A 57516-nucleotide genomic window follows, 5' to 3' on the forward strand; every position below is an offset into this window, starting at 1 on the left:
CGGTCGCGCTACTGCTGCGCCCCCATGACTCAGATCAAAAAGCCCCGCCCAGGCGCGCCCTAGACTGCCGAGCACTCAACGCTAAAGCGGAACTCGCCATGCTCGACGCCATCCAGTGGGATTCCGGCCTGATCCGCCGATACGATCAAGCCGGCCCGCGCTACACCTCGTACCCGACCGCCGTGCAATTTCATGACGGCATAGGCTCATTCGATCTGCTCCACGCCCTGCGCGAAAGCCGTCGTGCCCTGCGCCCGCTGTCGCTGTACCTGCACCTGCCGTTCTGCGCCAACATCTGCTACTACTGCGCCTGCAACAAGGTCATCACCAAGGATCGCGGCCGCACCCAGCCTTATCTGCAAGCGCTGGAACTGGAGATGACGCTGATCGGTCATCACATCGACAAGCGCCAGCACATTGAACAGCTGCACCTGGGCGGCGGTACCCCGACCTTTCTCAGCCATGACGAACTGCGCCGGCTGATGACGCAATTGCGCGAGCACTTCACCCTGCTCGACGACGACTCCGGCGACTACAGCATCGAGATCGATCCTCGCGAAGCGGACTGGTCGACCATGGGCCTGCTGCGTGAACTGGGCTTCAATCGCGTCAGCCTCGGCGTGCAGGATCTCGACCCCAACGTGCAGCGCGCGATCAATCGTCTGCAGAGCCTGGAAGAAACCCGCGCCATCATCGAGGCCGCGCGCACCCTGCAGTTTCGCTCGGTGAACATCGACCTCATCTACGGCCTGCCGCAACAAACCCCGGAGAATTTCGCCCATACCGTGCAACAGGTGATCGCCCTGCAACCGGATCGCCTGTCACTGTTCAACTACGCCCACTTGCCGGAGCGCTTCATGCCGCAGCGACGCATCGACAGCAACCAGTTGCCCTGTGCAGCGAACAAGCTGGCCATGCTGCAGGGCAGCATCGAACAATTGGCGAGCGCCGGTTATCGCTATATCGGCATGGATCACTTCGCCCTGCCCGACGACGAACTGGCCAGCGCTCAGGAAGACGGCAGCCTGCAACGTAATTTCCAAGGCTACACCACCCATGGTCATTGCGACCTGATCGGCCTCGGCGTCTCGTCGATCAGCCAGATCGGCGATTTGTACTGCCAGAACAGCGCCGACTTGGCGGTTTATCAACGCAGTTTGAATAACCAGCAACTGGCAACCCAGCGCGGCCTGCTATGCAATGACGACGACCGCTTGCGACGCGCCGTAATCCAGCAGTTGATCTGCCACTTCCAGCTGGACTTCACAGAAATAGAACGGCGCTTCGCGGTGAACTTCCGCAGCTACTTCGCCGACGCCTGGCCGGCCCTGCAGCAGATAAACCGCGATGGCCTGATCGAATTGCAAGATGGCAGCATCGAGGTACTGCCGGCGGGACGATTGCTGGTGCGCTCGCTGTGCATGCTGTTCGATCGCTACCTGAGCGAGCAGAACCTGCAGCGCTTCTCGCGGGTGATCTGAACCGCGCCGCGCAGATGCCTGGCTCACCCGTTCAGCAGCGAACCAACGGTGGCGCTCTGTTCGGTGGTGAGTTTCTGATCCCTCATCACCCTGGCCAGCTCGGCAGTGGCGGTGGTTAGCGCGCCGCTGATCGAACCGACTTCGGTCTGCAGGGCCTGGGCACTCGCCTGCCTGGTTTCGTCGTCCATATCGCTCTGGGCCATGATCGCCTGCAACTCGGCCATCTTCTGGGCAAGCTGCGCCTTCAGCTCGCGGATCATCTTGAGCAACTGCTTGACGTTGTCGGGCAGGCCGCTCTCGTCGATATCACTGTTCTTATCGCTGGACTTCGATTTCATCAGGCCTTCGGCCGACAGAGTGACCTTTACGCCTGGCTCAGCACTGGCTCCGGCAGTTGGCGTCGCAGTCGAGGCTTCCTCGGTCGTTTCGGCAGGCGCCGCTGTGGCAGTTGCGGCCGAACTGGTCGGCACGAAACTGCGCTCGACCGAAACGGGACTATCCACACGCATCACAAAGCTCCAGTTCATCAAATCATTCGTTCAAGGCTATCGGCACGGGGGAGCGACACTTGAGCGCGCCTCATTGTCTGGCCGCGCACTCCTCTGGTGCGGTACCCTTACGACTTCTGTGTCTATACCTCAGGGATAAGGGCGATGTCCGAAAGCATCAAGCTGCGTACAACTCATCAGGCACACTGCAAGGATTGCAGCCTATCCAGCCTCTGCCTGCCCCTCTCGCTGGATCTCGAGGACATGGATGCGCTCGACGATATCGTCAAGCGCGGCCGCCCCATGAAAAAGGGCGAATTCCTGTTCCGCCAGGGCGACACCTTCAACTCGGTTTTCGCCGTACGTTCCGGCGCGCTGAAAACCTTCAGCATCAGCGATGCGGGCGAAGAGCAGATCACCGGCTTCCACCTGCCCAGCGAACTGGTCGGCCTCTCCGGCATGGATACCGAGGCATACCCGGTATCTGCGCAGGCACTGGAAACCACCTCGGTCTGCGAGATTCCCTTCGAGCGCCTCGATGAGCTGTCGGTAAGCCTGCCGCAGTTGCGCCGCCAGTTGATGCGCATCATGAGCCGCGAGATTCGCGACGATCAGCAGATGATGCTGCTGCTCTCGAAGAAAACCGCCGACGAGCGCATCGCCACCTTCCTGGTCAACCTGTCGGCGCGCTTCCGTGCCCGCGGCTTCTCCGCCAACCAGTTCCGCCTGGCGATGTCGCGCAACGAAATCGGCAATCACCTGGGTCTGGCGGTAGAAACCGTGTCACGGGTGTTCACCCGTTTCCAGCAGAGCAAACTGCTCGAGGCTGAAGGCAAGGAAGTGCATATTCTCGACCCAATCGAGCTGTGCGCCCTGGCGGGTGGTAACCTTAATAGCTGATAGGGCCTCAAGAACCAGCTCATGATCTGCTGCGCGTCGGCCCTGCTGCGTTAAAAACAAGCTCGGAATGCTCATTTACAGCTCGTAAACTCGCGTGCGAGCCCAGTCCGCTTCCTCGCTTGTTTTTGCCTTGCATGGCTCTAGCTCGCAAAATCATGAACAGGTTCCAAGGCTCAATTTGACCGTTACAAGGATTACCGATGATTTTCGACGAATTCAGTATCAAGACCCTCATCCGCCCGGTTAACGATTTCCCGAAACCGGGCGTGGTGTTTCGCGACATCACGCCGCTGTTCCAATCGCCGCGCGCCCTGCGCATGGTGATCGATAGCCTGATCCAGCGTTATGTCGAGGCTGACTTCAGCCACGTTGGCGCCATGGATGCCCGCGGTTTTCTGATCGGTTCGATCATCGCCTATGAGCTGAACAAGCCGCTGGTGCTGTTCCGCAAGCAGGGCAAACTGCCGGCGGACGTGCTCAGCCAGGGCTACCAGACCGAGTACGGCGAGGCCTTCCTGGAAGTGCACGCCGACAGCCTGTGTGAAGGCGACAATATATTGATCGTCGACGACCTGATCGCCACTGGCGGCACCCTGCTCGCCGCAGTGCAACTGGTAAAACGCATGGGTGCCAGCCTCCATGAAGCCGCTGCGATCATCGACCTGCCGGAGCTCGGCGGCTCGCGCAAACTGCAGGACATGGGCATCCCCACGTTTACGCTGACAGCCTTCGCCCTCGACGAGCGTTGATATCTGCGAAGTGATCGCCCAATAAAAAGCCCCGGCACTTGGCCGGGGCTTTTTATTGCGTCTCAGGCAATCAGCGCAGTGCCGGGCCCTGGAAGCCCATCCACATCGCCAGTTGCTCGGCGACGCTGGCACCCAGTTTCTTGGTAAAGCGATCCAGCGGGCTTTCCTGCACTGTGAAGTCCACCAGCTCTTGCTGACCAATCACTTCGCGCGCCACGTAGCTGGTATTACCCAGGGCATCGATCAGGCCCAGGCTCAGCGCCTGCTCACCGGACCAGATCAGGCCAGAAAACAACTCTGGGTGCTCGGCATCCTTGAGGCGATCGCCACGGCCTTTTTTCACGCTGTCGATAAACTGCTTATGGGTGGTTTCCAGCACGGTCTTCCAGAACGCAGCCTCTTCAGGCTTCTGCGGCTGGAACGGGTCAAGAAACGCCTTGTGCTCGCCCGAGGTATAAACGCGGCGGTCGACACCCAGCTTGTCCATCAAACCGGTGAAACCGAAGCTGGCCGCAGTGACGCCGATAGAGCCCACCAGACTGGCCTTGTCAGCGTAGATCTGGTCGGCGGCACTGGCGATGTAATAAGCGCCCGAAGCCCCCAGATCAGAAATCACCGCATACACCTTGGTGTCCGGATACTCGCCACGCAAACGACGGATCTCATCATAGATATAACCCGACTGTACCGGGCTGCCGCCTGGGCTATTGATGCGCAGGATCACACCCTTGGTGTAGGGATCTTTGAACGCTGCACGCAGGCTGCCAACGATGTTGTCGGCGCTGGCCGCCTCCTTATCCGCAATCATGCCGCGAACTTCAATCACCGCTGTATGCGGTGTGCTACTGGAGCCGCCCTGCAAGTTGAGCAGCGGCGAGAACAGCGCCAGTGCACCGAACAGATAAATGAAGGTCAGCAACTTGAAGAAAATCCCCCAGCGCCGCGAACGTCGCTGTTCATGCACGCTGGCCAGCAGCGTCTTCTCGAGAAGCTTCCAGCTCTTCGGATCACTCTCGGAGACCACCGGCGTCTTTCTATCACCCCACATGTTCAATCTCCTCGGTTAGGGGCTCGGCTACCGTCTGGTTCAGCCAGGCACTCAATTCCATGAAATGGTTGATCGACAACTTCGGCTCGTAGGCACTCAACGTCGTCAGCGTCTGCGCTCCGTAACCGACCGCCACCGAATCCATAGCCGCGCGTTGCGCCATCAACAGATCGAACGAGGCATCACCGACCATCAGCGCCTGGCTGGCAGGAACCCCACAGTGCTCGAGGATCTCGTGGAGCATTTTGGGATCGGGCTTGCTTGCCGTTTCATCGGCGCACCGCGTGATATCGAAATAGTCCTGCCAACCCAACGCATCGAGAATCCGTTGCAGGCCGCGGCGGCTCTTGCCGGTGGCAACAGCCAACTGATAGCCCTGCTCACGAAAGCTCGCCAGGCTCTGCTCGACGCCCGGGAAAAACCCCGACGGTATCCGATCTATGGCTAGGTAACAGTCGCTGTACGCAGTATGGAAGCGTTCGACGTGCTCGGCTGTGGTGAGTTCCGGATAAAGCGTCCTGATCGCCTCAGGCATCGCCAGGCCAATAATGCCCTTGACCGCCTCGTCGCTGCGCCGCGGCATGCCGCGCTGGTCGGCAGCCTGGTGCATGGCCATGACAATGCGGCCAATGGAGTCGACCAGCGTGCCGTCCCAGTCGAAAATCAGCAGCTTGTAGTCACGCACTGAGTCGCTCCACGGTACGCGCCCAGATATCGTCAACCGGCGCTTCGAGCTTCAGCACGCCACCGTCGGGCAACGGAATGTTCAGCTCGTAGGCATGCAGGAACAGGCGCTTGCCGCCCAACTCGCGGATCTCGCGGGTGAAGTCATCATCGCCGTACTTGCTGTCACCGGCGATGCAATGCCCGCCGTACTGGGCATGCACGCGAATCTGGTGGGTACGGCCCGTCACCGGCTTGGCTTCGACCAGGGTGGCGAACTCGCCGAAACGGCGCAGCACACGGAAGATCGTCAGCGCTTCCTTACCCTCCGGATTGACCTCGACCATGCGCTCGCCGGAACGCAGATTGCTCTTGAGCAGCGGCGCATTGATCTGCTTCTTGGCCGTCGCCCAGTGGCCACGCACCAACGCCATATAACGCTTGTCGACGCCATCGCCACGCAATTGCTCGTGCAGGTGACGCAGCATGCTGCGCTTCTTGGCGATCATCAACAGCCCGGAGGTATCACGATCGAGACGGTGTACCAGCTCCAGATCCTTGGTATCCGGACGCAACTGGCGAAACGCCTCGATCACCCCGTAGTTGAGGCCGCTGCCGCCATGCACGGCGATGCCGGCCGGCTTGTTCAGCACGATCAGCGCCTTGTCCTCATAAACGATGGCCGCTTCCAGGCGCTGCAGCAGCCCCTGAGCCAGCGGCTCGGGCTCGTCGCGCTCGGCCAGGCGCAGCGGCGGAACACGCACGATATCGCCAGGCTGCAGCTTGTATTCGGGCTTGATCCGCCCTTTGTTAACCCGCACCTCACCCTTGCGCAGGATGCGGTAGATCAAGGTCTTGGGCACGCCCTTGAGCTGGGTACGTAGGAAGTTGTCGATGCGCTGACCCGCGAGTTCAGGCGCGACCTCAATCAGCTGAACGCCGGAGGTTGGAGTAGTGGGTGTCGTCATGGCCGCGATCATACAATTTTTATGCAATTGAAGCACTTAATCATTGCTGCTATAGTCGCGAATGCCGCCAAAAGCGGCCTGATTCGCGGAAGTTGCCAAATCGCCATCGTGAATCAAGCAACCCTTTCAGGACGTAAGGCCGTCCGACGGGATTCTCAGAGAGCAATAGGCCACCAAGGCTGCTCGAGAAACTCGGAAATAAGGCCTGACACACAGATGCGCGACCTGCCCATATGGACGGTTGCGGTAATGCCAACCCGCTGCGGATTTTTCGCGAGCGGCACCCGATTTTCAGCGATACGTGTAGGGTGGAGATGCACAACGGTCGGCCTGCGTAGCAAACAGCTTTATCCAAGACGCTTTATCTCGTCCGCTACCGACCCTTGATTCCTCCTCCTGACTGAGAACGTGTATACGGTCTCGCGAGCTAGCGCCATGCAAGGCAATAAAAGGCTAGGAAGCAGAATTTACTGGTGTAAATGAACCTTCCAAGTCAGCTTTTAATGCAGCAAGGCGCGATGCGCAGCAGATCGTTAGCAGGTTCTGAGTGCTTTCTGTAAAAACAGCAAGCAGGAGACGTCCGTCGCGGCCCAGCACAACTGGCTGCTGCCGCTCGACAATGAAACGATTTACGCCCGTTTCTGACGCGCCTGACACCGACCCTGATCGTCGTGTGTGCCTAACGCGGCTTCCAGCAGCACCGGAAACCATTGGTACCACATGAAAAGAATGCTGATTAACGCAACTCAACCCGAAGAGTTGCGTGTAGCGCTGGTAGATGGCCAGCGCCTGTACGACCTGGACATCGAGTCCGGCGCCCGCGTACAGAAGAAATCCAACATCTACAAAGGGCGTATTACCCGTGTAGAACCCAGCCTCGAAGCCGCCTTCGTCGACTTCGGCTCCGACCGCCACGGTTTTCTCCCGCTTAAAGAAATCTCCCGCGAATACTTCAGCAAGGCCCCCGAAGGCCGCGTCAACATCAAGGACGTGCTCAAGGAAGGCCAGGAAGTCATCGTTCAGGTCGAGAAAGAAGAACGTGGCAACAAGGGCGCAGCCCTGACCACTTTCATCAGCCTCGCCGGCCGCTACCTGGTGCTGATGCCCAATAACCCGCGTGCCGGTGGTATCAGCCGCCGCATCGAAGGTGAAGAGCGCAACGAACTGCGCGAAGCCCTCAACGGCCTAGACATTCCCAACGACATGGGTCTGATAGTGCGCACTGCCGGCATGGGTCGCTCCAGCGAAGAAATGCAGTGGGATCTCGATTATCTGTTGCAGCTGTGGACCGCCATCAAAGAAGCGTCCCTGGATCGCCCTGCCCCATTCCTGATCTATCAGGAAAGCAACGTCATCATCCGCGCCATCCGCGACTACCTGCGCCAGGACATTGGCGAAGTACTGGTCGACAGCGTCGAAGCCCAGGAAGAAGCCCTGACCTTCATTCGCCAGGTGATGCCGCAGTACGCCAGCAAGATCAAGCTGTACGAAGACAGCGTGCCGCTGTTCAACCGCTTCCAGATCGAAAGCCAGATCGAAACCGCCTTCCAGCGTGAAGTGAAGCTGCCGTCCGGTGGTTCGATCTACATCGACCCGACCGAAGCCCTGGTGTCCATCGACATCAACTCGGCGCGCGCCACCAAAGGCAGCGACATCGAAGAAACGGCCCTGCAGACCAACCTGGAAGCAGCCGAAGAAATCGCCCGTCAGTTGCGCCTGCGCGACATCGGCGGCCTGATCGTCATCGACTTCATCGACATGACGCCGGCCAAGAACCAGCGCGCAGTCGAAGAAAAAGTGCGTGAAGCTCTGGAAGCCGACCGCGCGCGCATTCAGGTAGGGCGCATCTCGCGCTTCGGCCTGCTGGAAATGTCCCGTCAGCGTCTGCGCCCATCGCTGGGCGAAAGCAGCGGCATCGTCTGCCCGCGCTGCAACGGTCAAGGCATCATCCGTGACGTCGAATCCTTGTCGCTGGCGATTCTGCGCCTGATCGAAGAAGAAGCCCTGAAAGACCGTACCGCCGAGGTTCGTGCCCAGGTACCAATCCCGGTCGCCGCTTTCCTGCTCAACGAGAAGCGCAACTCGATCACCAAGATCGAACTGCGTACCCGTGCGCGCATCGTCATTCTGCCGAACGATCACCTGGAAACGCCGCACTTCGAAGTGCAGCGCATCCGTGACGACAGCCCGGAAGCCCAGAGCACCCAGACCAGCTACGAAATGGCCACGGTCGAAGTCGAGGAAGAAAAGCCGGCAGCCGCGACCCGCACCCTGGTTCGCCAGGAAGCCGCGCTCAAAGCCGCCCCGCAACGCAGCGCGCCTGCGCCAGAAGTTACCGCAGCTGCACCTGCAGCGCCTGTTGCCGCCACCGCGCAAACCGGTTTGTTCAAAGGCTTGGTGAAGTCCCTGGTGGGCCTGTTCGCCGGTGCCGAAGAGCAGAAACCGACCGTGGTCGAAAAGAAGCCAGGCGAGCGTCAGCCGCGTGGCGACGAGCGTCGCAACGGTCGCCAGCAGAATCGTAGCCGTGGCAACCGCCGCGACGAAGAGCGCAAGCCGCGTGAAGAACGTGCCCCACGTGAAGATCGCGCAGCGCGCGAGGAACGTGCGCCTCGTGAAGAGCGTGCACCGCGTGAAGAACGTCAGCCTCGCGCCCCACGTGAAGATCGCCTGCCGCGTGAGAACGTGGAAGTTCGCGAGCCTCAGGAAGTGCGTCAATCCCGTCCGCCGCGCGAACCGCGTGAAGGTCAGGAAAACCGCCGTGAGCGTCGTCCGCGCGAAGAGCGTCAGCCGCGCGAACTGCGCGCCCCGCTGGATGCCGAGCCGCAGAACGAAACCGCAGCCGTAGCCGGTGAAGAAGCTCGCGCCGAACGCCCGCAACGTGAGCCGCGTCAGCCACGTCAACCTCGCGAGGAGCGTCAACCACGCGCCGAGCAGGCTCAGGCAGACGCCGCTGAAGACGAAGTGCTGAACAACGACGAGCAGCAAGACGACGATCAGGAAGGTAACGAAGGCGGTGACCGCCCACGTCGCCGTTCCCGTGGCCAGCGTCGCCGCAGCAATCGTCGCGAGCGTCAGCGTGATGCCGATGGCAACCCAATCGAAGGCAGCGACGACAACTCGGAAGAGCCGGTAGACAACGGCAGCATCGCTGCCGCCGCCACCGTGGCCGCGGTTATCGCCGAAACCGAGCAGCCGGCTGCACAACAGCCGGTCGCTCAGGAAGCAGCCACCGCTACCGAAACCGCAGCACCTGCCGCCGTTCAGGACGTACAGCCAGCGGTCGAGATCGAGCAGCGCGTACAAGTTGCTGCCGTTGTGGTCGAAGACGCTCCAGCGCCAGTCGAAGTGCAGGCAGAAACAGTTGCCGAGCGCGCCGATGCAGTGATCGAGCCCCTGCCTGAAATCGAACGCCCACGTGCTTCGGCACCGAACTTCGAAGCAGTACAGCAGGAAGCTCTGGTCGCGGCCGAGCCAGTTAGCGAAGCGGTCGCCGTCGAAGCACCTGTTGCCGAAACGCCAGTGATCGAAGCACCGGCCATCGAAGCGCCAGTCGCCGAGACCACCTTCACCGCCGCCCCCGAGGCTACTCCGGTCGTCGAAAAAGCTGCAGCTGAAGCGCCTGTGGTCGAAGAGCAGGCCGCACCGGTTGCAAGCAACGGCCGCGCGCCGAACGACCCGCGTGAAGTACGTCGCCGCAAGCGTGAAGAAGAGCGCCTGGCTCGCGAAGCTGAAGAGGCCGCCAAGGCCGCTCCAGCCGTAGCGGTCGTTGAAGCCGAAGCCGCTGCTCCGGCAGCCGAGAGCGAAGCCGTCGTCGACACTCAACCGGCCAGCGAGCCAGTCGAGCAAACCGACGTCATCGTCACTCCGGTCGACGACAGTGCTCAGCACGATCAGGATGCGCCCAAGCCGCAAGCCTGATAGGTAACGCGCAACAGAAAAAGGGATGCTTCGGCATCCCTTTTTCTTGCCTGCGATTCTTGGAGACCCATCGCGAGCGACTGCAAAGCGCGCGCCCAGCATTTTTGCATGCGCTATCAGTTGCCCCGGGTATCGCTCTGCTCAACCGCGGGCTACGGGAGCATGCACCAGGTAGCCCCCCGGTTGAAGCACAGCGATACCCGGGAACGAAGGAATAGGGAGAGATTAGGACTGCTAGCCCCGCCAATCCGGCGAGGCTACGCAGAGGATCAGAGCACGTTCGGCTCGATTTCCAGGCTCACGCCAAAACGCTCGGCGATATCCGCCTGAATGCGCTGCGCCAGCGCGAGCAGTTGCTGCCCACTGGCTTGACCGTAGTTGACCAGCACCAGCGCCTGCAGACGATGCACGCCGGCATCGCCATCGCGAAAGCCCTTCCAGCCAGCCTTTTCGATCAGCCAGCCTGCTGCCAGCTTCACCTGGCCGTCGGCCTGAGGATAGGCCACCAGATCCGCATGACTCAGCTGCAGACGCTGCGCCAACTCGGCCGGCACCAGCGGGTTCTTGAAGAAGCTGCCGGCGTTGCCGAGTACTGCTGGATCCGGCAGCTTCTCGCTGCGAATGGCGCAGATGGCGCGACTGACGTCGCTGGCGCTCGGCGCCTCGATGCCCTGCTCTGCCAGGCGCTGACGCACCGGGCCGTAATCGAGATGCAGCGGCGCATTGCAGCTCAGTGCGAAACGCACGCGCAGGATGATCCAGCGCCCACTTTCACGCTTGAACAGGCTGTCACGATAAGCGAAGGCGCAAGCGTGCAGATCAAATTCGTGGATTTTGCCACTGTGGCGATCCAGAGCCGTCAGACCAAGAAAGCAATCCTTCAACTCGACGCCATAAGCACCGATGTTCTGTACTGGCGAGGCGCCGACCGTACCGGGAATCAGGCTGAGATTTTCCAGGCCGGCAAAACCTTGCAGCAGGGTCCATTGCACGAAATCATGCCAGGGCTCGCCCGCCTCCACCTCAATCTCCACCCGCTGACCGTCGTCGGCCAGTAGACGAATACCGCGGCTGGCCATGCGCAGCACCAGCGCATCGACGTCGGCGGTCAGCAGCAGGTTGCTACCGCCTCCCAGCACCAGCAACGGCACATGCCGCTCGCGCGCAGCGTCGAGCGCCTGGCGCACCTGATCATCATCTTCCGCCTCGGCAAAGTAGCGTGCAGCCACATCCACGCCGAAGGTGTTGTAGGCCTTGAGCGACACACCAGAGCGTACCAGCAGGCTCATAGGCGACCCTTGAGCTCGGTCAGCAATGCATCGCTGGCCTGCTCGAGCAGATCAAGCACCTGCTCGAAGCCTTCGCTACCGCCGTAATAAGGATCAGGCACTTCATCCACAGCCAGCTCGTAGCGGCGCAGGTACAAGTCCAGTTCTCCCCGCGCCTGAGCAGGACGCATACGCTGCAGATCGCGCAGGTTGGCAGCATCCATGGCCAGCACCAGATCGAAGCGCGAGAAGTCGTCAGCAGAAACCTGACGACCGCGCAGGCCGGACAGATCGTAGCCGCGCCGGCTGGCCGCCTCTTGGGTGCGCGGATCCGGGGCCTTGCCCACATGCCAATCGCCAGTCCCGGCGGAGTCGACTTCGATGCGCTCAGCCAGCCCCGCCTGCAGCAGACGCTGGCGTAGCACCGCTTCGGCAGTAGGTGAACGGCAGATATTGCCCAGGCAAACAAACAGAACGCGCATCAGGCACCCAGCAGCCGGCGCACACGGTCGAGGTCTTCCTGGGTGTCGACGCCAGCAGGCGGCGCCTCCAGCGCATCAGCGACATGGATACGCACGCCGTGCCAGAGCGCACGCAACTGCTCCAGACACTCGGTGTTTTCCAGCCAGCAAGGGCCCCAGGCGACGAAGTCCTGCAGGAAGCCGGCTCGGTAGGCGTAGATGCCTATATGCCGGCGATAGGGAACGTTGGCAGGCAAGGTATCGCGATCGGCCGCGAACGCATCACGTGCCCACGGCAGCGGCGCGCGGCTGAAGGTCAGCGCCAGGCCATTGAGATCGCTGGCGACCTTGACCACATTGGGGTTGAAGAGCGCGGCAACATCATCGATCGGCTCCGCCAGAGTAGCGATGGCGGCTTGAGGGTTGGTGGCCAGATTGGCTGCCACCTGATCGATGATCGCAGGTGGCACCAGTGGCTCGTCACCCTGTACGTTGACCACGATGGCATCAGCAGCCAGCCCCAACGCAGCCGCCACTTCGGCAAGCCGGTCGGTGCCGGAGTTGTGATCGACGCGAGTGAGCAGCACCTGGGCACCGAACCTCTGGCAAGCCTCGACGATGCGCACATCATCGGTGGCCACCACGACCTGGGTTGCGCTGCTTTTGCAGGCCTGTTCCCAGACATGCTGGATCATCGGTTTGCCGGCGATATCCTGCAGCGGTTTGCCTGGCAGGCGTGTGGACGCGTAACGCGCCGGGATCACCACGGTAAAGGCGTTGCTCATCTTACTTGTCCAGGCGTTCGTCGTCGTTGAGGGTGCGGGCTTCGCTTTCCAGCATGACCGGAATGCCATCGCGGATAGGATAGGCCAGACCGGCACCTTTACTGATCAGTTCGGTCTTGTCCTGGCTGAGCTTGAGCGGGCCCTTGGTGATCGGGCAGGCCAGGATATCGAGCAGTTTCGGGTCCATGGGAAATCCTTGAGAACAAGAGGAGTGAGCGCGTGACGCGGTTACTGCCGCTCGCCGAGCAGACGATCCAACCGGGCATAGAACCACGTGCGGAAAGCTGGCGAAGGCTGAGCATCGACAGCCAGGTACCACCAATCGTCAGCCGCGAAGGCCCGGCATTTCACCGCGTCTTTCTCCGTCATCACCAACGGCAGCGCCGGCGAGAAATTCAGCAGCTCGGCGCTGTAGGCAGCATGGTCGGCGAAAGCATGCGCGACAGGCCGCCAGTGTAGCGCCTCGAGGGTTGTGAAGAAACGCTGCGGATTACCGATACCAGCCACCGCATGTACGGTCTGACCGGGCGGGAAGTGATCGAGCGGACGGCGCTCGCCGCTGCGCAGGTTGATCACGGCGCTGGGCACCAGGGTAAAGGCATAACCACCCTGAGGATCGCTCGGCGCACCGTTGTAGAGACAGGCATCCACGCTTTGCAGTCGCTCAGCGGGCTCGCGTAGCGGCCCGGCAGGCAGGCAGCGACCATTGCCCAGGCCGCGCACGGCGTCGATCAACACCAGTTCCAGATCACGGGCCAGACGATAGTGCTGCAAGCCATCATCACTGAGTAGCAGATCCAGCGACTCCTCGGCCAGCAAGGCGCGAGCGGCGCGAGCGCGATCCGGGTCGATCATCAGCGGCACGCCACTGCGCTGCACGATCAGCAGCGGCTCGTCACCAGCCTGCTCGGCAGTGTGCTCGGCCCTGACCCGCCAGGGCAGGCTCGGCGGCTTGGCGCCATAGCCACGACTGATCACGCCAACGCGCAGGCCGCGAGCCTGGCACTGCTCGACCAGCCAGAGAATCAGCGGTGTCTTGCCGGTACCGCCGACGGTGATGTTGCCCACCACGATCAACGGCACGGGTGGGCGATAAATCTCGCCCACGCCAGCGAGAAAGCGCGCGCGCTTGCGCTGCACCACACCACGGTACAAAGCCTCCAGCGGACGCAACAGCGCCAACGCTGGATGCCCTTCATACCAGGCCTGCACCAGACGGTCGGAAAAGCTCGGCATCAGGGCGCTGCCTGAGTCTCGACCGTGGTGATGCGCAGGTGCGCGAAGCCCAGCTTGCCGGCGGCATCCATGGCGGTGACCACTGACTGGTGGCTGGTCTTGGCGTCGGCACTGATGGTCAACGGCAGGCTGTTGTCACCGCCGGACTCCTTCTGCAGGGCCGCCATCAGGTTATCCAGATCATTCTTGATCAGGGCCTGACCGTTGAGCGAGAAGCCGCCCTCTGCCGATATCACCACTTCCAGCTGCTTCAGTTCGCTCTGCTCGGGCGGCGTGCCGCTGGCAGCCTCGGGCAGATCGACCTGCATACGGGTTTCACGCGTGAAAGTAGTGGTCACCACGAAGAACAGCAGCAGGATGAACACCACGTCGATCAGCGAGGCGAGATTGATCTCGACCTGCTCACGCCGTCTACGTCTGAACTTCACGCCTTCTTGCTCCCCTTGGCCGGCTTGGGCTCCTCGGCCAGGTCGACATCGCGCTCGCCCTGCACCATCTCCACCAGCTTGATCGCTTCCTGCTCCATGCCGACGACCAGTTCATCGACGCGGCGCTGCAGAAAACGGTGGAAGAACAGTGCCGGAATCGCCACGATCAGCCCCGACGCGGTGGTGATTAGCGCTTTGGATATACCGCCTGCAAGCAAAGCTGGATTGGCTGTGCTGCCGCCCATGAAGGAGCCGAATATGTCGATCATGGCAATCACCGTACCGAGCAAACCGAGCAATGGGGTAATGCCAGCAATCGTGCCCAGGGCATTCAGGTAGCGCTCCATCTCGTGCACCACGCGGGCTGCGGCTTCTTCAATGCACTCTTTCATCACCTCACGGCCGTGCTTGGAGTTGGCCAAACCAGCGGCAAGGATTTCGCCCAGTGGCGAATGCGTGCGCAGCTCCTTGAGCTTCTGATTATTAAGCTGCTTGTCCTTGATCCAGCGCCATACCTGCCCCAGCAGGTTAGGCGGTGTAACGCGACTGACGCGCAGCGTCCACAGCCGCTCGGCGATAATGCCAAGGGCAGCGATTGAACACAGAATGATTGGCAGCATCACCCAGCCGCCAGCTATAACCAGTTCCCACACGGTGGCAAATCCCCTTCGCAAAAGTGGCGCCACTCTAGCATAGGGGCGTGATGTCGCCGACGGCTGCGGTTCTCATTTTTCCCGCCAGAAACGCGGTATTTCACGTAACGCATGCGGTTCGCCAAATGAACCGAGATCGATCCGCAGTGCGCCGCTCTCGACGCTGTCGTGCGCCTTGGCATCAAACGTCACATAACGCGAGACGACTGTTGGATGAGGATGGCCATAAGCATTGTGCCGGCCACGGGAATACAGCACCGCCTCAGGCCTGACCGCCTTGAGCAATGCCCAGGATGACGAGCTGCGACTGCCATGGTGCGGCGCCAGCAACCACTGGGCCTGGAGATCGCGCCCTGTATCGATAAGCGCTCGCTCGGCACGCCCATCAATATCGCCGGTCAGCAATATGCGTTCCCCCGCGGCCTCGATCATCAGCACACAGGATGACTGGTTGCTGTCAGTGGCATCCGCCCAGCGCCAGGTGCTGAAGTGCACGCCGTCCCATGTCCAGCTTTCCTCCCGGCAAGACTCCGCCTGCAGTACAGCCGGCAACACCGACGCCTCGCCACTGACAATCCGACTGACAGGTATGCCTCGGGCCACTGCTTCAGCGCCGCCAGAGTGATCGTTATCGGAGTGGCTGAGCAGCAGCATGTCCAGTGCACGCACATCCAGCGCCCTGAGCGACGGCAGCACCACGCGCTCGCCCATATCGAAATCACCAAAACTGGGGCCGGCGTCGTAGAGCAAAGCGTGCTCGCGGGTCAGTATCAGCATCGACAAGCCCTGCCCAACATCCAGCATCCATACCTCAGCACGCTGTTCAGCTGGCCGTTGCACCGGCGTGAACAGCAGGGGCAACAGCAGCACCAAACCCAGCCCGCGCAGCGGTACCCCGCCGGGCAGGAGGAGCAGCAAGGCACCCAACGCCACCAACAGCCAGGCCCAGAACGGCAAGGCGCTGGGTAACCAGGCCGGCAGCCAATCGGCCATCAGTGCCAACAGCCGAAACAGCCATTCCAGGGCAAAGCTCGCCCACCACAGCAGGGCCTCACCCAGCCAGGGCACGGGGAGCAGCAAGGTGCCGAGCAATGCGGGCGGCACCACCGCGAAACCGACCCAGGGCACGGCGATCAGATTGGCCAGCGGGCTGCTGGCGCTGATGGGTAGCCCGAGGGCCAGCAGCATCGGCAGCAACCCCACGGTCATCGCCCATTGCGCGCGCCCCAGGGTACGCCACCAAGCCCAGGCCCCGAGGCGCGCAGCAAAGATCAGGATAAGTAGCCCCACGGCGCCAAACGAAAGCCAGAAGCCCGGCTGCAACACCGCCAGCGGCTCGAACAACAGCACCGCGACCAACGCTACCAGCAATGGCAAGGTGATGCCCAAGTGGCGAAAACGCCAACGCCACAACAGCACCAGACCAATCATGGCGCAAGCACGCTGCACCGGCACGTCGAAACCGGCCAGCAGGCTGTACCCCAGCGCCGAAGAAAAAGCCAATAAGCAGGCCGCCGGCAGCCAGGGCAAGAACCGCGGCCACCAGCCCAACCGCGCCAGCCAGAACACCAGGCCGTAGAACATGCCGGCCACCAACGTCACGTGCTGGCCGGATATCACCAGCAGGTGCACGGTGCCAGTACTTTGCAGAACGCGCCAATCGTCCACCGACAAGCCAGAACTATCGCCAAGAACCAGGGCCGCCAACCCACCTGCACGACCATGAGGATCCTCGGCGAGCATCCGCTGACGCACACGATCTCGCCAAGCGCTGCTACCGCCCGCCTCGCTCAAGCGCTGTCCGGATTTTATGGTGCCGACAGCACCGATGCGCTGCGCCAGCAACCAGGCCTCGTAATCGAAGGACTGCGGATTGACCAGGCCGTGCGGACGTTTGAGGTTGACCGCCAGCCGCCAGGTTTCGCCCGCTCGAATCTGCGGCCCGCCATACCAGGACAGGCGCAACAGCTGCGGTAGCTCGGCGCGACGCGATTTCGGTTGCTGTAGATGAAAGCGCACCACATCCTCGCGCACATCCGGCAAATCCACCACCCTGCCCTCCAGCCACAAGGTGCGGCCATCGAGTGCGGGGTCGAGGCGATCATCCAGCGTCCACTGCGCAGAGGTGCATGCCCAACTGAAGCCCAACAGAAACAGCCCGATGGGGTAGGTGCGAAAAGGCAACAGCGCCAAACCTGTCAGGCCCGACATCAGCAATATAAAGCTTGACGGTAATTGCGGTACGAAGCGCAGCAGCAACAACCCCGCCACCAATGCCAGCAACCCAGTACGCAGGTTGCCTGATCGAGTCCCTTCCATGGACACCCTTCTGATCCAGAAATGAAAAGGCCGCTAATCAATAGCGGCCTTTTCGAGACTAGCACCTCATTCGTAACGCAGCGCCTCGGCCGGCTGCGTACGCGACGCACGCCAGGACGGATATAGCGTGGCGAGGAAGCTGAGGATAAGCGCCGCACTGCAGATCAGCACCACGTCACCGACCTGCAACTCGGACGGCAGAGTGCTGATGAAGTAAACATCAGAGCTGAACACATGCTGGCCACTGATACGCTCCAGCCAACCCACCAGTTCACTGACATTGAGCGCCGCCAGCACACCAAGCACACCGCCGATCAGCGTACCGATCACCCCGATCACAGTGCCCTGCACCATGAAGATACCCATGATCTGCCGTGGCGTAGCGCCCAAGGTTCGCAGGATAGCGATATCCGCACCTTTGTCGGCAACCACCATGATCAGTGTGGCGATAATGTTGAACGCGGCCACCGCAACGATCAGCAGCAGTAACAGGCCGATCATGGTTTTCTCCATCTTCATGGCGCTGAACAGGCTGCCCTGAGTCTGTGTCCAGTCACTGGCGTGGTAACCCTCGCCCAGTTGTGCGGCAATCGCACTGGCGACCTGTGGTGACTGATAGAGATCCTTCAACTTGAGGCGGATACTCTGTACCGAGCCCGGTTCCAGACGCTGGATCTGCGCAGCATCGGCGACGTTGATCAGAGCCAGAGAGCTGTCCAGATCGGCGCCCACCTTGAACACCCCAACCACGTTCAAGCGCTGCATGCGGGGTGTGATGCCACCGGGCACCGAGCTGATTTCCGGCACGATCAGCGCCAGGCGATCACCGACCTGAAGCTGGAAGCGGCGGGCGGTGATCTCACCGATGATCACCCCGTACTCGCCTTCGCGCAGATCGCTCAAGCGACCCTGCACCATGTGATCGCCGATGATCGAGACCTTCGGCTCCAACTCGGGGTCAATGCCGTGCAGTTGAATCGGCTGCATCACGCCACGGTAGGAAAGCATGCCTTCCAGCTCGGCGAACGGCACGGCCGCTTCCACCTGGGGATTTTCCAGGGCGGCCTTGGCCGGCGCCTGCCAGTCGGCCAGAGCCGGCGAACCGACGATGGTCGCGTGGGGCACCATACCAAGAATGCGCGAGCTCATTTCACGGTGAAAACCATTCATCACCGAGAGCACCACGATCATCGCCAGCACGCCCAGGGCGAGGCCGATCATCGAGGTCAGGGAAATGAACGAAATGAAGTGGTTGCGGCGCTTGGCACGGGTGTAACGCAGACCGATGAAGACACTCAGCGGGCGAAACATCAGGCGTGCACCAGCTTGCCGTCTTCCAGGCTCAGCACCCGATCCATCTGCCGCGCCAGTTGCAGGTCGTGAGTCACCACCAGAAAGGCGGTCTGCGACTGCGTGCTGAGTTCGCGCATCAGATCCTGAATGCCTTGAGCGGTGTGGTTATCCAGGTTGCCGGTTGGCTCATCGAGCAGCACCAGGCCGGGTCGATTGACCAGCGCCCGGGCAATCGCCACGCGCTGACGCTCACCGCCAGACAGCTCGGCAGGCTTGTGGCTCAGGCGATGGCCCAAACCGACGCGTTCGAGCAACTCGGTGGCCCGCTGACGCGACTCGCTGATCGAGGTCTTGCCGATCAGCAGCGGCATACACACGTTCTCCAGCGCGGTGAACTCGGCGAGCAGGTGATGGAACTGGTAGACGAAACCCAACGCGCGGTTACGCAACAGGCCACGCTGTTTCTCGTTGAGTGCCGAGAGTTCTTCACCAGCCAGCCAGACGCTGCCACTGCTGGGCGTATCCAAGCCGCCGAGCATATTGAGCAGCGTGCTCTTGCCCGAGCCGGAACTACCGACGATGGCCACCCGCTCACCTGGCAAAAGCTCCAGCTGCAGGTCGTCGAGAACCACCACCGCCTGCGGGCCTTCTTCGTAGCGCTTGCCTAGGTTGCGACAGCTGAGCACGGCGTTCGCCTGCGCCTGCACGACCGGATCACTCATAACGTAATGCCTCCGCGGGCTGGGTGCGCGCCGCGCGCCAGGCCGGATAAAGAGTAGCGAGGAAACTCAGAACCAATGCCGCACCACAGACCTGCACCACGTCGGCGAGCATCAGCTGCGACGGCAGGTAGTCGATGAAGTACACATCGGCATTGAGAAACTTGAAACCGAGCAGGCGCTCGACGCCTGCGATGATCGAGCTGATGTTGAGTGCGGCAAGAATGCCCAGCACTGCGCCGATCAAGGTGCCGATCACGCCAATCACCGTACCCTGCACCATGAACGTTGCCATGATTTGCATGGGCGTGGCGCCAAGGGTACGCAGGATGGCGATATCGCCTTTCTTGTCGGTCACCACCATCACCAGGGTGGAGATGATGTTGAAGGCCGCCACGGCGACAATCAGCAGCAGCAACAGGCCGATCATGGCTTTTTCCATGCGGATGGCCTGATACAAATTGCCGTGGGTGCGTGTCCAGTCGCGAGCCAGGTAATCCTGCTCACCGAAGCTTTGCGCCAGTTGCCAGGCAGTGCGCGGTGCCTGAAACAGGTCAGCGAACTTGAGGCGGATGCCCTGTACCTGATCGACCTGATGACGCTGCAGACGGGCCAGGTCCTGGATATGGGTCATGGCCACGAAACCGTCGATTTCACCCGCACCGACATGAAAGATGCCGACCACGGTGAAGCGCTTGAGGCGCGGGAACATGCCGCCTGGGGTCACGGTAACTTCCGGCGCCACGAAGGTCACCTTGTCGCCCAGCCCGACACCGAGTTTCTCGGCAGCCTTGTCGCCGATGACGATGCCGAAGGTGCCTGGTTGCAGATCCTCCAGCCGACCCTCGCGGAAGAAGTCACCGATAATCGACACCTTGGGCTCCTCGACGGGATCCACGGCGTTGATCAGCACCTTCTGTACCTTGCCATCGTTGGTCAGCAGGCCTTGCATCTGGCTGAACGGCGCCACGGCAAGAACTTGAGGGTTCTGCAACGCCCGGTCGGCGAGGCGGCGCCAATCACTGATCGGCTTGGAGCTCTCGACCGTGGCGTGGGGCACCATCCCCAAGACGCGGGTGCGCATTTCATGGTCGAAGCCGTTCATTACCGACAGCACCAGGATCATCACCAGCACACCAAGTGCCAGCCCGATCATTGAGGTCAGGGAAATGAACGAAACGAAGTGGTTGCGACGCTTGGCCCGCGTGTAGCGCGTACCGAGAAAAACGGACAGGGGTCTGAACATGTGGGGCGCTTGTTCGAGGGAAAGAGGAACGTCCTTGTGGCGGGGCCTGGCGAGCGGCCTTACACTCTGACCACCACCGCTGCCATGGGTTCGCCATGTCGACTCAAGACGAAAATGATCGCCGCGAATACTACCGTATCGAGGACACGATCGCACTGGATTTCACCCCACTGGCGGGTGCCGAAGCCCTCGCCAGTGACGAGCTTCACGACGCCTCTCCGCTGTTCAACCTGCTCAGCGAACTGCATCTGATGGACTTCGAGTCCCAGCACTTGCTGCGTAACATCAGCGAACGCGACCGTACCCTGGCCAACTACCTCAAGGTGGTCAACAAACGCATCGACCTGCTCGGGCAGGCCATGGCCCAAAGTCTGCTGCGCGACATCGGCCCACCGAAGCGGGTCACACTGTCGGAGGGCGGCATCAGTTTCTTCAATGCCCAGCCGGTGTCGGTCGATAGCCATCTGGCAATGAAGATGGTGCTGATGCCCCAGGCACTGGGCCTGCTGCTGCGCGCCAAGGTGCTGCATTGCCAGGGGCACGAAGGGCAGTTCGAAATCGGCGCCGAATTCGAAGCGCTGACTGACGCACAGCGCCAACTGCTCGCCCGACATATCCTGCAACGCCAGGCGCAGGAGCGCCGCCAGGCTCGTGAGGATTCCGTATGACTGCACGTCGATTTATTTTGTCACTGGCTTTGTTGCTGCCGCTGACAACCCATGCCGACACCCTGACCATCCCCATCGGCCAACAGGGCGCCGACCTTACCGATCTGCCACAGCTCGGCCAGTCCAAACGCTCGGTACTGGAGCGTTTCGGCCTGGCTGACGAAGAACATCCCGCCGTCGGCAAGCCGCCGATCACCCGCTGGGACTATCGTGAATTCAGCGTCTATTTCGAATACGACCATGTGATCAACAGCGTGCGCCACCAACAGCCGCGCGCCACACGAACCGAGTAAGGAGCAACTGTGACCCTGATCTACGGCCACCGCGGCGCCAAGGGCGAAGCCCCGGAAAATACCCTGACCAGCTTTCAGCAGTGCCTAGAACACGGCGTACGCCGCTGCGAGCTGGATCTGCACCTGTCGCGCGACGGCGAACTGATGGTCATCCATGACCCGACGCTCAAGCGCACCACCGGCCAGCGCGGCAAGGTGGTCGAGCACGAAGCCGCCGACCTGGTTCACTACGACGCCCGTCACGGTGGCCCGGGCTGGCGCCACCCCTGCCCTATTCCGCGCCTGAGCGAACTGTTCGAGCAGTGCGATTTCGAGCACTGGCAACTGGAGGTCAAGAGCGCCTCCAAGGTACGCGCCGCACGCACGGTGGAAGCCATCGCACTGCTCAGCCGACGTTTTGGCCTGGGCGACAAGATCACCATCACCTCCAGTTCTCGTGAGGTACTGAGCGCCGCCCAGCGCCTGACACCCCACCTGGCCCGTGGCCTGGTCGCCGAATACGCCTGGCTCGACCCGATCAAGGTAGCCCGCAATTACGGCTGCGACCTGCTGGCCCTGAACTGGACACTGTGCACCCCCGAGCGCCTGCTCAAGGCACAGAAGGCCGGCTTGCACGTGTCGGTTTGGACCGTCAACGAACCCGCCCTGATGCGCCGCCTCGCCGACTTCGGCGTGGACAGCATCATCACCGACTTCCCCGGTATCGCAGTGAGCACACTGCGCGGCTAGGCAGACGAACATCAATGATGGGTATCGTCGTTGCGCTCCCCCACCTCCGCTCATCCCATCCTACGGAGACAGAGCCTACACCTCAGTAGGATGGGTCGAGCGAAGCGATACCCATCAAACGATGTCAGCATTGCCTCACTCGATCAGTGCAAACCAGCACGGGCAGTCGATAGATAGGCAAGCGAAGGAAAACCGCCCATAAAAAAACCGATCCACAAGGGATCGGCTTTCTGGCCTGCTTAGAAGCTCTCGCGGTTTGGCCAGCGCCAGTCGCGGGAGTCGGCGAAAGGATCCCCGACCGGCTCAGGCCACCGGCCGGAGCCGCTCAAAAAAGCCGGTTGAGACCATCGAACGCCGCTACGCGATAAGCTTCGGCCATGGTCGGATAGTTGAAGGTGGTGTTGACGAAATACTTCAGCGTATTCGCCTCGCCCTTCTGGTTCATGATCGCCTGACCGATGTGCACGATCTCCGAAGCCTGGTAGCCGAAGCAGTGCACACCAAGCACTTCCAGGGTTTCGCGGTGGAAGAGGATCTTCAGCATGCCCACCGGCTCGTGGGAAATCTGCGCACGCGCCATGCTCTTGAAGAACGCCTTGCCAACTTCGTACGGAACCTTCGCCTTGGTCAGCTCGTGCTCGTTCTTGCCGATCGAGCTGATCTCGGGAATGGTGTAGATGCCGGTAGGAATGTCATCGACGACCCGCCAGCTACCGTTATCGACGATGCTGCCAGCCGCTGAGCGCCCCTGGTCTGCAGCGGCACTGGCCAGGCTCGGCCAGCCAATCACGTCACCGGCAGCATAGATATTGTCGACTTCGGTACGGTAGTGCTCGTCGACCTGAACCTGACCACGGCTATTGACGTTGATGCCTATATTTTCCAGGCCCAGCTTGTCGGTGTTGCCGGTACGCCCGTTACACCACAGCAACGCATCGGCCTTGAGCTTCTTGCCGGATTTGAGGTGCAGGATCACCCCGTTATCCAGCCCTTCGATGCGCTCGTACTCTTCGTTATGACGAATCAGCACATTGTTGGTACGCAGGTGGTAGCTCAGCGCATCGGAGATTTCCGAATCAAGGAAGCTCAGCAGTTGATCACGGTTGTCGATCAAGTCAACCAACACGCCCAGACCACTGAAGATCGATGCGTACTCACAGCCGATCACACCGGCCCCATAGATGATCAAGCGTCGCGGGGTGTGGCTGAGGGTGAGGATGGTGTCGCTGTCGTAGACGCGCGGGTGATTGAAATCAACATCCACCGGGCGATAGGGACGCGAACCGGTGGCGATGATCACCTGTTTGGCCGACAGGGTTTCCACTACACCGTTGGGGCAGACCACTTCAATGGTCTGATCGTCGGCAAAGCTGCCAGTACCGAAAAAAACATCGATCCGGTTGCGGGCGTAATAGCTGGTACGCGAAGTAACCTGCTTGCCGATTACCCCCTCGGCGCTCTTCAATACATCAGGAAAGGAGAACCAGCGTGGCTCGCCGATCTGACGGAACATGGGGTTGGTATTGAACTGCATGATCTGCCGCACCGAATGGCGCAGCGCTTTGGACGGGATAGTACCGAGGTGGGTGCAGTTACCGCCGACTTCGCGACGGTCATCGACCACCGCCACCTTGCGCCCAGCCTTAGCCGCATTCATCGCGGCTCCCTCTCCTGCCGGGCCGGAACCCAATACCACTACATCGTAGTTGTAGACCGCCATGTTCACTCCTCAAATCGCACCGGAACGCTTATCGAACGTTCTCGGCAGAACCACGCCTAACAGCCTGGTACGTAACATCTCGCAACGCCGCCTAGCCTAACGCTCAACACGGTGATTGGCGATCAGCGCTTGCTCGCATCGTACGTCTGTACCGTTGCGCCCGCTCCGTTGCCTGCTTCGCTGGTGACCTCGTCACACTTCTGTCGGTCACCGCCACAGATCGAACATTCCTTCTCGATCCCCAGGTTGGCAATGCCACCGCAGGAACCGGCAATGGGCTTGCGGCCCATTATCACGCCTACGGCCATCATGCCGACGACCAGTACCATGACTAAAAATACAACCACAAAGGTCATTGCTCTTCTCCCGCAGCGAATAGCTGCTCGAATGCGCTGGTTCCGTGAGAGACGAAACCGTCGCCCTTACGTACGACGAAAAATGCCGCAATTGCGTTGCGCTCAGCGAAAGCCTCACCGGCTTCCGGCCCGAGCACCATGAGTAGAGTAGACAAGCCATCAGCGCGTAAGGTCGATGGATCTGCCACGGTCACCGCTGCCAAGCGGTGGTTCACCGGCTTGCCGGTCACCGGATCGAGGGTGTGCGAGTAACGCTGACCATCCTCTTCGAAATAGTTGCGATAGTCTCCCGAGGTCGAGATGCCATAGCCATCGAGCAACAGGATGCGCTGGGCAACACGCTGATCGTCTCGTGGCGCCTCGAGCCCGATACGCCAGTGGCTACCATCGGGCTTTCGCCCTGCAGCCTTGAGCTCCCCTGTCGCCTCCACCAGATAGCTACTTACGCCCATCTCACCAAGCCTGGCAATGATCCGGTCAACTGCGTACCCGGCGGCGATGCTGTTGAAGTCAACCTCGACATCGACATCCTTGCACAACAGACTGCCATCGATACGCAGATGCTGCTGGCCGACACGCTGGCGCGCCGCATCCAACTTCTGCGCATCCGGCACGGCTTCGCCCTGTCCCTTCGGGCCGAATCCCCACAGATCAAGCAACGGTTCCAACGTCAGATCGAAGGCGCCGCCACTTTCTTCATGCAGGCGATTACCGGCCGCAATCAACGTCAGAACGCCCTCGGGCATCTCCTGGCAGCTGCCACCCGGTGCGCGGTTGAATTGCTCGATCAGAGAATCGGCACGGTAGGTGGACATCTGCAGGTCAATCTCGGCAAGAATCGCCTCGGTGGCGGCCTTGATCTCGCTCTGCGGAGCGACACCCTCGCTGCTCACGTATTTGACCGAGTAGGTGCTGCCCATGGTCGGGCCACCAAACTCTTCAACCCGATCAGAAGGAAGACAGCCCGTTAAGGCTGCCGCCAGGGCGACAGCGATAACGGGCCGAAATACCGCTAATCCCACCTCAACCGCCAAAGTCGTCGAGGAGAATATTTTCCTGCTCCACGCCAAGCTCGGTCAGCATCTTGATAACCGCAGCGTTCATCATGGGCGGACCGCACATGTAGAACTCACAATCTTCCGGCGCCGGGTGATCCTTCAGGTAGTTCTCGTAGAGCACGTTGTGAATGAAGCCCTTGAGGCCTGTCCAGTTGTCTTCAGGCTGTGGATCAGACAGCGCCAAGTGCCACTGGAAGTTGGGATTCTCCGCCTGCAACTGGTCGTACTCTTCGTTGTAGAAGGCCTCACGCATGGAGCGTGCGCCATACCAGAAGCTGATCTTGCGCGTGGACTTCAAGCGCTTGAGCTGATCGAAGATATGCGAGCGCATCGGCGCCATACCGGCACCACCACCGACGAAGATCATCTCGGCATCGGTATCTTTGGCGAAAAACTCTCCGAATGGCCCATAAACCGTCACCTTGTCACCCGGTTTGAGGCCAAACACCCAGGACGACATCTGGCCTGGTGGCAAATCGTCCTTGCCTGGAGGTGGCGAAGCGATACGGATATTGAACTTAACGAGGCCGACTTCTTCGGGATAGTTGGCCATGGAGTAGGCGCGAATCACGGTCTCGTCGACCTTGGACACGTACTTCCACTGGTTGAACTTGTCCCAGTCGCCGCGATACTCCTCCTGAATGTCGAAGTCCTTGTAGCTGACCACGTGCGGCGGGCATTCCAGCTGCACGTAACCCCCGGCGCGGAAGTCGACGTTCTCGCCCTCGGGCAACTTGAGGGTGAGCTCCTTGATGAAGGTAGCCACGTTGGGATTGGACTCGACCGTACATTCCCATTTCTTCACGCCGAAGACTTCTTCCGGCACTTCGATCTTCATGTCCTGCTTGACCGCGGTCTGGCAGGACAGACGCCAACCCTCACGGGCCTCACGCTTGTTGAAGTGCGACTCCTCGGTGGAGAGCATCTCGCCACCACCGCTTTCGACGATGCACTTGCACTGAGCGCAGGTGCCGCCGCCGCCACAGGCCGAAGACAGGAAAATATTGTTCGAGGCCAGCGTCTGCAGCAATTTGCCGCCAGCCGGTACCACGATGGTTTTTTCACCATTGATCTCGATGCTCACATCGCCGCTGGAAACCAGCTTGGCGCGCGCCACGAGAATGATCAGCACCAGCGCCAGGACAATAGCGGTGAACATGCCGATCGCGAGGAAAATTTCGTAATTCATCTGTTCATCCTTTCCTTACAACTGCACGCCGGAGAAGGACATGAAGCCAAGCGACATCAGACCGATGGTGATGAAGGTGATACCCAGCCCTTGCAGGCCGGCAGGTACATCGCTGTACTTGAGCTTCTCGCGGATACCCGCCAAAGCAGCAATCGCCAACGCCCAGGAAAGACCGGAGCCAAAGCCGTAGACCGTACTTTCCGCCAGGTTGTAATCACGCTCCACCATGAACAGGGTGCCACCCATGATGGCGCAGTTCACCGTGATCAGCGGCAGGAACACGCCCAACGCGTTGTAAAGCGCAGGTACGTACTTATCCAGCAGCATTTCCAGGATTTGTACGATTGCCGCAATAACACCGATGTAGCTGAGCAGCCCCAGAAAGCTCAGATCGACATCCGGAAGGCCAGCCCAGGCCAGCGCGCCGTCCTTGAGCAGGTAGGTATAAATCAGGTTGTTCGCCGGTACGGTGATGACCTGCACCACGATCACGGCAATGCCAAGACCGATCGCGGTCTCAACTTTCTTCGAAATGGCAATGAAGGTACACATGCCGAGGAAGAAGGCCAACGCCATGTTCTCGACGAATATGGCCTTCGCCAGCAGGCTGAGATAGTGCTCCATCAGTAGGCCTCCTTATTCGAAACCTGAGGCGCCATTTTGAAGCTGTTCTTCTCGACCTGATCGGTTTTCCACGAACGAATAGCCCAGATGAACAGGCCAATCAGGAAGAACGCCGAGGGCGGCAGCAAGAGCATACCGTTGGGCAGGTACCAGCCGCCGTCGTTGACCACTGGAATGATGGTGTAACCCATCAGTTTGCCCGCGCCGAACAGCTCACGGATGATCCCCAGTGCCACCAGCATGGCGCTGTAGCCAAGGCCATTGCCGATGCCATCGAAAAACGACAGCACGGGCGGGTTCTGCATGGCGAAGGCTTCAGCACGCCCCATCACGATGCAGTTGGTGATGATCAGACCAACGAATACCGACAACTGCTTGGAGAGGCTGTACGCGTATGCCTTGAGTACCTGATCCACGACAATCACCAGCGAGGCGATGATCACCATCTGCACGATCATACGAATCGAGCTGGGGATCTGGCTGCGGATCATCGAGATGAACAGGTTGGAGAAGCCGGTCACCAAGGTCAGTGCGATCGACATGACGAGCGCGGTTTTCAGGTTCGAGGTAACCGCCAGGGCCGAACAGATACCGAGAATCTGCAAGCCGATAGGGTTATTGTTGAAGACCGGATTGAGCAGGACTTCCTTAATGCTTGGCTGGGACATGATCAAACCTCCCCTTTCTGCAGGTTAGCGAGGAATTGGGCAAAGCCCTTCTCGCCAAGCCAGAAGTGCAACAGATTATTCACGCCGTTACTGGTCAACGTCGCCCCCGCCAGGCCATCGACCTGGTGATCGGCACGCGGACTCTGTGCATCGACATTACCCTTGATGATCTGAATGGCCAGCTCGCCCTTATCGTTGTACAGGGTCTTGCCCAGCCACAGACTCTTCCAGCGAGGGTTATCCACTTCACCACCAAGCCCTGGGGTCTCGGCGTGCTGGTAAAAGCCGAAGCCGGCGATGGTGTTCAGATCGGCCTTGAGCGCCAGAAAACCGTGCAGGGTAGACCACAGGCCATAACCACGCACAGGCAGGATGACGGTCTCCATCTTGCCATCCTGCTCCACCAGATACACCGTGGTGAAGCGCTCACGACGCTTGATGGAGGCGATATCCTCGGCACCGCTAAGCTGCTCGGACAGTTTAGGATCCTTGGACGCAGCAAGCGGATCAAAGGTCAGCGGATCCTGAGCGTCGCTGAATGTTCCGCTATCCAGGTCAACCACACGGGCACTGATACGGCCGTCGAACAGTTCTTTCACCTCGGCGGCGCTCATGCTCGCATCGCCCAGCCCGGCGATCGCCAGAATGCTGCGCTGCTTGTCGAGCAGGCGATTCTCGATTTGCGTCGGTTTGAGGGCAATAGCCGCACCCGCGACGAAAATCGAACACACCAGACACACCGCCAGGGCGACGATCAGCGTCCGGCTAGTGGATTCTTTTTGACTAGACATTGCGCGCCAGCCTCCGCTTGATGTTGGCCTGAACGACATAGTGGTCAATCAGGGGGGCGAACAGGTTGGCAAACAGAATCGCCAGCATCATGCCTTCAGGGAAAGCCGGGTTGACCACACGGATCAACACCACCATCACCCCGATCAAGGCACCGAAAATCCACTTGCCGGTATTGGTCATGGACGCCGAAACCGGGTCGGTCGCCATGAAAATCATGCCAAAGGCAAAACCACCTACCACCAAGTGCCAGTACCACGGCATGGCGAACATCGGGTTGGTATCGGAGCCAATGGTGTTGAATAGCAAGCTCAGCCCAATCATGCCGATCATCACCCCGGCAACAATGCGCCAGGAGGCGATCTTGGTCAGCAGCAGCACCGCACCGCCGATGAAGATGGCCAGCGTGCTGGTTTCACCCAGCGAGCCTTGCATGGTACCGATGAAGGCGTCCATCCAGGTCACGCCGCCATTGATGATGTGTTCCACACCACCCGTGGCCGCCATACTCAGCGAGGTCGCGCCAGCAAAGCCGTCGACAGCAGTCCACACTGCATCACCAGACATCTGCGCCGGGTAGGCGAAGAACAGGAAGGCACGCCCCGTCAACGCCGGGTTGAGGAAGTTCTTGCCCGTGCCGCCAAATACTTCCTTGCCAATCACCACGCCGAAGCTGATCCCAAGCGCAACCTGCCAGAGCGGGATGCTCGGCGGAAGAATCAGGGCAAACAGAATCGAGGTGACGAAGAAGCCTTCGTTGACCTCATGACGACGGATTGAAGCGAACAACACTTCCCAGAAACCGCCGACGATGAAGGTCACCGCATAAACCGGCAGAAAGTAGGCAGCGCCCTGAATAAAGTTGTCCCACAGGCTGTTCGGGTCAAAACCCGCCAATGAGCCAATCAACGCAAACCGCCAGCTTTCCTGACTGGCCAGCAGATCGGGGTTTTGCGCGAAGATCAGGTTGGCCTGATAGCCAGTGTTCCACATGCCAAAGAACATCGCCGGGAAGGTACAGACCCATACGGTGATCATCATGCGCTTGAGGTCGATGCCATCACGCACGTGGGCGGTGGTTTTGGTCACGCTGCCCGGGCGGTAGAAAAATGTATCGGCCGCTTCGTAAAGCGCGTACCACTTCTCGTACTTGCCGCCCTTCTCGAAGTTGTGCTCGATCTTGTCGAGGAATGCACGAATACCCACGGGTTAACCCTCCTTTTCTATACGGCTGAGGTTGTCCCGCAGGATCGGACCATATTCATATTTACCAGCGCACACATAGGTGCACAGCGCCAGGTCTTCTTCGTCAAGTTCGAGGCAGCCCAGTTGCTGAGCCAGCTCGGTATCGCCGACGATCAGGTAACGCAACAGCTGGGTAGGCAGGATATCCAGCGGCATCACCGCCTCGTAGTTGCCCACCGGCACCATGGCCCTGGGGCTGCCGTTGGTGGTGGTGGAAAACGCAAAACGTTTGGCGCTCTGCAGCTTGGAAACGAAAATATTTAGCACCGAGTGCTTGTTAACGCCGGCACGCAGGTAATGCATGACTTCACGGTCATTGCCTTCCTTGAGGCAAGACACCTGCAGGTGATAGCGCCCCAGGTAAGCGCAGGCACCACGCGATGTACGCCCGCCAAGTAGCGACCCGGAAACCACACGATTGTCGCCAGGGACAAGTTCACCAGCGGTCAATTCGTTGAGGTTGGCACCCAGGCGCGTACGCAGCAGACGCGGCCGCTCGACCACCGGCCCGGCCAGCGAGACGACACGCTCGACCCACAACTGGCCGGTAGTAAACAGTTTGCCAACCGCAATCACGTCCTGATAATTGATCGTCCAAACGCTTTTCTTGACGCTGACCGGATCGAGGAAGTGGATGTGCGTACCAGGCAAACCAGCAGGATGGGGGCCGGAGAATGACTCCGTCTGTACGTTATGCAACTGCTCGCCGGGCAGGCTCACGCCTTCGGCCTTACAGAGAAACACTCGACTCAAGCAGCTCAGCACCTTGAGACCGTTGGCGAAGTCAGCAGCATGCTCAGCAATAATAAGTGTGGGGTCGGCAGCCAGCGGATGAGTATCGATAGCGCTGACGAAGATCGAGCTGGCGATCGCATCGACAGCTGGCACCTTGCTGAAGGGACGAGTACGCAATGCTGTCCACAGGCCGGACTGCAGCAAGTTCTCGCGCACCAGAGCAGCATCCAGACTATCCAGCTGACCCTCGGCGTACTGAGCAAAGGTTTCATGCTCATCGCCCTCGAGGTCGATGACCACCGATTGCAGCACGCGCCGCTCCCCACGATGGATGGCGCTGATCACACCGGCGCCTGGCGCCGTGTAGTGCACACCCTCAGACTTTTTGTCTGAAAAGAGAATCTGGCCCAGCTTGACCCGATCACCCACCTGAACCGCCATGGTGGGCTTCATATCATGGTAATCGAAGCCTATGACTGCGACGCTGCGCACGGGTCTAGAAGCCTCGATCTGCTGAGCCGGCGCGCCTGTGATGGGCAAGTCGAGCCCATGTTTTATTTTGATCATAGGTTTGCCTAACCACTGTTTTTAAGCTTTTTTTAGAATGCGCCCGAGACCTGAAAACCAAATGGTCAGCACACCCCCATAGCGTTTATGGGTGTGCGCTGATGTCGAACGCGGGTAAGAAATCGCCGTGATTATAAAGTTGTGCGACAACTAGACGCTAGCCAAGCGCTTGCTTTTTTAGCGCTCAGTTACAGGACGCAACAGAATGACCGCGAATATAGATGCCTGCGCAAGCGATGTCGTCAGGTGCTAAGACGTGCATTGGCCTCCCGAATGGAGGGAGCTAATGCCCTCCAGCGACTGCGCTCTTGCGCATACTCATAAGAAACGCGCCCTAGAAGAGAAATCGAGGGCAAAAAAACGGGAGCCGAAGCTCCCATTTTTCACGCCATGATCCTACTCAGCGCGGGAATGCCGGCGGGTTGACCCCAGCCATGTCTTCCATCACGCGTACAACCTGGCAGCTGTAGCCAAACTCGTTGTCGTACCAGACATACAGGACAACACGGTTGTCGTTGGCGATAGTGGCTTCGGCGTCGACCACACCGGCATGGCGCGAGCCGACGAAGTCGGTGGACACCACTTCCTGAGAGCTGACGAAATCGATCTGCTTCTGCAGGTCGGAGTGCATGGCCATCTGGCGCAGGTACTCGTTGATTTCTTCGCGGCTGCAGGCCTTCTCAAGGTTCAGGTTGAGAATCGCCATGGACACGTTCGGCGTCGGAACGCGGATCGCATTGCCAGTCAGCTTGCCCTTGAGAACCGGCAGCGCCTTGGCAGCAGCGGTAGCCGCACCGGTTTCGGTGATGACCATGTTCAGCGCGGCACTACGACCACGACGGCTACCTTTATGGAAGTTGTCGATCAGGTTCTGGTCGTTGGTGTACGAGTGAACGGTTTCGACGTGGCCATTGACGATGCCGTACTTGTCGTTGACTGCCTTGAGCACCGGCACGATGGCGTTGGTGGTGCAGGAGGCGGCCGAGACGATCTTGTCCTCAGCGGTGATCTCGCTGTGGTTGATGCCATGCACGATGTTCTTCAGGGCACCCTTGCCCGGAGCGGTCAGCACGACGCGGTCGATACCCGGGCACTTGAGGTGCTGCCCCAGGCCCTCGGCATCACGCCATACGCCGGTATTGTCGACCAGCAGCGCATCCTTGATGCCGTACTGGGTGTAGTCGATGGCCGACGGATCCTTGGCGTAGATCACCTGGATCAGATTGCCATTGGCGGTCAGGGTGCTGTTTTCTTCGTCGATGGTGATAGTGCCATCGAACTTGCCATGCACCGAGTCGCGACGCAGCAGGCTGGCGCGCTTGACCAGGTCATTCTCGGCACCTTTGCGCACGACGATGGCGCGCAGACGCAGGCCGTCGCCCCCACCGGTGTGCTCGATCAGGATGCGTGCCAGCAGACGGCCGATACGACCGAAGCCATAAAGGACGACGTCGGTGCCTTTGCGCGGCGAAGCGTTCTGCTGGTTGGCCACGTCGGCGAGTTCGTCTTTGACGAACTGCTCGATGCTACGGCCCTGGCCTTCGGCCTTGAACTTGCCGACCATCTTGCCCAGGTCGACGGAGGCTGCACCCAGCTTGAGCTCGCTCATCACTTTGAGCACGGCGTAGGAATCGTGAACGGCCAAGCCGTTTTCGTCAGCCTGACGGTGACGTGCGAAGCGATGCGCCTTGAGGATCTCGATGACCGAACGGTTGATCAGGCTGCGGCCGTGGATCGACAGCACCACATTGTTGTTGCGGTACAGCTGACCAATCAGCGGAATCATCGCCTCGGCGAGGGCTTCACGGTCAATCCATTCACCAAGACACTGGTCGGGCTTCTGAGTCACGGCAATACCTTCCACATGTAGGGGCTGAAAAAAGGGGCTACATTATGACGACACACACATGGGTCGGCAATCTGCAGCGGTCGAAACACTGACAGCCATCCTCGCGGATAGTTACAATCGGGGGCCAAATCGTTACCAATCGCGAGCCACCTGTGCCTGTACTGCGTCTGCCGTCCTTGCCGGCCACCGCCGGTAAACAACACTGGGGCAACCTGCCCGGTGCCGCGCTGAGCCTGGCCATTGCCGAAGCGGCCAGCGCTGCGAAGCGCTTCACCCTGCTGCTCACTGCCGATAGCCAGAGCGCCGAGCGCCTGGAGCAGGAACTGAGCTTCTTCGCGCCAGAATTGCCGGTGCTGCATTTCCCCGACTGGGAAACCCTGCCCTACGACCTGTTCTCGCCGCATCAGGACATCATTTCCCAGCGCATTTCGGCGCTGTATCGCCTGCCCGAGCTCAAGCACGGCGTACTGGTCGTGCCCGTCACCACGGCGCTGCATCGCCTGGCACCGACCCGCTTTCTGCTGGGTAGCAGCCTGGTGCTGGATGTTGGTCAACGCATCGACGTCAACGACATGCGTACGCGTCTGGAGGCCTCTGGATATCGCTGCGTCGACACCGTTTATGAGCATGGCGAATTCGCCGTACGCGGCGCGCTGATCGATCTGTTTCCGATGGGTAGCAAGCAGCCGTTTCGCATCGACCTGTTCGATGACGAGATCGAGACTCTGCGCACCTTTGATCCAGAGACCCAGCGCTCGATAGACAAGGTCGAGTCGATCAAGCTGCTGCCGGCACGCGAATTCCCCCTCGAGAAGAAGGCCGTCACCGATTTTCGCGGGCGCTTCCGCGAGCGCTTCGACGTCGACTTCCGTCGCTGCCCGATCTATCAGGATCTCTCCACCGGCATCACTCCGGCCGGTATCGAGTACTACCTGCCGCTGTTCTTCGAGGAAACCGCCACCCTCTTCGACTACCTGCCCCAGGACACCCAGGTATTCTCGCTGCCCGGCATCGAAAAGGCCGCCGAACAGTTCTGGAGGGACGCGCGCAACCGCTACGACGAACGCCGCGTCGACCCCGAGCGTCCGCTGCTGCCGCCGGCCGATATCTTCTTGCCGGTCGAAGACTGCTTCGCGCGCCTGAAGGACTGGCCGCGCGTCGTAGTCAGCGCCGACGACATCGAGCCGGGCGTAGGCCGCACGCGCTTCGACGCCAGCGCCCTGCCCGACCTGGCGATCCAGGCCAAGAGCAGCGAGCCACTGGCAGCACTGCGTCGTTTCATCGAGGAATACCCGGGCCGCGTGCTGTTCTGCGCCGAATCCGCCGGGCGCCGCGAAGTGCTACTGGAGCTGCTCGCGCGCCTCAAGCTCAAGCCCAAGGAAGTCGATGGCTGGCCGCAGTTCTGTGCGAGCAAGGAACGCCTAGGCATCACCATTGCGCCGCTGGATGAAGGCCTGCAGCTCGAAAACCTTGCACTGATTGCGGAAAGCCCGCTGTTTGGCCAACGCGTCATGCAGCGTCGGCGTCGGGAAAAGACCCGCGATGGCGGCGACAACGTCATCAAGAACCTCACCGAGCTGCGCGAAGGCGCGCCGGTGGTGCATATCGATCACGGCGTCGGTCGTTACCTGGGCCTGGTGACCATGGAATTCGACGGCCAAGCCGCCGAGTTCCTTACCCTGATGTATGCCGAGGAAGCCAAGCTCTACGTACCGGTCGCCAGCCTGCACCTGATTGCCCGCTACACCGGCAGCGACGATGCGCTCGCCCCGCTGCATCGCCTCGGCTCGGAAGTCTGGCAGAAGGCCAAGCGCAAGGCGGCCGAACAGGTACGCGACGTCGCCGCCGAGTTGCTCGACATCTACGCCCGCCGCGCCGCCCGTGAAGGCTACGCGTTCAATGACCCCAAGGCCGACTACGACACCTTCAGCGCCGGTTTCCCGTTCGAAGAAACCCCGGATCAGCAGAGTGCCATCGAGGCCGTGCGTGACGACATGCTCGCACCCAAGCCGATGGATCGCCTGGTCTGCGGCGACGTCGGCTTCGGCAAGACCGAGGTGGCCATGCGCGCCGCCTTTATCGCCGTACATGGCGGTCGCCAGGTCGCCATCCTGGTGCCCACCACCCTGCTTGCCCAGCAGCACTACAACAGCTTCCGCGACCGTTTCGCCGACTGGCCAGTAACGGTCGAGGTGATGAGCCGCTTCAAAAGCGCCAAGGAAATCAACGCCGCGGTGCAGCAACTGGCCGAAGGCAAGATCGACATTGTTATCGGCACCCACAAGCTGCTGCAAGACGACGTCAAGATCAAGAACCTGGGCCTGGTGATCATCGACGAAGAGCACCGCTTCGGCGTGCGCCAGAAGGAAGTGCTCAAGGCGCTCCGCAGTGAGGTAGATATCCTCACCCTCACTGCCACCCCCATTCCGCGCACCCTGAATATGGCCGTGTCGGGCATGCGTGACTTGTCGATCATCGCGACACCGCCAGCTCGCCGCCTCTCGGTGCGTACCTTCGTCATGGAACAGAACAACCCGACGATCAAGGAAGCGCTGCTGCGTGAGCTACTGCGTGGCGGCCAGGTGTACTACCTGCACAACGACGTGAAGAGCATCGAAAAGTGCGCAGCCGAGCTGGCCGCACTGGTGCCCGAAGCGCGCATCGGCATCGGCCACGGGCAGATGCACGAGCGCGAGCTGGAACAGGTGATGGGCGACTTCTACCACAAGCGCTTCAACGTACTGATCGCCTCGACCATCATCGAGACCGGCATCGACGTGCCCAGCGCCAACACCATCATCATCGAGCGTGCCGACAAGTTCGGCCTGGCTCAGTTGCACCAGTTACGCGGTCGCGTCGGGCGCAGCCACCACCAGGCCTACGCCTACCTGCTGACGCCGCCGCGCAAGCAGATGACCGACGACGCGCAGAAACGCCTGGAAGCCATCGCCAATGCCCAGGATCTCGGTGCTGGCTTCGTCCTCGCCACCCACGACCTGGAAATCCGTGGTGCGGGCGAACTGCTCGGCGACGGCCAGAGCGGGCAGATCCAGGCAGTTGGCTTCACCCTGTACATGGAAATGCTCGAACGAGCAGTGAAATCGATCCGCAAGGGCGAGCAGCCGAACCTCGACCAACCGCTGGGCGGTGGGCCGGAAATCAACCTGCGTGTACCGGCGCTGATTCCCGAGGATTACCTACCGGACGTCCATGCCCGCCTGATCCTCTATAAGCGCATCGCCAACGCCATCGACGAAGACGGCCTGAAAGAGCTGCAGGTGGAAATGATCGACCGCTTCGGGCTGCTGCCGGAGCCAGCCAAACACCTGGTACGCCTGACCCTGCTCAAGCTGCAGGCTGAGCGGCTGGGTATCAAGAAGATCGATGCAGGGCCGCAAGGTGGGCGCATCGAGTTCGCGGCGGAAACACCGGTCGATCCACTGACGCTGATCAAGTTGATCCAGAGCGCGCCGAACCGCTACAAGTTCGAAGGCGCCACGCTGTTCCGCTTCTCCATACCGATGGAGCGTGCGGAAGAGCGTTTCAACACGCTAGAGGCGTTACTGGAACGCCTGCTGGCTACGGTGAAAAGCTGAAAAAACAGGGCCGCATAAGCGGCCCTGTTTTTTTATAGCCTGGGGTGAGCGAAGCGATAGCCAGGAAGCTTTCGCAGCTACTTACTCGACCAACTGCGCGGCGCGCAAAGCCGACAGTGCCTGCGCCCAGCGCGGCTCCTGGCGATAGTCGATGCAGGGGAACGCCCGGCGACGCATGCGCGCCAAGCCCTTGGGCGCTATCACGCCGAGGCGCTGAGCCGCCGAGAGCGCAAGCTCTGCAGCTGCCCGGTCGTTGCATACCAGCCCCATATCGCAACCCGCCGTAAAGGCAGCCTCGATGCGGCTGGCTGCATCGCCAACCACATGGGCGCCGGCCATCGACAGGTCATCGCTGAAAATGACGCCCTCGAAACCCAGCTCCCCCCGCAGGATGTCCTGCAACCAACGGCGCGAGAAACCAGCCGGCTGACTGTCCACCTGAGGGTAGATGACATGGGCCGGCATTACCGCCGCAAGATCACGACTCAAGGCCGCGAACGGCCGTAGGTCGTTCTGACGGATTTCTTCCAGGCTGCGCTCATCGGTTGGAATGGCCACATGGGAATCGGCCTCGGCCCAGCCATGCCCGGGGAAATGCTTGCCGGTCGCCGCCATGCCCGCCTCCGCCATGCCGCGAATGAACGCGCCCGCCAACTGGGTGGCACGCTCGGAGTCACCCTCGAAGGCACGGTGGCCGACCACCGCACTGCGCTGATGATCAAGATCCAGCACCGGCGCGAAACTCAGATCCAGGCCCACCGCCAGGACTTCGGTCGCCATCAACCAGCCGCACTGCCGCGCCAGGCTCTCGGCATCGGCGCAGCCTGCAATGGCGCGCATCGCCGGCAGACGCACAAAGCCTTCACGCAGCCGCTGTACGCGGCCGCCCTCCTGATCCACAGCGAGCAGCAGATCCGGGCGCACGGCACGAATGGCCTGTGACAGCTCACGCACCTGACGTGGATTCTCGATATTGCGGGCGAAGATAATCAGGCCGCCGACTTCGGGCTGGCGCAGCAACTGCCGGTCTTCGGCAGTCAGCCAGGTGCCGGCGATATCCACCATCAGGGAGCCATACAAGGGGGTACTCACAACAGGTAATCCTTAATTGAGTGGCCGCACCGCTCAGCTGGAGCGAGGCGCTTCATCGATCAGCGCCACGCATCGAGCGAGCACTGGGGAAAAGATTTTGCAGCAGATATGAAACTCGGCCTGCGCACAGCCATGGGACAGTGCCCCATGAACAGGTTCCGCATTCGGCACGCAGACAGGCGCAGCAAAGCGAATGCTCGCGCCCAAGCGCAATGAATATCTGGCGATTCGGTGAGGAGATCACCCAAGCTCTGGCTATGCCGAAACCAGCTGCTGATATAGGCGGTAGCTTAGGGGCAGCGACGAGCAGCCCGCAAGCCGGACAAGACGGTCAGGCCTTGATGATGGCTGGGCCTTTACTGCGAGGAATAAGCTGAGCAGTCGCCAGCCGCTGGTCGGTCACTCCGCTTTCAGAGCGCATACCGGCGGCCAGGAACGGCACCATCAGGCGCATGACCTGCTCGATCGAGGTATCCACGCCGAAGTCGCTCTCGGCCATGGCCCGCAGGGCCTTGATGCCAGACATGCTGAACGCCGCGGCGCCGAGCATGAAATGCACGCGCCAGAACAGCTCCAGCGGAGGAATGCCGGGCGCCGCTTCATGCACCAGATGCATGTAGCGCCGGAACACCTTGCCGTAGACCTCTTCGAGGTATTTGCGCAGGTGCCCCTGACTCTGACTGAAGGCCAGGCCGAGCAAGCGCATGAAGATGGACAGGTCATTACCACTGCGCGGTTTCACCGCCAGGGTCTGCTCGACCAACAGTTCGAGCAACTCCTCGAGGCTGAAGGTCACCCCTGGCTTGCTCTGGCGCTTGTCGAGCTCACGCTCGAGGCTCGCGCAGAACGGCCCGAGAAAACGCGAGAAGACCGCCTGAATCAGGGCCTTCTTGGAACCGAAGTGGTAGTTGACGGCGGCCAGGTTGACCCCAGCCTTGCTGGTAATCAGGCGCAACGACGTTTCGGCGAACCCCTTCTCCGCGAACAACTGCTCCGCAGCATCCAGAATGCGTTCAACGGTTTCCGATTGCGCCATGACATCCATCCGACAAACAAGTGTTTGAAACATACGTTTCAGCGCGCACGCCTGTCAAGTCGCGCAGACCGTATTCTGGATGCTCAGTCATCATTTGGCGATAGCGTCGCGGGCAATCCCGGCCGGGTTTCGAAAATGGCCTGCTGAGCATAGCCCGTTACGCCGCCTGGCGGATAACACAGGCGCGACGCACATCAATGGATTGCCAAGCGACGCTTACTGTATATAATCCCAGTCACTGTATAAAAAGACAGAGCCGCCCACATGATCAAGCTGACGCCCCGCCAAGCCGAAATCCTCGCCTTCATCAAGCAGTGCCTGGAAGACAACGGCTACCCGCCGACTCGTGCAGAGATCGCCCAGGCGCTCGGCTTCAAGTCACCGAATGCCGCCGAGGAACACCTCAAGGCCCTGGCCCGCAAAGGTGCGATCGAGATGACCCCGGGCGCTTCCCGCGGCATCCGCATCCCGGGTTTCGAGCCCAATCAGGCCGAGGAAGAAGGCCTGCCGGTGATCGGCCGAGTGGCTGCAGGCGCACCCATTCTGGCTCAACAACATATAGAGGAAGCCTGCCGGATCAACCCGGACTTCTTCCGCCCGAGGGCCGACTACCTGCTGCGGGTACGCGGCATGAGCATGAAGGACATCGGCATCGTCGACGGCGATCTGCTTGCCGTCCACACCACCAGCGAAGCACGCAACGGCCAGGTAGTGGTCGCGCGTATCGATGATGAAGTGACGGTCAAGCGATTCAAACGTGAAGGCAATACCGTCTGGTTGCTGGCTGAAAACCCAGAATTCGCCCCGATCGAAGTGAACCTGGAAGAACAGGAGCTGATCATCGAAGGCTTGAGTGTCGGCGTCATACGCCGCTAATTGGAGGCTTTATGCAGTTCCCTCAGTCGCTGAGCCGTACCCAACTTCCGCTGTTCGATGCCTTTCTGGCATCGACCATTGCGGTGGCCGAACCCGAACCAGTAGCACTGGAAACCACGTTCAGCGAAGTATCGCTGAGAGGTGCTGCGGGTAACTGCCTGACGCTGTTGGCGCCCATGCTGCGGGAACTGAGCGAGAAGGATGACGAACGCTGGTTGACCCTGATCGCCCCACCGGCCAGCCTGACCCAGAGCTGGCTGCGCGATGCGGGCCTGAACCGTGAGCGGATTCTGCTACTGCACCCTCGCAACAGCCAGAGCGCCCTGCAGCTGGCTCAGGAAGCCTTGAAACTTGGCCGTAGCCATACGGTGGTCAGCTGGCTGCATCCCCTGCCCCAGCATGCGCGCCAGCAACTGGAAGCAGCAGCGCACCTCGGCCAGGCGCAAAGCCTGAACATCAGCCTGGGCTGACCCACGATTTACAGAGAAATGCTCGAAGTTGGAGTGTCACTTTTCTGCCTGACCGCCCGTGGAGGGCGCGGGTAGAAAGCCGGATCAGTGCAGGACGCGGGGCTGGTCTTCATGCTCAAAATCGCCTTCGGCCATTCTGCCGGCCATTTGCACGCCGACATTGAGCATCGCTTTGGCGACTTCCACATGCTGGCCCTGGAGAAAGGCCTTGGCATCTTCGGAGAAGTCCAACACCACCAGTGCTTCCTCATCATCGGCTCGACGCAGGGCAATACGCCCATCGGGCAGTTCGACGATTTCAAGGAAGGAAGTAGGCATAACTCGGATTCTCCACGAAAGGCCGCGCATTGTAGCAGCCGCTCCATTCAATCGCTTGGCGAAAAACCGCTAAGCGCTGAACGGACTTTTCAATAGTCGGTGCCCAGCACGGTCACCACTCGCTGAGGCCGACGCGAAAACGCTGTGCCAGTGCTTTCAGCTCCTGACGCCAGCCCTCCAATGTTTCCCGGTCAAGTGGAGGCTGTGCCTCATCGACACTTACCGCCTTGATCAGCGAGGTAGCGCCAGGATCGGCCTTAGCCTCGCGCGGGGCGCGCGGAGGCCGGAATAGCTCGGCATGAGCAGCCAATAATTGCCCAAGCCAGGTGTGCCCATTTTCGGCCAACTCAACCAGTTCGGCCAACTCGGGGCTGGGTGAAGAAGCCAGGCTCTGTCGATCCAGCAATACCTCGGCACGCGCGGCACTGCTGTTCGGCAAGCGATAGAAACCTGCGATTTCATGGCACAGCCCAAGTAACGCACCGTACAAATGAAACAGGGTCGCTTCACGTTCGGCCTGCACCAACGCCTGGGCATTCATCGCCCGGCCTTCTTCGGCCTTGCGCCAGGAGTCCAGAGAAAGCCCGGCGTAGAAAATCTTTTGGTTCGTGCGGGTATACAGTTCGCCAGCCATATCCACTCTCCCGATCGCCATGGGCACACTCCAGCGAAGCATGCCCAAGGCAGATCAACGCTTGTCTTCAACCTTCCATTTGCCACCGTCGTAGAACGCTTTCCAACCGGTGGGTTTACCGTCCACTTCGGTCTGCACGTACTGCTCCTTGGTCTTGCGGCTGTAACGGATGACTGCCGCGCGACCTTCTGGATCTTTCGCTGGAGCGCTCATCAGGAAGTGATACTTCGGATCGATCTCGTCTTTATGCGGGACGATCTCAAGTACCAGTGGCGCACGGGTTTCGCGGTTTTTCGGAAACTGGCTGGCAGCCAGGAACAGCCCTGAGGCGCCATCACGCAGCACGTAGGTGTCATCGACCTTCTCACACTTGAGCTCCGGCATCTTCACCGCATCCATCTTGGGTGGCGCGGGCTCGCCACTACGCAGCAGCTTGCGGGTGTTCTTGCACTCGCTGTTGGTGCAACCAAAGAACTTGCCGAAGCGCCCGGTCTTGAGCTGCATCTGACTGCCGCACTTGTCGCACTCCAGGCTCGGCCCTTCGTAGCCTTTGATGCGGAACTGGCCCTGCTCGATCTCATAACCGGCGCAGTCCGGGTTGTTGCCGCAAATATGCAGTTTGCGCGTTTCGTCCAGCAGGTAGGCATCCATGGCCGTCGCACAGATCGGGCAGCGGTGCTTGCCGAGCAATACGCGGGATTCGGACTCACCCTCGTCATCCGCAGCGATCTCGTCACCGGGCACCAGGTTGACCGTGGCCTTGCAGCGTTCCTTCGGCGGCAGGGCATAGCCCGAGCAGCCAAGGAAAACGCCGGTGGAGGCGGTACGAATCATCATGTGCCGGCCGCAATCGCGGCAGGGAATATCGGTCGGCGTTGGCGTGTTGGCGCGCATGCCATTGTCGCCGTCGGCGGCCACCTCGAGCTTCTTCTTGAAGTCGCCGTAGAACTCGTCGAGCAGGTGTTTCCACTCGCGCTCGCCCTGGGCCACGTCATCGAGGTTCTCTTCCATGCCGGCGGTGAAGCCGTAGTCCATCAGATCGGAGAAGCTCTCGGAAAGACGCTCGGTGACGATGTCGCCCATTTTTTCCGAATAGAAGCGGCGGTTATGCAGCGCCACGTAGCCACGATCCTGAATGGTGGAAATGATCGCTGCGTAGGTGGATGGACGACCAATCCCCCGCTTTTCCATTTCCTTGACCAGGCTGGCTTCCGAATAGCGCGCCGTGGGCTTGGTGAAGTGCTGGCTAGGGTCAAGCTTGATCAGTTTGAGCACTTCACCCTGTTTCATTTCCGGCAGCACGGCGTCATCACCAGGCTTGCTCAGTTGTGGCAATGCACGGGTGTAACCGTCGAACTTGAGAATACGCCCCTTGGCACGCAGTTCGAACTGCGCAGCCGTAACGGTCACGGTAGTCGACAGGTATTCGGCCGGCGGCATCTGGCAGGCGACGAATTGGCGCCAGATCAGCTCGTAGAGGCGTTCGGCGTCACGCTCCATCCCGGACAGCTGGGTCGGGCGCACGTTGACGTCAGAAGGACGAATCGCTTCGTGCGCCTCCTGAGCGCCTTCCTTGCTGGAGTAGATGTTGGCCTTCTCCGGCAGGTATTGCTTACCGTACTCGGTGTCGATGAAACCACGCACCATCTCGACGGCATCAGCCGAGAGATTGGTGGAGTCGGTACGCATATAGGTGATGTAACCAGCCTCGTAGAGACGCTGGGCCATCATCATGGTCTTCTTCACACCGAAGCCCAGCCGGGTGCTGCCCGCCTGCTGCAGTGTCGAGGTAATGAACGGCGCCGAGGGTTTGCTGCTGGTCGGCTTGTCCTCGCGCTTGGCGATGCTGTAGCTCGACGCCTTGAGGGTCGCCAGCGCGGCCATGGCCTGCGCTTCGTTCAGCGGCTTGAAGGCAGCGCCATTCTCGCGGGCTACTTCAAAGCGCACGTTGGCGTCTTTGGCGGTGCCCAGATCGGCGTGCACCTCCCAGTACTCTTCAGGTACGAACGCTCGGATTTCCTTTTCGCGCTCGACCACCAGCTTCACCGCAACGGACTGCACACGTCCGGCAGACAGCCCGCGAGCGATCTTCGACCACAGCAGCGGCGAGACCATGTAGCCCACCACGCGATCAAGAAAACGCCGCGCCTGCTGGGCATTGACCCGGTTGATATCCAGTTCACCCGGAGCAGAAAACGCCTCTTGAATGGCCTTTTTGGTAATTTCGTTGAACACCACGCGCTTGTAGCGGCTGTCGTCACCACCGATAGACTCGCGCAGATGCCAGGCGATGGCCTCCCCCTCTCTATCCAAGTCGGTCGCGAGATAGATGGTGTCAGCATCTTTGGCTAGGCGGCGCAGTTCCTCGACCACCTTCTCCTTGCCCGGCAGGATTTCGTACTTGGCTTTCCAACCCTGCTCGGGATCGACGCCCATGCGGTTGAATAGCTGACGCTTGGCCTTTTCCTTGGGTGACAGGGCCGGCACCTCACCCACGGCAGCCTTGCCGCGTTTGACAGGCTCCTTGGCTGCCGCCCCGCCACTGGTGGGGAGGTCGCGGATGTGGCCGATGCTCGACTTCACCACGTACTGGCTGCCCAGGTACTTGTTGATGGTCTTGGCCTTGGCCGGGGATTCCACGATGACCAGCGATTTACCCATGGATTGGAAAATTCCTGAAATTCGATAATTGAAAGGCGAGTAAGCGCCTGAAAAACTGTTGGGCGTATCGGCTCGACGCATGCTGCATCGACGATGAAAGCGCCCGCTCGACAGAGCGAACGCCGAAAAACGTGGTGCTGCCGCTTGTATCACATCAGCCGGATCGTTATCCAACCGACTAAAAGTGCCCTGCGACCTGCTTTGGCCCCGCTATATATAGTGGCGGTCAAGCCAAGGTCAAGGACAAGTGTTTCCTGAAGCCATCTCAAGGACGCCTTAGAACACTTGCTTCTGCCTCGACAAAAGCAAAGCGCGGAACCCGCTTGCCGTCCAATGCCACGTCGCTGCAAAACATCGCCAGCGGCCGCACCCAGAGACCGTATTCGCCGTACAACGCCTGATACACGACGACTTCTTCTTCCGTCTCAGAATGCCTGGCCAAACCCAGCACGCGGTACTCGGGGCCTTTGTAGTGACGGTAGAGACCGGGCTGCAGCGACATCATTCAATTTCCTGAAAATATTTTTCGTTCGATAAAAACGCTCGGACGGCATTTCGTGCCGCGCGCCGAACCGGTACGGCCTGCATCAACGACGCAGTGCCAAAAAACAAAAACCGGGGCAGAAGCCCCGGTTGTGCAACCACCTAAACGTCAGATGCGTTCGAACACCGTGGTGATCCCCTGGCCCAGGCCGACGCACATGGTCGCCACGCCGAAGGTACCGTTGTTCTGCTTCATCACGTTCAGCAGGGTACCGGAGATACGCGCCCCGGAACAACCGAACGGGTGACCCAGAGCGATGGCGCCGCCATGCAGGTTGACCTTCTCTTCCATCTTGTCGAGCAGTTTGAGATCCTTCAGCACAGGCAGGGCCTGGGCAGCGAAGGCTTCGTTGAGCTCGACGAAATCGATGTCGTCGATGGTCAGGCCGGCACGCTTGAGCGCTTTCTGAGTCGACGGCACCGGACCGTAGCCCATGATCGCCGGATCCACACCGGCCACGGCCATGGCGCGAACCACTGCCATTGGCTGGATGCCGAGATCCTGAGCGCGCTGAGCGGACATCACGATCATGCAGGAAGCGCCATCGGTGATCTGCGAGGAGGTACCCGCCGTGACGGTGCCGCCCTTGGGATTGAACGCCGGTTTGAGGTTGGCAAGGCTTTCCAGGGTGGTTTCGGGACGAATGGTTTCGTCGTAATCGAACACCTTGAGGAAGCCGCTTTCGTCGTAACCCTGCAGCGGGATGATCTCGTCCTTGAACTTGCCTTCGACGGTGGCCTTATGGGCCAGCTGGTGCGAACGCACGCCGAACTTGTCCTGGGCCTCACGGGTGATGCCGTGCATCTTGCCGAGCATTTCGGCGGTCAGGCCCATCATGCCGGAGGCCTTGGCCGCGTACAGCGACAGGTGCGGGTTCGGGTCGACGCCGTGCATCATGCCGACGTGGCCCATGTGCTCAACGCCGCCGACCACGAATACATCGCCGTTACCGGTCTGGATCGCCTGCACGGCAGTGTGCAGCGCGCTCATCGACGAGCCGCACAGGCGGCTGACGGTCTGCCCGGCACTGGTGTGCGGGATCTGGGTCATCAGCGACGCCATACGCGCGATGTTCCAGCCCTGCTCCAGGGTCTGGTTGACGCAACCCCAGATGACGTCTTCGACTTCCTTGGGGTCGACCTTGTCGTTGCGCTCCAGCAGTTTGCTGATCAGCTGCGCCGACAGGGTCTCGGCACGGGTATTACGGTGCATGCCGCCCTTGGAACGCCCCATCGGGGTACGGCCGAAGTCGACGATGACTGCATCTCTTGGATTCAGGCTCATAAATTCACTCTCGCTCCAATCGTTGCGCGATTAACCAAAGAAGGTCTGGCCGTTTTTGGCCATTTCACGCAGTTTCTCGGTCGGCTGATACAGCGCGCCCAGATCGGCGTACTTGTCGGCCAGGGCCACGAACTCGGCCACCCCGACACTGTCGATGTAGCGCAGCGCGCCACCGCGGAACGGTGGGAAACCGATGCCGTAGATCAGGCCCATGTCGGCCTCGGCGGCCGTTTCGACGATACCGTCTTCCAGGCAGCGCACGGTTTCCATGCACAGCGGGATCATCATGGTGTTGATGATGTCCTCGTCGCTCAGCTCACGCTGTTCGACCACGATCGACTTGAGCAGCTCGTAAGCCTCGGGGTCGGTGACCTTTTTCGGCTTGCCGCGCTTGTCAGTCTCGTAGGCGTAGAAGCCCTTGCCGTTCTTCTGGCCCAGGCGGTTGGCTTCGTACATCACGTCGACCGCGGTGCGGCCTTCTACCGCCATGCGATCCGGGAAGCCTTCGGCCATCACGTCACGGCCGTGATGGCCGGTGTCGATGCCGACCACGTCGGACAGGTAGGCCGGGCCCATGGGCCAGCCGAACTTCTCCATGACCTTGTCGATGCGCGCGAAGTCGATGCCGAAGCTGAGCAGCTTGGAGAAGCCGCCGAAGTACGGAAACAGCACGCGGTTGACCAGGAAACCCGGGCAGTCGTTGACCACGATCGGGTTCTTGCCCATCTTCTTGGCATACGCCACGGTGGTGGCAACCGCCTTCTCGCTGGACTTCTCACCGCGGATGACTTCGACCAGAGGCATCATGTGCACCGGGTTGAAGAAGTGCATGCCGACGAAGTTTTCCGGGCGTTTGAGGGCCTTGGCCAGCAGACTGATGGAAATGGTCGAGGTGTTGGACGCCAGAATGGTGTCATCCTTGACAGCAGCCTCCACCTCGGCCAGCACGGCCTGCTTGACCTTGGGGTTCTCGACCACGGCTTCGACGACGATGTCGACATGGCCAAAGTCGCCATAGGACATGGTCGGGCGAATGGCGCTCAGCGATTCGGCCATCTGCGCGGTGGTCATGCGACCTTTCTCGACGCGCTTGCCGAGCAGCTTGGAGGCCTCGTTCAAGCCCATCTGGATACCCTCTTCGCGGATATCCTTCATCAGGATCGGCGTGCCTTTGGACGCCGACTGGTAGGCGATACCGCCACCCATGATGCCGGCACCCAGCACAGCGGCCAGTTTCACGTCCTGAGCGATGGCATCGAAGCCCTTGGCTTTCTTCTTCAGCTCCTGATCGTTGAGGAACAGGCCGATCAGGCTTTCCGCGACCGAGGTCTTGGCCAACTTGGCGAAACCGGCGGCTTCGACTTCCAGTGCCTTGTCACGGCCGAAGTTGGCGGCTTTCTGAATGGTCTTGATGGCTTCGACCGGCGCCGGGTAGTTCGGGCCGGCCTGGCCTGCGACGAAACCCTTGGCGGTTTCGAAAGCCATCATCTGCTCGATGGCGTTGAGCTTGAGCTTTTCCAGCTTGGGCTGACGCTTGGCCTTGTAATCCAGTTCGCCGGAAATGGCGCGCTTGATCAGATCCAGGGCACCGGCCTGCAGCTTGTCAGCGCTGACCACGGCGTCCACCGCACCGACCTTGAGGGCTTCATCGGCACGATTTTCCTTGCCGGAGGCGATCCACTCGACGGCGTTGTCGGTACCGATCAGGCGAGGTAGGCGCACGGTGCCGCCGAAGCCCGGATAGATACCCAGCTTGACCTCGGGCAGACCGATCTTGGCGCCTTCGGCCATGATCCGGTAGTCGGCAGCCAGACACATTTCCAGACCGCCACCGAGGGCGATGCCGTTGATGGCGACGACAGTGGGCACTTCCAGATCTTCGAAATCACTGAAGATCCTGTTGGCTTCCAGGTTACCGGAGATCAGTTGCTCTTCCGGCAGCTTGAAGTTGTCGACGAACTCGGTGATGTCGGCACCGACGATGAACACGTCCTTGCCGCTGCTGACGATCACGCCTTTGATCGAGGCATCAGCCTTGATCGCGTCGACGGACTGACGGAGCTCGCTCAGGGTCAGACGATTGAACTTGTTGACGGACTCACCCTTGAGATCGAACTTGAGTTCGACGATGCCGCTTTCAAGAGCCTTAACCGTGATGGCTTTACCTTCGTAAATCATCAACTGATCTCCACGCTTAGGGAATCTGAACAGTACACACCGGAGTCAATCCACAGACTCACGCCACAAGACACCGTAGACGAAATTCCGCTACCCACCGATGCGATATTCGGACTGGATTGGGCACTGCCGAAGCGGCAAACGCTCAATTCATACGCCCGTTTGATTTGGGTGAGCACACATTCACGGAAAAGCCGGTAATTGTCAATTGGCGTTCTGTAGCCACTTGCAGCGCGCACTACCAATCCACAGTGATTGATAAAGCCTGCAGCGAAAAGCAGATCAATGGCGTCGATAACGCGCCATTCGGCAGGCATGCGTCCACCTGGACTTAGCGCTAGCCAAAATTCGAGACCAGGGGTAGAGTCGCGCGATTCGGCTGCCACCGAATGACTAAAACAACAATAACGATGTGTCTTCACCGAGGTTCCAGCATGCCTGCACGCCTGCGCGCCATCCTTCTACACGCCCTGCTCTTCACCCTGCTGCTGCCTGGTTTCAGCGCTGCCGCGGAAACCTCGCCCTACCTGCAACATCTTCTGCGCCTGCACCTGGCTGCGCAGAAAAGTCTGGGCGACTTCTACATGTACAACAGTATGGAAGGCGATCAGCGCTACGCACGGATGATCGATGAGTCTCGCCAGGAAGCCAGCAGACAGATTTTGAAACTGTCAGGCATGCCTGACATCGGCGCGGCTCGCCTACAAACTCGCCTGCAGGAGGAGTGGCAAGCCTATGATCGAGATCTGACGGCACTGATGAGCGCGCTGGGGAAGCAGGGCTACACAGATTTGCAGCCGGTCGCCGACATGGCTGCACGCAACCGCCAGGTATTGGCGACCAGCGAAGCCCTGTACGACGCATTGCAACGCGCGGACGCACGCGCGATATCCGAGCAGACCGCCAGCACCCGGCAGCTCAGCCTGCTGATGCAAAGCATCGCCGTGAGCTACGCCGCACGCAGTGCATCGGTAGGCGCCAGCTTTTCCGGGGATAGCAGCGAGCGCCCCATTGAAGATCAGGTAGCAGACTTTTCCAAGCGCCTGGATGCGCTGCGCAGCCTGCCGGGCAACAGCGCGCAGATCAATACGGCACTGGACGCTGTAGCGACCAAATGGCGCTACATCGAGAAGTCGCTGCGCAACTACAACGAAAAAAGCGTGCCGTTCCTGGTCAACAAGTACTCGGACAGTATTATTCGTGGGCTAATGGAGGTCACCGACCTCTATTCGAAGCCAGCCTAGGCGAGCAGCCAGTCATGACAGCTGATAACACGCTGACCACGGCGCGAGATTGCTCAGGCACGCGCCTTGAGAAAGCTCGCAATAGCCTGCAACGATTCTGGGCGGGCACGCTCTCCCCAGCACAGAGCGATCATCTGCGCAGTGGCTTCGGCCTTGTAGACGTCTCCAGGCAAGCTGCCAAGCTGCTCGACGAGCGGCATATCCGCACAGGGCTCCTGCCATTTGTTCAGCCATATGCCTGGCTCTCGCTGCCAGTAGCACCAACTGTCCTGCCGCCCGCGGGGTCGCGGATGGTGGTATTGCGGGCAGGGGCTCGGCGCCGTATTAGCCATCCAATACGGCCACTCCTCGCGGGCCAGCTGCATGGCCAAACCCATACGCCGCGCCTCCATGCGAACGTCCATCTGGCCACGCTGACGCCGCGATGGCACCAGCCAGACCAGGGGACTAAGTGCGACTACCAGTAGTGCGACAACGATCCATCCCGTCATAATTTCTATCTCCACTGCGCAACCTGTGGTAAATGCTCAAACCAGCCATACTTGAAATCATTGGTCACCCTGAAAGGAGACAATCTCATGCCCTACCAGCACATTCTGGTCGCCGTCGATCTGACCGAGGAGTGCGACCCGGTAATGAAGCGCGCCCAGGCTCTAGCCAGCAGCACCCAGGCAAAACTGTCCGTGGTGCATATCGTCGAACCCATGGCCATGGCTTTTGGCGGCGACGTACCGATGGATCTGTCGATGCTGCAACAACAGCAGTTCGAGCAGGCCAAGGAGCGCCTCGACGCCTTCGCCCTCAAGCACCCTCAGCTCACCGCGGAAAACCGCCACCTGGCTTACGGCCAGCCACGCCAGGAAATTCATCGCCTCGCTTCTGAGCAGCACTGCGATCTGATCATCGTCGGCAGCCACGGCCGTCACGGCCTGGCCTTGCTGCTCGGCTCGACCGCCAATGACGTGCTGCACGGCGCGCCCTGCGACGTGCTGGCCGTCAGCCTGAAGAAGCCATCGGCCTGATCGCCCCGCAATGAACAGCGCCGGGCAAAGCCCGGCGCTGTAGCATCAGCCAGCAGATAGTGTCCGAAGGCTGATCAGCCTTCCAGTTCAGCCCAGCGCTCGACCAGACGCTCCAGCTCTTCCTGCTGTGCCTGCAACTGCGCCAGCACCGCCGCGGTGTGCTCACCGGACTGCTGGTAGAACGCAGGAGCGGCGATCTGCGCTTCCAGCTCGGCGATCTTCTGCTCTGCGGCATCGATCTGCTCGGGCATGGCGTCCAGCTCACGCTGATGCTTGTAGCTGAGTTTCTTCTTCGCCGCCGGTGCGCTTTCTACCGGCTCGGCAACGGGCACAGAGACGGGGGCTTCGACGACCGCGGAGCCCAGCTCGGCCTTACCCGACTTGGTCTCACCAACGCCCAGCAGGCGTGGCGAACCACCCTGACGCAGCCAGTCCTGATAACCACCAACGTACTCGCGCACCTTGCCCTCGCCTTCGAAGACCAGGGTGCTGGTGACCACGTTGTCGAGGAATGCCCGGTCGTGGCTGACCATCAGTACCGTGCCCTTGAACGTCAGCAGCACTTCCTCGAGCAACTCGAGGGTTTCCACATCGAGGTCGTTGGTTGGCTCATCGAGCACCAGCAGGTTGGCCGGTTTGCTGAACAGCTTGGCCAGCAGCAGACGCGCACGCTCGCCTCCCGACAGCGCCTTGACCGGGGTACGGGCACGCTGCGGACTGAACAGGAAATCGCCGAGGTAGCTGAGCACGTGTCGGTTCTGCCCGTCGATCTCGATGAAGTCACGACCTTCGGCGACGTTGTCGATGACGGTCTTTTCCAGATCCAGCTGATGGCGCAATTGATCGAAGTAGGCGACATCGATCTTGGTGCCCTCTTCCACCTTGCCGCTGGTCGGTTGCAGACCGCTGAGCATCAGCTTCAACAGAGTGGTCTTACCGGTGCCGTTGGCGCCCAGCAGGCCGATACGGTCGCCGCGCTGCAGCACCATGGAGAAATCGCGAATCAGGAACGGGCCGCCTGGGTGGGCGAAGCTGACGTTCTCGAGCACCATCACCTGCTTGCCGGATTTCTCCGCAGTGTCGAGCTGAATGTTGGCCTTGCCGGTGCGCTCGCGGCGCTCGCTGCGCTCCACGCGCAACGCCTTGAGGGCACGCACACGACCTTCGTTACGGGTACGACGGGCCTTGATGCCCTGGCGGATCCACACTTCTTCCTGGGCCAGGCGCTTGTCGAACAGCGCGTTGGCGGTTTCCTCGGCGGCCAGCGCGGCCTCCTTGTGCACCAGGAAGCTGGCGTAATCGCCATTCCAGTCGATCAGGCCGCCGCGATCCAGCTCGAGAATGCGCGTGGCCAGATTCTGCAGGAAGGAACGGTCGTGGGTGATGAACAGCACGGCGCCCTGGAAATCCTTGAGGGCTTCTTCCAGCCAAGCGATCGCGCCGATGTCCAGGTGGTTGGTTGGCTCGTCGAGCAGCAGCAGATCAGGCTCGCTGACCAACGCCTGGGCCAGCAGCACACGGCGGCGCCAGCCACCGGACAACTGGGCCAGGGTCTTGTCGGCAGGCAACTGCAGACGGCTCAGAGTGCTGTCGACCAGTTGCTGCAGGCGCCAGCCATCACGGGCCTCAAGATCCTGCTGAACGTGCATCAATTTGTTCAGATCTTCTTCGGTGACACAGTTCTGCGCCAAGTGATGGTACTGGGCGAGTAACTCGCCAACGCCATCCAGGCCCTGAGCAACCACATCGAACACGGTGCGCTCATCGGCGACCGGCAGCTCTTGTGGCAGCTCGCCGATTTTCAGCCCCGGCGCGCGCCAGACGGCACCGTCATCGGGCTTCTGATCGCCCTTGACCAGCTTGAGCATGCTGGACTTGCCGGTACCATTGCGGCCAATGATGCACACCCGCTCGCCGCGGGCGATCTGCCAAGACACCTTGTCCAGCAGCGGCATGGCGCCAAAGGCCAGGGAAACATCGGTGAACTTGAGCAGGGTCATGGGTTGCCTCGACAATACGCTGGGGTGGTGGCGAAAAGAGTGTGCGAACGCAGCCAATGGGTTCACCACGTGGCCGACCACCACGAAACTGATCTGGCCGGCGCATGCGCCAGCCAAAAACCGGGCGCGTATTCTAACCGAGAAGGCCCTCGGCGTCTGTCAGGCCTTACGCACCGGCTGTCGATGTGACATAAACAGACATGCGCCAGACTGCTGCGGCCCTTTCGCGCCAAGCGGGCAAAAGGCTAAGCTAACGCCCATTGCCTTTAACTGCGCCCGCAACTGCCAATACGGCCTGCTGCCGCCCAAAGGGCGCATCGAGCGACCGGCATCAGCCAGATCGCATCCGCTCACGAGATGATCCCCCCGGAAGTACCATGCGCTGTCGTTTGCCCAGTCTGTTGAGCTGCCTGATTCTTTGCGCCACCACGGCAACCCTGAGCCAGGCAGCGAGCCTGACCCAGCAACGCCAGTATTACGATGAGGCCAAGGCCGCTCTTGCCAAGGGCGACAAGGGGCCTTATCAGCGCTACGCCAGCGCCCTGAGCGACTACCCGCTGACGCCTTATCTGGCGTATGACGAACTCACCGCACGCCTGAAATCAGCTAGCAATAACGAAATCGAAGCCTTCCTCGCAGCCCATGGTGACCTGCCCCAGGCCAGTTGGATGAAACTGCGCTGGCTGCGCTGGCTGGCCGAGCGTGGCGAATGGCAAACCTTCGCCAAGTACTATGATCCGGGCCTCAACTTTACCGAGCTCGACTGCCTCAATGGCCAGCGCCAGCTCAACCAAGGCCAGACTGCCGAAGGCTATGCCAGCGCCGAGAAGCTGTGGCTGGCTGGCAAGTCGCAGCCCGAAGCCTGTGATCGTCTATTCGACCGCTGGGCAGCCGAAGGTCAGTTGACCGAACAACGCCGCTGGCAACGTACCAAGCTGGCTGCCGAAGCGCGCAACTACAGCCTGGCCACCTTCCTGAGCAAAGATCTGCCGACACTCAGCAACCATGGCAAGCTGCTCGTGGAAGTTGGCCAGAAACCGCAGATTCTCACCCAGACCGCACGATTCACGCCGGCCGACGACGCCATGGGCGACGTGGTCAGCCTCGGCCTGCGCCGACTCGCACGCCAGGATCCGGAACAGGCCTTGAGCCTGCTCGAAGGCTATTCCCAGCGCATGCACTTCTCCGATCAGGAGAAGGTTGCCATCGCCAACGAGATCGGCCTGACCCTGGCACGCCGCTTTGACCCGCGCGCCCTTGACGTGATGGCCAAGTACGATCCCAACCTGCGTGACGACACCGTCAGCGAATGGCGCGCTCGCCTGCTGCTGCGCCTGGGCCGCTGGGACGAAGCCTACAAGCTGATCAGCCGCATGCCCGACTCCCTTGCCAGCACCAACCGCTGGCGCTACTGGCAGGCTCGCACGCTGCAACTGGCACAACCCAACAGCAAGGCCGCTCAGCCGCTGTTCCACAGCCTGGCCAAAGAGCGCGACTTCTACGGTTTCATGGCTGCCGATCAGGTCAAGGAACCTTATCACCTGAAAAACGCGCCACTGCCGCTCAGCGCCGCGGTGATCAAAAAGGTACGCAACGCCCCTGGCATCCGTCGCGCCATGGAGTTCCATGACCGTGGCCAGATCGTCGATGGCCGCCGCGAGTGGTACCACGCCAGCCGGCACTTCGACCGCGACGAACTGGTGGCCCAGGCACGCCTGGCCTACGACATGGAATGGTATTTCCCGGCCATCCGTACCATCAGCCAGGCCAAGTACTGGGACGACCTCGACGTTCGCTTCCCGATGGCCTATCGCGAATCGCTGACAACTGAAGCGAAAAAGCGCGGCCTGCACTCCAGCTGGGTGTTCGCCATCACCCGCCAGGAAAGCGGCTTCATGGCCGACGCCAAGTCTCACGCCGGCGCCATGGGCCTGATGCAGGTCATGCCCGCTACCGCCAAGGAGACCGCACGCAAGTTCGGTATTCCACTGAGCAATCCAAACAACACATTGCTGCCCAGCATCAACATTCAGCTGGGCGCCGCTTACATGAGCCAGATTTACGGCCAGTTCAATGGTAACCGGGTGCTCGCCTCGGCCGCTTACAACGCTGGCCCCGGCCGCGTTCGCCAGTGGCTGCGCGGTGCCAACCACCTGTCGTATGACGTGTGGGTCGAGAACATCCCGTTCAATGAAACCCGCCAATACGTGCAGAACGTGCTGTCCTACGCGGTGATCTACGGCGACAAGCTCAACGCCCCGCAGCCGCTGGTGGGCTGGCACGAGCGCTATTTCGACCAATAGGGCAGCGGCAAGAAAGAGTGCGCATCGCTCCCGCCCCCGTAGCCTGGGTTGAGCGAAGCGATACCCAGGGCAACTTTCCCAGGTGTCGCTGCGCTCGACCCGAGCTACATCAGGATGATTGGCTAACCATCAACCTACTCCAGCACCTCGACCGGCATCCCAACCTGCAATTCACCACTACCGTGGTTGATCAGGTTCTGCCCGAAAAGAATCTCGCCTTCGCGTTGGCGGTAGCTGCGCAAGGTGGTCAGCGGTTCGCGATCGGCGCTGCGCTCGCCGGTCTGCGGATCGATGGTGGTGATGATGCAACGTGAGCAAGCCTTGGCAACCGTGAACTCGACATCGCCGATGCGAATACGCTTCCAGCTATCCTCGGCATAGGGCTCACTGCCCTGTACCACCAGATTTGGACGAAAGCGCAGCATTTCCAGTGGACGACCAACCCGAGCCACCAGGTCGTCGAGTGAAGCCTGGCCGATCAACAGCAGCGGAAAGCCGTCGGCGAACCCGACCTTCTCATCCCCTGTCACGTTGCCCTCGATATAGCGCGCACGCTCTGCGGGTACATGTACCAACCGACAGGGCTTGCCGATGAATTCGCTGACCCAGGCCGCCGCCTCGTCGCCAGCGTCCGGCACGCGCATGCTGTCGCGCCAGATGATCACTCCACGCAATGCCTCGTCGGGATCCGGCAGCGCCACGTCGAGAGAAGGCCTGTCCGGCGCCTCGAGGGTCAGGCCGCCGGCCTGATTCCAGCGCGCCGTCAGGCGGCTCATCTGCGGAAAGGTACGCTGGGTCAGGAAGCGACCATTGTCCTCGCTCGCCAGCATCCAGCGGCGATCACCGGCCACGCCCAGACCGTCGAGCTGCAGACTGGGCAACGACTCGCCGATAGCGGACTTGAGAGGAAAACGGTAAAGCGAGGAAAGGTGCATGGCCCGGCGTCCTGACTAGAGCTAAACGGCGGTTATACGCAAACCGCCGCCGCGGCTCAAGCCAGGCGTGTAGCGCTGAGCGGTTACTGCTCGTCGAGCGCCAGGCGCTCGCGAATCACGTCGACCAGCTTGTCGGGCTGAAATTTGGAGAGGAAGTTGTCGCAGCCTACTTTCTTCACCATGGCATCGTTGAAGCTGCCGGACAGCGATGTGTGCAAAACCACGTAGAGATCACGCAGACGCTGATCCTGTCGAATTTCGGTGGTCAGGCGATAGCCGTCCATTTCCGGCATTTCGGCATCGGTGAAGATCATCAGCAGCTTGTCGGTCATTACCTGGCCGGTGTCCGCCCAGGCCTTGAGCATGTTCAGCGCCTTCAGGCCATCGGTGGCCACATGCATCTTGATCCCCAGCTGCGACAGGGTATCGCGCAGCTGCGACAGAGCCACGCTGGAGTCGTCGACCAGCAGCACTTCGCGGCCGCGGGCCTTTTCCAGCAGTGGATCGGCCAGGCGGTCGCTGGAAATACGGGTGTCGTACGGCACGATCTCGGCCAGCACTTTCTCCACGTCGATGATCTCCACCAACTGGTCGTCGACCTTGGTGATTGCCGTCAGATAGTGGTGGCGCCCTGCTCCGCCAGGCGGTGGCAGGATGGATTCCCAGTTGAGGTTGAGAATGCGGTCGACGCCGCCGACCAGGAACGCCTGAATCGAGCGGTTGTATTCAGTGACGATGATGGTGCTGCGCTCATCAGGCACGATTGGCCGCATGCCGATGGCCTGGGACAGGTCGATCACTGGCAGGGTCTGCCCACGCAGGTGAATGACCCCACAGACGAAGCGGTGCCGATGCGGCATCAGCGTCAGCTTGGGCATCTGCAGGACTTCCTGCACCTTGAATACGTTGATCGCGAACAACTGCCGGCCAGCCAGGCGGAACATCAGAATTTCCAGGCGGTTCTCACCTACCAACTGTGTCCGTTGATCAACGGTGTCGAGAATACCGGCCATTATTCGCTCCTGTGAGGCGTGATGTTCATGTCAAGCTATCGGCCAGGCGTTGCATTACTGAAGGCGGCATGGCGCAACGCCATCTTGCACCAGCGGCTGATGGGAAACCAGCATCGCTATATCTAGTCGTGCAGTAAAGGAGACTGCTGTGGAAGATGCACACGCAGCGCCTGTGGCCGCGCGGAAAAACGCATGCTGTGCCCCTCACGTGGCTCACCATCGAGGTTCAGATCGAGCCCCTCCGGCGCTTCGATTTCCAGCCAGGGCAATCGAGCGCTGACGGACACACCCTCGATTCCTTTCAATCCACCCGAGAACAGCGTCCCCAGCGTGCCAACTACATCGGACGCCGCCGGAACGATACACACATCCAGCAAGCCGTCGTTGACTCGCGCGTGGGGGCACAGCACATGCCCGCCACCCGCCTGCCGACCGTTACCGATACCCAGGGCGAGAAACTCACCTTCCCACTCGAAGTCCGGCCCCTTGAAGCGACCAAAGGCCGAGCGCACTTCGGCAAAACGGGTCAGGCCGGTAAGCATGTAGGCGGCACCGCCCAGCACGCGTTTGAGATCTTCGGAGGTATTGGCAGTGACGTTGGAGCCAAAACCGCCCGTCGCCATATTAAGGAACAGCTGGCCGTCGACCTCACCCAGGTCGATCGGCTGCGCCGGTGTATCGAGCAGCGCCAAAGCATCGGTAGGCACGACCGGAATACCGGCAGCGACAGCGAAGTCATTGGCGGTCCCCAGGGGCAACAGCGCCAAACTTGCATCCGTATTGGCCTTGGCCATCGCTTCGGCAATATCTCGCAGAGTGCCGTCACCGCCGCCGGCGATCAGCGTCTGATAACCCGCCTGCAAGGCTTCTGTGACCAGACGCTGGGCGTCACCCGCTTCCCACGTCAGGCGCACGGCCAGATCCCAGCCGCGCTCGCGTTGGGTCTTGACCGCCGTGCGCACCTCTTCGTTGAGGGACTGCTTACCATGAAGGATCAACAGCGCTTTACGCTCTTGCATAACGGCTCCGAAAACGGGATTGAAAACGACTGCCTATGCAGACAACGCGCAGGAGAAATAATCACACCGTCCATCTCCTGCTCGCCGACTATCGACTCTACACCTCAGCCGAGTAATTCACTCATTGGAATGAAGTGCAGGCTGTCGCCTTCTTTCAGGGTGGTGCCTTCCAGCACTT

Annotated in this window: 53 protein-coding genes (1 of these 53 only partly in view); 13 read left to right on the forward strand and 40 right to left on the reverse strand. The window is 60.7% G+C overall.

The genetic code is table 11. The features are described 5' to 3' along the window. The first annotated feature begins 98 nt into the window (after positions 1 to 98). Positions 99 to 1481: an oxygen-independent coproporphyrinogen III oxidase gene (hemN, locus tag ACZ3GY_RS12195; protein WP_465910198.1), complete on the forward strand. Its 1383-nt coding sequence runs from the start codon at positions 99 to 101 to the stop codon at positions 1479 to 1481. A 23-nt stretch (positions 1482 to 1504) separates the two neighbouring features. On the opposite strand, the gene ACZ3GY_RS12200 is transcribed toward hemN, so the two are convergent. Then, the gene (locus tag ACZ3GY_RS12200) at positions 1505 to 2008 is read right to left on the reverse strand and encodes a hypothetical protein (protein WP_465910199.1); all 504 of its coding nucleotides are present in this window, start codon (positions 2006 to 2008) and stop codon (positions 1505 to 1507) included. A 126-nt stretch (positions 2009 to 2134) separates the two neighbouring features. Between ACZ3GY_RS12200 and fnr the strand changes: the two genes are divergently transcribed. Both fnr and ACZ3GY_RS12210 read left to right on the forward strand, forming a co-directional pair. Next, the gene (fnr, locus tag ACZ3GY_RS12205) at positions 2135 to 2869 is read left to right on the forward strand and encodes a fumarate/nitrate reduction transcriptional regulator Fnr (RefSeq protein WP_465910200.1); all 735 of its coding nucleotides are present in this window, start codon (positions 2135 to 2137) and stop codon (positions 2867 to 2869) included. Positions 2870 to 3069: 200 nt separating this feature from the next. Further along, the gene (locus tag ACZ3GY_RS12210; RefSeq protein ID WP_463565469.1) at positions 3070 to 3618 is read left to right on the forward strand and encodes an adenine phosphoribosyltransferase; all 549 of its coding nucleotides are present in this window, start codon (positions 3070 to 3072) and stop codon (positions 3616 to 3618) included. 70 nt (positions 3619 to 3688) lie between these two features. Here the strand turns inward: ACZ3GY_RS12210 and sppA are convergent, their stop codons facing one another. The 3 genes from sppA to rluC are packed head-to-tail and all read right to left on the reverse strand — an operon-like array spanning position 3689 to position 6297. Then, complete coding sequence (gene sppA / locus ACZ3GY_RS12215; protein ID WP_465910201.1) at positions 3689 to 4666, reverse strand: signal peptide peptidase SppA; 978 nt, start codon at positions 4664 to 4666, stop codon at positions 3689 to 3691. Next, complete coding sequence (locus ACZ3GY_RS12220) at positions 4656 to 5351, reverse strand: HAD-IA family hydrolase (RefSeq protein ID WP_465910202.1); 696 nt, start codon at positions 5349 to 5351, stop codon at positions 4656 to 4658. The genes sppA and ACZ3GY_RS12220 overlap by 11 nt, the downstream gene beginning before the upstream one ends. Further along, positions 5344 to 6297, reverse strand: a complete 954-nt coding sequence (rluC, locus tag ACZ3GY_RS12225; RefSeq protein WP_465910203.1) for a 23S rRNA pseudouridine(955/2504/2580) synthase RluC — start codon at positions 6295 to 6297, stop codon at positions 5344 to 5346. Before rluC ends, ACZ3GY_RS12220 begins: the two co-directional genes overlap by 8 nt. A gap of 720 nt (positions 6298 to 7017) precedes the next feature. Between rluC and rne the strand changes: the two genes are divergently transcribed. Further along, complete coding sequence (gene rne / locus ACZ3GY_RS12230; protein ID WP_465910204.1) at positions 7018 to 10215, forward strand: ribonuclease E; 3198 nt, start codon at positions 7018 to 7020, stop codon at positions 10213 to 10215. 269 nt (positions 10216 to 10484) lie between these two features. Here rne and murB read toward each other — a convergent pair whose 3' ends face one another. The 11 genes from murB to ACZ3GY_RS12285 form a co-directional block, all read right to left on the reverse strand. After that, positions 10485 to 11504, reverse strand: coding sequence for a UDP-N-acetylmuramate dehydrogenase (gene murB, locus ACZ3GY_RS12235; protein WP_465910205.1), 1020 nt, complete (start codon positions 11502 to 11504; stop codon positions 10485 to 10487). Next, the gene (locus ACZ3GY_RS12240; protein WP_463565475.1) at positions 11501 to 11965 is read right to left on the reverse strand and encodes a low molecular weight protein-tyrosine-phosphatase; all 465 of its coding nucleotides are present in this window, start codon (positions 11963 to 11965) and stop codon (positions 11501 to 11503) included. Before ACZ3GY_RS12240 ends, murB begins: the two co-directional genes overlap by 4 nt. Next, positions 11965 to 12729, reverse strand: a complete 765-nt coding sequence (kdsB, locus tag ACZ3GY_RS12245; protein ID WP_465910206.1) for a 3-deoxy-manno-octulosonate cytidylyltransferase — start codon at positions 12727 to 12729, stop codon at positions 11965 to 11967. Before kdsB ends, ACZ3GY_RS12240 begins: the two co-directional genes overlap by 1 nt. A 1-nt stretch (position 12730) precedes the next feature. Beyond that, positions 12731 to 12916 (reverse strand): Trm112 family protein, encoded by a 186-nt coding sequence (locus ACZ3GY_RS12250; protein ID WP_131178347.1) that lies wholly within the window; start codon positions 12914 to 12916, stop codon positions 12731 to 12733. Between the two features lie 41 nt (positions 12917 to 12957). Beyond that, positions 12958 to 13965, reverse strand: a complete 1008-nt coding sequence (lpxK, locus tag ACZ3GY_RS12255) for a tetraacyldisaccharide 4'-kinase (protein WP_465910207.1) — start codon at positions 13963 to 13965, stop codon at positions 12958 to 12960. Continuing rightward, the gene (pocB, locus tag ACZ3GY_RS12260; protein ID WP_463565478.1) at positions 13965 to 14393 is read right to left on the reverse strand and encodes a flagellar polar localization protein PocB; all 429 of its coding nucleotides are present in this window, start codon (positions 14391 to 14393) and stop codon (positions 13965 to 13967) included. Before pocB ends, lpxK begins: the two co-directional genes overlap by 1 nt. Then, positions 14390 to 15046, reverse strand: a complete 657-nt coding sequence (gene pocA, locus ACZ3GY_RS12265; protein ID WP_465910209.1) for a flagellar polar localization protein PocA — start codon at positions 15044 to 15046, stop codon at positions 14390 to 14392. Before pocA ends, pocB begins: the two co-directional genes overlap by 4 nt. A gap of 72 nt (positions 15047 to 15118) precedes the next feature. Further along, positions 15119 to 17365, reverse strand: a complete 2247-nt coding sequence (locus tag ACZ3GY_RS12270) for a DNA internalization-related competence protein ComEC/Rec2 (protein ID WP_465910210.1) — start codon at positions 17363 to 17365, stop codon at positions 15119 to 15121. Positions 17366 to 17431: 66 nt separating this feature from the next. Continuing rightward, a complete protein-coding gene (locus tag ACZ3GY_RS12275) occupies positions 17432 to 18676 on the reverse strand; it encodes a lipoprotein-releasing ABC transporter permease subunit (protein ID WP_463565480.1) in 1245 nt (414 codons plus the stop codon). After that, the gene (gene lolD / locus ACZ3GY_RS12280; RefSeq protein ID WP_463565481.1) at positions 18676 to 19380 is read right to left on the reverse strand and encodes a lipoprotein-releasing ABC transporter ATP-binding protein LolD; all 705 of its coding nucleotides are present in this window, start codon (positions 19378 to 19380) and stop codon (positions 18676 to 18678) included. Before lolD ends, ACZ3GY_RS12275 begins: the two co-directional genes overlap by 1 nt. Beyond that, complete coding sequence (locus ACZ3GY_RS12285) at positions 19373 to 20623, reverse strand: lipoprotein-releasing ABC transporter permease subunit (protein ID WP_463565482.1); 1251 nt, start codon at positions 20621 to 20623, stop codon at positions 19373 to 19375. The genes lolD and ACZ3GY_RS12285 overlap by 8 nt, the downstream gene beginning before the upstream one ends. Positions 20624 to 20718: 95 nt before the next feature. On the opposite strand from ACZ3GY_RS12285, the gene ACZ3GY_RS12290 reads away from it, so the two are divergent. The 3 genes from ACZ3GY_RS12290 to ACZ3GY_RS12300 are packed head-to-tail and all read left to right on the forward strand — an operon-like array spanning position 20719 to position 22313. Next, positions 20719 to 21291: a PilZ domain-containing protein gene (locus ACZ3GY_RS12290; protein WP_465910212.1), complete on the forward strand. Its 573-nt coding sequence runs from the start codon at positions 20719 to 20721 to the stop codon at positions 21289 to 21291. Then, positions 21288 to 21584, forward strand: coding sequence for a phosphodiesterase (locus tag ACZ3GY_RS12295; RefSeq protein WP_463565484.1), 297 nt, complete (start codon positions 21288 to 21290; stop codon positions 21582 to 21584). Before ACZ3GY_RS12290 ends, ACZ3GY_RS12295 begins: the two co-directional genes overlap by 4 nt. A 9-nt stretch (positions 21585 to 21593) precedes the next feature. Continuing rightward, positions 21594 to 22313 (forward strand): glycerophosphodiester phosphodiesterase, encoded by a 720-nt coding sequence (locus ACZ3GY_RS12300; RefSeq protein WP_465910213.1) that lies wholly within the window; start codon positions 21594 to 21596, stop codon positions 22311 to 22313. 325 nt (positions 22314 to 22638) lie between these two features. Here ACZ3GY_RS12300 and sthA read toward each other — a convergent pair whose 3' ends face one another. From sthA to ACZ3GY_RS12350, 10 genes are all read right to left on the reverse strand, one after another. Then, the gene (gene sthA, locus ACZ3GY_RS12305) at positions 22639 to 24033 is read right to left on the reverse strand and encodes a Si-specific NAD(P)(+) transhydrogenase (protein WP_463565486.1); all 1395 of its coding nucleotides are present in this window, start codon (positions 24031 to 24033) and stop codon (positions 22639 to 22641) included. A gap of 122 nt (positions 24034 to 24155) precedes the next feature. After that, positions 24156 to 24389, reverse strand: a complete 234-nt coding sequence (gene nqrM / locus ACZ3GY_RS12310) for a (Na+)-NQR maturation NqrM (RefSeq protein WP_465910215.1) — start codon at positions 24387 to 24389, stop codon at positions 24156 to 24158. Beyond that, the gene (locus tag ACZ3GY_RS12315) at positions 24386 to 25309 is read right to left on the reverse strand and encodes an FAD:protein FMN transferase (RefSeq protein ID WP_465910217.1); all 924 of its coding nucleotides are present in this window, start codon (positions 25307 to 25309) and stop codon (positions 24386 to 24388) included. Before ACZ3GY_RS12315 ends, nqrM begins: the two co-directional genes overlap by 4 nt. Positions 25310 to 25412: 103 nt before the next feature. Then, the gene (nqrF, locus tag ACZ3GY_RS12320) at positions 25413 to 26636 is read right to left on the reverse strand and encodes an NADH:ubiquinone reductase (Na(+)-transporting) subunit F (protein ID WP_465910218.1); all 1224 of its coding nucleotides are present in this window, start codon (positions 26634 to 26636) and stop codon (positions 25413 to 25415) included. A gap of 15 nt (positions 26637 to 26651) precedes the next feature. Then, entirely contained in the window at positions 26652 to 27260 is a 609-nt protein-coding gene (gene nqrE, locus ACZ3GY_RS12325) for an NADH:ubiquinone reductase (Na(+)-transporting) subunit E (RefSeq protein WP_463565490.1), read from the reverse strand. Further along, positions 27260 to 27928, reverse strand: a complete 669-nt coding sequence (locus ACZ3GY_RS12330; protein WP_465910219.1) for an NADH:ubiquinone reductase (Na(+)-transporting) subunit D — start codon at positions 27926 to 27928, stop codon at positions 27260 to 27262. The genes nqrE and ACZ3GY_RS12330 overlap by 1 nt, the downstream gene beginning before the upstream one ends. Positions 27929 to 27930: 2 nt before the next feature. Further along, the gene (locus tag ACZ3GY_RS12335; RefSeq protein WP_463565492.1) at positions 27931 to 28719 is read right to left on the reverse strand and encodes a Na(+)-translocating NADH-quinone reductase subunit C; all 789 of its coding nucleotides are present in this window, start codon (positions 28717 to 28719) and stop codon (positions 27931 to 27933) included. After that, positions 28712 to 29923: an NADH:ubiquinone reductase (Na(+)-transporting) subunit B gene (locus tag ACZ3GY_RS12340; RefSeq protein ID WP_463565493.1), complete on the reverse strand. Its 1212-nt coding sequence runs from the start codon at positions 29921 to 29923 to the stop codon at positions 28712 to 28714. The genes ACZ3GY_RS12335 and ACZ3GY_RS12340 overlap by 8 nt, the downstream gene beginning before the upstream one ends. A 3-nt stretch (positions 29924 to 29926) precedes the next feature. After that, positions 29927 to 31264: a Na(+)-translocating NADH-quinone reductase subunit A gene (locus ACZ3GY_RS12345; RefSeq protein WP_465910221.1), complete on the reverse strand. Its 1338-nt coding sequence runs from the start codon at positions 31262 to 31264 to the stop codon at positions 29927 to 29929. 400 nt (positions 31265 to 31664) lie between these two features. Continuing rightward, the gene (locus ACZ3GY_RS12350) at positions 31665 to 33113 is read right to left on the reverse strand and encodes a glyceraldehyde-3-phosphate dehydrogenase (RefSeq protein WP_465910222.1); all 1449 of its coding nucleotides are present in this window, start codon (positions 33111 to 33113) and stop codon (positions 31665 to 31667) included. Between the two features lie 152 nt (positions 33114 to 33265). Here ACZ3GY_RS12350 and mfd point away from each other — a divergent pair, with 152 nt between their 5' ends. Further along, a complete protein-coding gene (gene mfd, locus ACZ3GY_RS12355) occupies positions 33266 to 36709 on the forward strand; it encodes a transcription-repair coupling factor (protein WP_465910223.1) in 3444 nt (1147 codons plus the stop codon). 81 nt (positions 36710 to 36790) lie between these two features. On the opposite strand, the gene nagZ is transcribed toward mfd, so the two are convergent. After that, positions 36791 to 37789: a beta-N-acetylhexosaminidase gene (gene nagZ, locus ACZ3GY_RS12360; protein WP_465911030.1), complete on the reverse strand. Its 999-nt coding sequence runs from the start codon at positions 37787 to 37789 to the stop codon at positions 36791 to 36793. A 343-nt stretch (positions 37790 to 38132) separates the two neighbouring features. Further along, positions 38133 to 38837: a TetR/AcrR family transcriptional regulator gene (locus ACZ3GY_RS12365; RefSeq protein ID WP_225833612.1), complete on the reverse strand. Its 705-nt coding sequence runs from the start codon at positions 38835 to 38837 to the stop codon at positions 38133 to 38135. A 264-nt stretch (positions 38838 to 39101) separates the two neighbouring features. Between ACZ3GY_RS12365 and lexA the strand changes: the two genes are divergently transcribed. After that, entirely contained in the window at positions 39102 to 39713 is a 612-nt protein-coding gene (gene lexA / locus ACZ3GY_RS12370; protein WP_225833614.1) for a transcriptional repressor LexA, read from the forward strand. A gap of 11 nt (positions 39714 to 39724) precedes the next feature. Further along, positions 39725 to 40183, forward strand: coding sequence for an SOS-induced cell division inhibitor SulA (gene sulA / locus ACZ3GY_RS12375; RefSeq protein WP_463565498.1), 459 nt, complete (start codon positions 39725 to 39727; stop codon positions 40181 to 40183). A gap of 84 nt (positions 40184 to 40267) precedes the next feature. On the opposite strand, the gene ACZ3GY_RS12380 is transcribed toward sulA, so the two are convergent. From ACZ3GY_RS12380 to ACZ3GY_RS12410, 7 genes are all read right to left on the reverse strand, one after another. Beyond that, a complete protein-coding gene (locus ACZ3GY_RS12380; protein ID WP_463565499.1) occupies positions 40268 to 40501 on the reverse strand; it encodes a hypothetical protein in 234 nt (77 codons plus the stop codon). Between the two features lie 112 nt (positions 40502 to 40613). Next, a complete protein-coding gene (locus tag ACZ3GY_RS12385) occupies positions 40614 to 41135 on the reverse strand; it encodes a DUF6586 family protein (RefSeq protein ID WP_465911033.1) in 522 nt (173 codons plus the stop codon). Between the two features lie 54 nt (positions 41136 to 41189). Next, positions 41190 to 43796, reverse strand: coding sequence for a type I DNA topoisomerase (topA, locus tag ACZ3GY_RS12390; protein WP_465910225.1), 2607 nt, complete (start codon positions 43794 to 43796; stop codon positions 41190 to 41192). A 265-nt stretch (positions 43797 to 44061) separates the two neighbouring features. Continuing rightward, complete coding sequence (locus ACZ3GY_RS12395; RefSeq protein WP_465911034.1) at positions 44062 to 44298, reverse strand: DUF1653 domain-containing protein; 237 nt, start codon at positions 44296 to 44298, stop codon at positions 44062 to 44064. A gap of 150 nt (positions 44299 to 44448) precedes the next feature. After that, positions 44449 to 45624: an acetyl-CoA C-acyltransferase FadA gene (gene fadA, locus ACZ3GY_RS12400; RefSeq protein WP_465910226.1), complete on the reverse strand. Its 1176-nt coding sequence runs from the start codon at positions 45622 to 45624 to the stop codon at positions 44449 to 44451. 30 nt (positions 45625 to 45654) lie between these two features. After that, complete coding sequence (fadB, locus tag ACZ3GY_RS12405) at positions 45655 to 47802, reverse strand: fatty acid oxidation complex subunit alpha FadB (protein ID WP_465910227.1); 2148 nt, start codon at positions 47800 to 47802, stop codon at positions 45655 to 45657. Further along, entirely contained in the window at positions 47802 to 48119 is a 318-nt protein-coding gene (locus tag ACZ3GY_RS12410; protein ID WP_465910230.1) for a hypothetical protein, read from the reverse strand. The genes fadB and ACZ3GY_RS12410 overlap by 1 nt, the downstream gene beginning before the upstream one ends. A 117-nt stretch (positions 48120 to 48236) precedes the next feature. On the opposite strand from ACZ3GY_RS12410, the gene ACZ3GY_RS12415 reads away from it, so the two are divergent. Next, entirely contained in the window at positions 48237 to 49046 is an 810-nt protein-coding gene (locus ACZ3GY_RS12415; RefSeq protein WP_465910231.1) for a hypothetical protein, read from the forward strand. A gap of 53 nt (positions 49047 to 49099) precedes the next feature. Here the strand turns inward: ACZ3GY_RS12415 and ACZ3GY_RS12420 are convergent, their stop codons facing one another. Then, the gene (locus ACZ3GY_RS12420; protein ID WP_465910232.1) at positions 49100 to 49537 is read right to left on the reverse strand and encodes a hypothetical protein; all 438 of its coding nucleotides are present in this window, start codon (positions 49535 to 49537) and stop codon (positions 49100 to 49102) included. An 87-nt stretch (positions 49538 to 49624) separates the two neighbouring features. Here ACZ3GY_RS12420 and ACZ3GY_RS12425 point away from each other — a divergent pair, with 87 nt between their 5' ends. Then, positions 49625 to 50068 carry a universal stress protein gene (locus ACZ3GY_RS12425; protein ID WP_463565505.1) on the forward strand — a complete coding sequence of 148 codons (444 nt, stop codon included), beginning with the start codon at positions 49625 to 49627 and terminating at the stop codon, positions 50066 to 50068. A gap of 74 nt (positions 50069 to 50142) precedes the next feature. Here the strand turns inward: ACZ3GY_RS12425 and ACZ3GY_RS12430 are convergent, their stop codons facing one another. After that, positions 50143 to 52068 carry an ATP-binding cassette domain-containing protein gene (locus ACZ3GY_RS12430; protein ID WP_465910234.1) on the reverse strand — a complete coding sequence of 642 codons (1926 nt, stop codon included), beginning with the start codon at positions 52066 to 52068 and terminating at the stop codon, positions 50143 to 50145. 377 nt (positions 52069 to 52445) lie between these two features. Between ACZ3GY_RS12430 and ACZ3GY_RS12435 the strand changes: the two genes are divergently transcribed. Next, positions 52446 to 54371, forward strand: a complete 1926-nt coding sequence (locus ACZ3GY_RS12435) for a transglycosylase SLT domain-containing protein (RefSeq protein ID WP_465910235.1) — start codon at positions 52446 to 52448, stop codon at positions 54369 to 54371. Between the two features lie 134 nt (positions 54372 to 54505). Here the strand turns inward: ACZ3GY_RS12435 and ACZ3GY_RS12440 are convergent, their stop codons facing one another. The 4 genes from ACZ3GY_RS12440 to ACZ3GY_RS12455 all read right to left on the reverse strand — a co-directional run. Next, positions 54506 to 55306, reverse strand: coding sequence for an MOSC domain-containing protein (locus tag ACZ3GY_RS12440; protein ID WP_465910236.1), 801 nt, complete (start codon positions 55304 to 55306; stop codon positions 54506 to 54508). Between the two features lie 83 nt (positions 55307 to 55389). Continuing rightward, positions 55390 to 56319 (reverse strand): chemotaxis protein CheV, encoded by a 930-nt coding sequence (locus ACZ3GY_RS12445; protein WP_465910238.1) that lies wholly within the window; start codon positions 56317 to 56319, stop codon positions 55390 to 55392. A 122-nt stretch (positions 56320 to 56441) separates the two neighbouring features. After that, positions 56442 to 57338 carry a lipid kinase YegS gene (gene yegS / locus ACZ3GY_RS12450; RefSeq protein ID WP_465910239.1) on the reverse strand — a complete coding sequence of 299 codons (897 nt, stop codon included), beginning with the start codon at positions 57336 to 57338 and terminating at the stop codon, positions 56442 to 56444. Between the two features lie 104 nt (positions 57339 to 57442). Then, a protein-coding gene (locus tag ACZ3GY_RS12455; protein ID WP_465910240.1) for a molybdopterin molybdotransferase MoeA crosses the window boundary here: on the reverse strand, positions 57443 to 57516 show its 3' end. The gene runs 1138 nt beyond the window's last position; only the last 74 of its 1212 coding nucleotides appear in the window; the start codon falls outside the window, past its right edge; the stop codon is at positions 57443 to 57445.

This window comes from Pseudomonas sp. PME37.24/006 (genome assembly GCF_055556635.1).

Coding starts and splice junctions, on each gene's coding strand:
- hemN (WP_465910198.1), top strand. CDS start 99: ATGCTCGACGCCATCCAGTGGGATTCCGGCCTGATCCGCCGATACGAT.
- ACZ3GY_RS12200 (WP_465910199.1), bottom strand. CDS start 2,008: ATGAACTGGAGCTTTGTGATGCGTGTGGATAGTCCCGTTTCGGTCGAG.
- fnr (WP_465910200.1), top strand. CDS start 2,135: ATGTCCGAAAGCATCAAGCTGCGTACAACTCATCAGGCACACTGCAAG.
- ACZ3GY_RS12210 (WP_463565469.1), top strand. CDS start 3,070: ATGATTTTCGACGAATTCAGTATCAAGACCCTCATCCGCCCGGTTAAC.
- sppA (WP_465910201.1), bottom strand. CDS start 4,666: ATGTGGGGTGATAGAAAGACGCCGGTGGTCTCCGAGAGTGATCCGAAG.
- rluC (WP_465910203.1), bottom strand. CDS start 6,297: ATGACGACACCCACTACTCCAACCTCCGGCGTTCAGCTGATTGAGGTC.
- rne (WP_465910204.1), top strand. CDS start 7,018: ATGAAAAGAATGCTGATTAACGCAACTCAACCCGAAGAGTTGCGTGTA.
- murB (WP_465910205.1), bottom strand. CDS start 11,504: ATGAGCCTGCTGGTACGCTCTGGTGTGTCGCTCAAGGCCTACAACACC.
- ACZ3GY_RS12240 (WP_463565475.1), bottom strand. CDS start 11,965: ATGCGCGTTCTGTTTGTTTGCCTGGGCAATATCTGCCGTTCACCTACT.
- kdsB (WP_465910206.1), bottom strand. CDS start 12,729: ATGAGCAACGCCTTTACCGTGGTGATCCCGGCGCGTTACGCGTCCACA.
- ACZ3GY_RS12250 (WP_131178347.1), bottom strand. CDS start 12,916: ATGGACCCGAAACTGCTCGATATCCTGGCCTGCCCGATCACCAAGGGC.
- lpxK (WP_465910207.1), bottom strand. CDS start 13,965: ATGCCGAGCTTTTCCGACCGTCTGGTGCAGGCCTGGTATGAAGGGCAT.
- ACZ3GY_RS12270 (WP_465910210.1), bottom strand. CDS start 17,365: ATGGAAGGGACTCGATCAGGCAACCTGCGTACTGGGTTGCTGGCATTG.
- ACZ3GY_RS12275 (WP_463565480.1), bottom strand. CDS start 18,676: ATGTTTCGCCCGCTGAGTGTCTTCATCGGTCTGCGTTACACCCGTGCC.
- lolD (WP_463565481.1), bottom strand. CDS start 19,380: ATGAGTGATCCGGTCGTGCAGGCGCAGGCGAACGCCGTGCTCAGCTGT.
- ACZ3GY_RS12285 (WP_463565482.1), bottom strand. CDS start 20,623: ATGTTCAGACCCCTGTCCGTTTTTCTCGGTACGCGCTACACGCGGGCC.
- ACZ3GY_RS12290 (WP_465910212.1), top strand. CDS start 20,719: ATGTCGACTCAAGACGAAAATGATCGCCGCGAATACTACCGTATCGAG.
- ACZ3GY_RS12295 (WP_463565484.1), top strand. CDS start 21,288: ATGACTGCACGTCGATTTATTTTGTCACTGGCTTTGTTGCTGCCGCTG.
- sthA (WP_463565486.1), bottom strand. CDS start 24,033: ATGGCGGTCTACAACTACGATGTAGTGGTATTGGGTTCCGGCCCGGCA.
- nqrM (WP_465910215.1), bottom strand. CDS start 24,389: ATGACCTTTGTGGTTGTATTTTTAGTCATGGTACTGGTCGTCGGCATG.
- ACZ3GY_RS12315 (WP_465910217.1), bottom strand. CDS start 25,309: ATGGGCAGCACCTACTCGGTCAAATACGTGAGCAGCGAGGGTGTCGCT.
- nqrF (WP_465910218.1), bottom strand. CDS start 26,636: ATGAATTACGAAATTTTCCTCGCGATCGGCATGTTCACCGCTATTGTC.
- nqrE (WP_463565490.1), bottom strand. CDS start 27,260: ATGGAGCACTATCTCAGCCTGCTGGCGAAGGCCATATTCGTCGAGAAC.
- ACZ3GY_RS12330 (WP_465910219.1), bottom strand. CDS start 27,928: ATGTCCCAGCCAAGCATTAAGGAAGTCCTGCTCAATCCGGTCTTCAAC.
- ACZ3GY_RS12335 (WP_463565492.1), bottom strand. CDS start 28,719: ATGTCTAGTCAAAAAGAATCCACTAGCCGGACGCTGATCGTCGCCCTG.
- ACZ3GY_RS12345 (WP_465910221.1), bottom strand. CDS start 31,264: ATGATCAAAATAAAACATGGGCTCGACTTGCCCATCACAGGCGCGCCG.
- ACZ3GY_RS12365 (WP_225833612.1), bottom strand. CDS start 38,837: ATGGCGCAATCGGAAACCGTTGAACGCATTCTGGATGCTGCGGAGCAG.
- lexA (WP_225833614.1), top strand. CDS start 39,102: ATGATCAAGCTGACGCCCCGCCAAGCCGAAATCCTCGCCTTCATCAAG.
- sulA (WP_463565498.1), top strand. CDS start 39,725: ATGCAGTTCCCTCAGTCGCTGAGCCGTACCCAACTTCCGCTGTTCGAT.
- ACZ3GY_RS12380 (WP_463565499.1), bottom strand. CDS start 40,501: ATGCCTACTTCCTTCCTTGAAATCGTCGAACTGCCCGATGGGCGTATT.
- ACZ3GY_RS12385 (WP_465911033.1), bottom strand. CDS start 41,135: ATGGCTGGCGAACTGTATACCCGCACGAACCAAAAGATTTTCTACGCC.
- topA (WP_465910225.1), bottom strand. CDS start 43,796: ATGGGTAAATCGCTGGTCATCGTGGAATCCCCGGCCAAGGCCAAGACC.
- ACZ3GY_RS12395 (WP_465911034.1), bottom strand. CDS start 44,298: ATGTCGCTGCAGCCCGGTCTCTACCGTCACTACAAAGGCCCCGAGTAC.
- fadA (WP_465910226.1), bottom strand. CDS start 45,624: ATGAGCCTGAATCCAAGAGATGCAGTCATCGTCGACTTCGGCCGTACC.
- fadB (WP_465910227.1), bottom strand. CDS start 47,802: ATGATTTACGAAGGTAAAGCCATCACGGTTAAGGCTCTTGAAAGCGGC.
- ACZ3GY_RS12410 (WP_465910230.1), bottom strand. CDS start 48,119: ATGCCTGCCGAATGGCGCGTTATCGACGCCATTGATCTGCTTTTCGCT.
- ACZ3GY_RS12415 (WP_465910231.1), top strand. CDS start 48,237: ATGCCTGCACGCCTGCGCGCCATCCTTCTACACGCCCTGCTCTTCACC.
- ACZ3GY_RS12420 (WP_465910232.1), bottom strand. CDS start 49,537: ATGACGGGATGGATCGTTGTCGCACTACTGGTAGTCGCACTTAGTCCC.
- ACZ3GY_RS12425 (WP_463565505.1), top strand. CDS start 49,625: ATGCCCTACCAGCACATTCTGGTCGCCGTCGATCTGACCGAGGAGTGC.
- ACZ3GY_RS12430 (WP_465910234.1), bottom strand. CDS start 52,068: ATGACCCTGCTCAAGTTCACCGATGTTTCCCTGGCCTTTGGCGCCATG.
- ACZ3GY_RS12435 (WP_465910235.1), top strand. CDS start 52,446: ATGCGCTGTCGTTTGCCCAGTCTGTTGAGCTGCCTGATTCTTTGCGCC.
- ACZ3GY_RS12440 (WP_465910236.1), bottom strand. CDS start 55,306: ATGCACCTTTCCTCGCTTTACCGTTTTCCTCTCAAGTCCGCTATCGGC.
- ACZ3GY_RS12445 (WP_465910238.1), bottom strand. CDS start 56,319: ATGGCCGGTATTCTCGACACCGTTGATCAACGGACACAGTTGGTAGGT.
- yegS (WP_465910239.1), bottom strand. CDS start 57,338: ATGCAAGAGCGTAAAGCGCTGTTGATCCTTCATGGTAAGCAGTCCCTC.